Below are 44,694 nucleotides of genomic sequence, written 5' to 3' on the forward strand. Positions count from 1 at the left end.
GAATCGGTGAAGGTGCGCCGCTACCAGGAGAAGTTGAGCGGCCCCATCCTCGACAGGATCGACATCAGGCACCAGATGGCCGGGGTCAACCGCGTGTTGCTCGATGCGGATCTCGTGGCGCCGGAGGCCAGCTCCGTGGTGCTGGGGCGGGTTCTCGAGGCCAGAGACCGTCAGCGCCACCGCTTGAGGCGCACACCGTGGACGACCAACGGCGAGGTGGCCGGCCCCTATCTGCGCAAGCAACTGCCGCTGCCCGATGACCTGGGTGTGCTCAACACGGCGCTGCAGCGGGGCATGATCAGCGCGCGCGGGGTCGACAAGGTGCTCAAGCTCGCCTGGACGCTGGCAGACCTGGCAGGCGTCGACAAGGTCACCGCCCGCGAGGTGCGCGTCGCGCTGGGTCTGCGGCAAGGAGAACAGGAGAGGGCGGCATGACAGGCAAGGAGAGGATGGCCCGGATGGGGCTGTGCGCGCTGACCCCGCTGGGGCAGCCCAACGTGATGGCTGCACTGGCGCAGTTCGGCCCCGTGGAGCTCTGGGAGGGCTTCCTGCAGCAGCCGGACACCACTTGGGGGCGGCGGGCCGAAGCCATCGACCTGCGCGGGCTGCAGCGCGCCACCGAGCGCTGCGGGGCCCGCTTCATCATCCCCGGAGACGACGAGTGGCCCGGCTGCCTGGCAGATCTCGACAGGGCGGAGGTAAGTAGGCAGACCGGGGAGCCCGTCGGCATGTGGGTGAAGGGGAGGCCGCTGACGGAACTCGGGGGAGGGGTGGCCATCGTCGGAGCACGCGCCTGCACCACCTACGGCGAGCACGCCGCAGTCACGCTGGCGGCGGACCTGGCCATGCAGGACAGGCTGATCATCAGCGGCCTGGCCTACGGGGTGGACGCGGCCGCGCACCGTGGGGCGCTGGGCGTGCGGGGCACCACGGTGGCGGTGGTGGCCAGTGGCGTGGACGAGCCCTACCCGGCCGCCAACGCGCGGCTGGCGCAGCGGGTTGAGGAGGCGGGCGCGGTGGTCTCGGAGCTTCCGCCCGGGTATCGGCCGTCCAGGCATGCCTTCCTGGCCCGCAACCGGATCATCGCGGCGCTGTCCGAGGCAGTGGTGGTGGTGGAGGCCGCAGATCGCTCTGGGGCCAAGAACACCGCGTCGTGGGGCAACGTTCTGGGCAGGCCTGTGCTGGCGGTACCGGGACCCATCACCTCGTCGCTGTCCTCGACGCCCCACAGGCTGATCCGCGACGGTGAGGCCATCCTGGTCACGTCGGCCGCGGAGATCGAGGCGGTACTCGCGCCGTTGGGCACCGTCGAGGAGCCCAGCGGGCGCGGAAAGGACAAGCCCATCGACCAGCTTCCGCTGCCGCTGCTGGAGATCCGGGAGGCCATCGGCGCGAAGGAGCAGGTCAGCGCCGCTCAGCTCTCGGCGCGGACGGGGCAGCCGATGATCGACGCCCTGTCCAACGCCGCCGAGCTCGTGGAGGCGGGCTGGCTGGACGAGGCCGCCGGACTGTTCTCGTTGCCCGCCCGGCGGTGACAAGGTCAGCGCAGCTCGGGGCTGCCGAACATCACGATGTTGTTGAAGACCCACTCGTTCTTCTGGCTGAACGTGTAACCGCCGGCGGGCTTCGGGGCAGCCGCGTACACCGTGGTCATGGTGTAGCTGCGGCACGCCCCACGACCGGTCTGGGCAGTGTGGCACTCGGTGCGCCACTGCCGCCCGCCGGAGGTGAAGCCGGCCATGTTGTCCATGGCGAGGGGGTTGCCCTTCCAGGCGGCCTCGGTCATGTAGGGGAGATAGGTGAGGTTGTTGAACGCCCAGCCGTCGGAGCGGACGAACTGGCCGCCCTCCACCTTCACCACGGTGGCCATGATCTCGGTGCGGCAGCGCTCCGTACGGGAGTACGGCTCGCAGGAGGTCTTCCACTGGCGGCCGTTGATCGTGTGGGTGCCCGGCAGCGTGTAGGGGGCCTGGCGCTGGAACTTCGGCACGAGCCGGTAGAAGTCGATTGGTGCCAGGGCGAAGGCCCCCTGGGAGGTGGAGCGGATCCAACGCCCGCGGCTGAGCTTCGACACCGTGCCGCCCTTGGCGCTCTGCAACGTGGCGCTGTCGTAGGCGATAGCGCCGGCGTCGGGGCCGCTGGTCAGCTGCAACCCGCGGACCCAGGCGCCGGTGCGGGCGACGACGGCCGGCTCCAGGTCCGCCAGGGCGGCGGCCACGAGGCCGGTGGTGTTGGTGTTCTCTGTGGGCGTGGAGTTCATCGCGCCCACGAAGGAGCCGTTGGCGCGCTGCTGGGCCTTCAACCAGGAGACAGCCTTCGCCCGGGGCGCTGCCGCCGCCTTCACACCCTTGGCCTCTGCTGCGCGCAGCGCCATCACGAGCATCGCGGTGCCGTCGGGGTCAGGGGACTTCCTGCCACCGTCGCAGTGGGTGGCGGCATCCGTGCCGAAGTACATCGGGAAGGCGCCGTTGGCGCACTGCTGCGCAGCGAGGAAGCTCACCGAGTTCGATGGCAGGCTGCCGGTGCGGGCCAGCCCGATCATCGCGAAGGCCTGGCCGAAGGCGTTGGCGCCGGCCGCATGCCCGTTGGCGCCCATGGCCTGGCGGGTGAGCGCGGCGGGGTTGAGGCCGCCGTAGCTCGTGGTGGACTTACCGGTGGCCGCGAGCGTGACCAGAGTCTTGGCGACCATGCCGCTGTCGCCCGAATGCTTCCGGAACTCCGGGGCGGCAGCCTTGAGCCACGCGTCGACGGTGGCCGGCGGGAGCCCCGCCGCGGTGCCACCCAGTGCGGCGTCGAGGGTGAGGCCGTAATCGGGTACGTCCTTGCCGGTGTCGGGGTCCTGCACGGAGGAGAACATGCCGGCGGTGCTCGTCTGCTCGGCCACCCACTGCATGGCAGTGGTGGCCTGCGCGCGGTCGGCTGTGGTGTCTGCGGAGGCGAGGGAGCCGCCGCTGAACAGGAGAGCCCCGGCGAGGGGGAGCGTCAGCAATCGGGTGAGGGTGGTGCGCATGGTGGGTTCCCTTTCAGGAGGTGGTGGCGGTGGCGGTGGGGGCGATCCTGGCCATGCCGGCTGCGCGGCGCAGCACGGTCAGGACGGGGCGCCCCACGATGAGCAGGGCGAGCGAGGTGGTGATGGCGCGGCCGGTGTCCCAGCTGGCGGTGGACGTCAGCAGGGTGAACCAGCCGAAGCGGGTCAGGTTGTCGAGGAGCGGGGCGCCTGGCACGTAGTCGAGGCTACCGCCGGACCCGTCGAGATCGATGCCGGTGATGAAGGGCCAGAACCACATGTTCATCAGCGCGCCGAACAGGTAGGCCGACACGATGCCCAACCCGATCAGCATCGCGATCTCCGCCTTTCCCCGGACACGGCGGGGCAGTAGGCCCGCGGCGAGCCCCACCCAGCCGGCACAGAGCATCTGGAACGGCAACCACGGGCCCACCCCCGCCGTCAGCAGGCCGGAGGCGAACATGGAGGTGAACCCGAGCAGGTATCCGAAGCCGGGCCCGAAGGCGCGGCCCGCGAGGATGAGGAGGAAGAACACCGTTTCGATGCCCGCGGTGCCTGCGCCCAGCGCCGGGCGCAACGCTGCGTTGATCGCTGAGAGCACGCCGAGCACCGCAAGTGAGCGGGAGTCCAGGCCGCCCTCGGAGACCTGCGCGATCACCAGCAGCAGGATGACCGGGAGCAGAGCGGCGAAGACGAACGGCGCATCGTCGGCATGCTGCGGCGCCACACCGACGGCTGGGATGAGCAGTGGCCAGGCGATCGCGAAGATACCCAACAGCGTCGAGGAGGCGATGACCAGCCAGGTCCGCCAGCCCAACGACACCCCGACGACGGGCGCCGGGACCTCAAGGGTGGGGTTGTCAGCGGGCCGCATCGACGAACTCCTCGACGGTGAGTACCGGCGTGGGGTTGGCGACCTTGGCCACCTGGGTGGCCAGCAGCGCCGAACCCGCGAGGATCTCCCGGGCGGGGCCGTCTGAGACGACCTCACCCTCGGCCATCACGACGACGCGTTCGCAGGTCTGGGCCACCATCTCCACGTCGTGGGTGGCGATCAGGACCGCGCGCCCCTCGGCCGCCACGCCCGTCACGATCTCGGTGAGCGCCTGCTTCGCGGCGTAGTCGAGGCCGCGGGTGGGCTCATCGAGGAGCACCACGTGCGGGTTGCCGGCCAACTCCACGGCGAGGACCACCGACAGCTTCTGTCCCTCCGAGAGGTCCCGCGGATGGGCCTCAGGCTCGATGCCAGGCACCAGCCGCCGCAGCAGGGACAGCGTGGTCCCGTCGGGGAGGCCGGACTCCTGGTCGCTCTGCGCGCATTCCGCAGCCACCGTGGTCAGGTAGAGCAGGTCTGAGGGCGTCTGGGGGACCAGCGAGATGCGGGCGCCGTCGGCGAGCGTCACCGTGCCGCCGTCGCGCTGGCCAGCCCCGTGCAGCGCCCACATCAGGCTGGACTTGCCGCAGCCGTTGCGGCCCATCAAAGCGGTCACCTCGCCGGCATGCAGACGCAGATCCACCCCTGCCACGGCCACCTTCGGGCCGTAGCGCACCACGATGCCGCGGGCCGACAACTTCTCCTCATCGCGGGTAGTCGGGGCAGGCAGGGCCGGTGGGTGCCCGGCCCAGTCGCGGCGCTGCGGCGCGGCGTGCCGGCGGCCCTCACGGATGGTCAGCGGCAGCGGGGACCACCCCATGCGGGCACCGAGCTCCACCAGGGGAGGCTTGATGGGGGAGGCCTCGAGCACCTGCCTGGTTTCGCCGTGCTGCACATTCTGGCCCACCAGCAGCACGGAATCCGCGAACTCGATGACCCGCTCCATCCGGTGCTCCGCGATGACGACGGTGGTGCCGAGGTCGCGCACCAGCCGGCTGATGATCGCGAGCACCTCCTCGGCCGCGACAGGGTCGAGCGCTGAGGTGGGTTCGTCGAGCACCAGCACCTTGGGCGAACTGGCCAGCACGCTGCCGATGGCCACGCGCTGCTGCTGCCCGCCGGAGAGGTGGCGCAGATTCCTGGCCCGTAGCTCGGCGATGCCCAGCAGGTCGAGGGTCTCCTCCACCCGCCGTCGCATCTCGGCGGGCGCGAAGCCGAGCTGCTCCATGGAGTAGGCGAGTTCCTCCTCGACGGTGTCCGTGACGAAGCCGGCCAACGGATCCTGACCGACGTAGCCGACGGTGGTGGCCAGCTCGCGTGGCAGCAGCTCGGTGGTGTCGCGGCCGTCAATGAAGACGCGCCCGGTGCGGATGCCGCCCGTGAACCGGGGCGCCAGGTTGTTGATGCAGCCCAGCAGGGTGGACTTGCCGCTGCCGGTGGGGCCCACCACAAGGCACATCTCACCCTCTTCCACCTCGAAACTCACGTGGGCCAGGCGCAGGGTCTCGCTGCTGGCGTACCGGAAGGTGACGTCCTCGAACCGGATCATGCGGTCCTCCTCTGGCCTGGCGGGGGTGGGGTGATGAAGGCGGGCAGGGCAGCGACGCCGAGCACCAGCAGCAGGGGGCCGGTCAGTACCGGCCAGGTGAACGGGTTGATGCTGGGGAACAGTGTGGTGGCGTCCCCGTAGCGGGCGATGAGGGTCACCAGCAGCGCGGCGCCCACACCGCACGCCACGACGAGGGTTTCGGCCGTCCCCCAGCGGATGGGGCGGTACTGGGTGCGCCGCACCGTCCGTCCCGAGGCCTTGAGCGCCCCGGCAGCGGCCGCGAGGCCCGCCAGCAGCAGCCCGGTGGTGAGCAGGGGGAGACCCAGTACGAAGGTGTCCGGCGCGGAGGCCAGGTACCGGTACGCCCACAGCGCGATGAGGGACATGGCGAGCAGGCCGAGCGTGAGGCCGGCCATCCGGTCGCGGCGGCTGCCTTCGCCGGAGCGACCGTAGCCGCGCACGTCCATGGAGGCCGCGAGCGCCAGCGAACGCTCCAGCGCGTCGGACAGCACGGGAACGACGATGGTCTCGACCACCCGCAGCCGCTGACGCCGCCCGCCGGTGGTGGACGCGCGGCGCAGCCGGCGGGCGCGGAGCACCCGCTGGATGGAATCGCCCAACTGGGGGAGGGCCGAGATGGCCACCACCATGATGGTGCCCAGTTCGTACAGCGCGCCCGGCAGGCTGGCGAGCAGCTTCTTGGGGTTGGCCAGCGCGTTGGCGGCGCCGATGCACACGATGATGGCGGCCAGCCTCAGCCCGTCGTAGAGGCCGGTCATCAGTGCCTCCAGGGAGACCGGCCCCAGCAGGCGGATGCCCCGTACCCAGGAGGGGAGGGGGATCTCCGGAAGCGTGAACAGGATCGTCGGGCCGTCGCCGCCGCCGAAGAGGATCCGGAACGCGACCCGCAGCACGACGATGAAGGCGCCCAGGATGAGGTACAGCTTGAACGCTCGTGCCCAGGTGGAGTCGCCGCGTCGCGCCAGGGCCACCAGGCTGGCCACGGCGATCAGGCCGGCGATGAGGAGCGGGTTTGAGGCTGACGATGCGGCCACCGCGAGTGCGAGGGCCCAGCCCCACCAGGCGAAAGGGTGCAGTTGGCGGGGGAGGAGGTAGCGCCGGATCACTGGTCTCGGCGGCGCCACCATACGATGCCACCGCCCAGGCTGATGGCTGCCACGGCTCCGACGCCCACCAACGTGCCGATCGGGGCCCCGCCGTCCTGGGTGGCGGGTACGGGGGGTGCCGGGGTCGAAGTGGTGATCGGCTGCAGGGTTGGAGTCCGGCTCAGGGTGGGCCACCTCGTGTGCCGGAGTCAGTCCCGGGGGCGGGTTGGACGTCCTGTTGCGGTTCAGCGAGAAGGAGAAGCCCTCGTAGCCGCCGGGCACAACCTCGCGGTTGCCGGCGCCCCAGTTGGAGAAGGTCCACGAGCCGCCGTTGGTGGCGTGCCAGTATCCCCAGAACGCTTCTTCTGGCGGCGTGCTGGTGCAGGCCTCGCGGTAGGTGGGGTCTGCAGTCAGCGGGAGCGCCTCGTTGGGCCCGGGGCGCCCATTGATCCGGCACACGAAGCCCGGGCCGTCATCGATCGTGCCGTCGGAGGTCATTCCTGCCAGCCTCAGCAGCCGCAACGCGCTGGTGCCCGGCTCGACGTCCTCGACGCACTTGACGACGCGCCCGCCGCCCAACTCCTGGTAATCGACCACCAACGTGACGCCGGTCGCGGTGGAGCACTGCCCGTCGGTCACCGACGCGTGGGCGGCAGACGGCGACGCCAACGCGCCGGCGAGGGCCAGCAGCGCGACGGCAGGGAGGGCGGCGAGGCGCATGGGGGTCAGTTGCCCGTCTTCGGCAGGCCGGGGCGCGCCGGCGCGCTGATGGGAGAGGGAGCCGGCTCGGCGGGTGCTTCGGTGGTGGGGACAGGCGTGGGTGTCACCACCGGTGCCTCCGTGGTCGGTGCGACGGTGGGCTCGGGCGTGCTGGTGGGTTCGGGCGTGGCATCAGGGTCCACCAGCGTCACGTCGGCGACCGGGTTGACGGTGGGCGGCACAGCGTCGACCGTGTAGTCGGGCTGCAACTGAAGGGCGACCACGGCCGAGGCGGCCAGTTCAAGCTCTCCGACACCGACTTCGGAGAAGGCCCAGGCAGCCGGATAGGTGCCGCCCTCGGTGGGGGAGAGAGAGTAGACGGACCACCATTCGTTGCCCTCCGCGAGCCTGCCGTCGACCGTCTGGATCCAGCCGGAATCCGTCGTCAGGCCGGTGCTGGTGAGCGCCTCCTGCGCGGTGGCGAACTCGGTGGCGCAGGCGCCGGTGACGGTCTCGTCGTATTGGACGTGGACCCAGACGTTGCCGGCCTGCACGCACTCCTCTGCGGTGGAGGGAGCGGCAGCGGCGTGGAGAGCGGGGACGGCCAACCCTGCCACGAGGGTGGCGGCGGCCGGGACGGCGAGGCGGGTGAGGGTGGTGCGACGGAGCATCTGTGGGGCCCATTCTGTGTCAGGCCGTCGCGCCTGTGGGCGGTTCCCGCTGGTCGCGACGGAGGATAACCATGCATCGGGCGGTGGTCCGACTCCCCACCGCAGCGGGATCACGGTTGCGCGACAGTTCCGGGATCTCACCGGATTCAGCCGACCGACGAGGCCATCGTACCCAACAACTAGGCTGGCGCCGAACGCCAACACCCGTTAAGGAGACAGACATGGGCCCCGAAGCCATCGTGTTCGACATGGACGGCACCCTCACCGACACCGAGGAGACCTGGGACGTGGTGCGCCGCGGCCTGGCCGCGGAGGCGGGGCTGCCCTGGCCGGACGGATCCACCCAGGCGATGATGGGCATGTCCACGCAGGAGTGGAGCGATCACCTGGTCAGCGTGGTGGGCCTCCCGATGACGCCGGAGGAGGCCGCCCGCCGCACGATCGAGGGGATGGCCGCCGCCTACCGGGGCGGCGTCACGCTGCTCCCTGGCGCCGTCGACGCGGTGCGCAGGATGGCGGAGCGCTACCCCGTGGCCATCGCCAGCTCCTCTCCACGCCTCCTGATCGAGACGGGCATCGAGGTGATGGGCCTGGCCGATGTCATCCGGGCGAGCGTGTCCACGGAGGAATGCGAGCGCGGCAAGCCCGCGCCCGACGGCTACCTGAAGGCCTGCGAGCTGCTCGGCGTCGATCCCGGCCGCTCTGTCGCGGTGGAGGACGCCACCAACGGCATCAGGTCCGCTCTTGCCGCCGGCATGGCCGTGGTGGCGGTGCCGCCCCACTTCCACCCGCCGTCCGCAGACCTGCTGGCCCGCACCACGGTGCTGGAAACCCTCGACGAGCTCACGCATGAGCTCGTCGAGGGACTGGTCACAGCCTCCAGTTGACCTGGCGGCCGAGGGTGCCGCGGAGCGCCTCCGCGGCCTCCTCGCCGGAGTTCTTCTTCAGCTTGGCCTGCATCGCGACGATCTTCTCCTCGATGCCCAGGCGCCTGGCGGCGTTGGCGTTGATCTCCTCGCCGATGAACCGCTGCATCGCCCCGGTCGACATCTCGGCGAGCTTCGCGTCGGCCGCGGTCTTGGAGCGCAGCCGCTCGGCGTACCACTCGGAGGCCAGCACGTTGTCACGCTCGAACATGGCCCGGAACTCGGGATCGTGCAGGGTGAGGCCCTCCTCCGAGGTACCCGTGGCCATGATCTCCAGCAGCGCCTTGATGGGGGGCACGGCCAGCACGATGGTGCCGTCGTCGATGTAGGACTGTGCGACCCGCTGATGCGTCTTGACGATCGTGCGCACGGATTCGGCGTACGTGTCGGTGTCCTGCAGCTCAGGCTTGAGCATGGGCTCTGAGAACACCACATGGGGGTGCAGGAAGATGCGGCCGAAGTACTTCGACTGGAACTTCGACGTCATCCGGTAGCCCAAGCGGGAGGCCGCCAGCAGCTCACCGTCGTGCTCGAAGTCCTCCACCTTCTCGAGAGCGCCCTCCTCGATGAGGTTCTTCGCGTCGCGCTCCTCGGGGCTCATCCGGCTGAACACCTCCGGCACCAGCAGCGAGATGTCGTGGTCGACCCGCACGTTGGGGCCGATCACCCCGGCGCTGGAGAGCCAGCCGTCGTAGCCCGTCAGCGCGAACGACAGGAACGCGGCGTTGAGGTCGATGGCGGAGGGCAGCGCGTTGAACGGGCCCTTCGTCATGGCGCCCTCAGAGCCCGCGCCCGTCGTCGACGGGGACTTGCCGGTCATCGAGGAGATGAACTCCATGAAGAGCTCAGGCAACTCCATGTAGTGCAGCGGGGCGTAGGAGCACAGGGGCGGCACACCCTCTTCCGCGGCGTTGTTGCGCCGGCCGGCCGCCACGATGTCGACGGGGAGGCGCAGCTCCGCGTCCATCGGGAGGCGGCGGTGCAGGCGGGAGACCATCTCGGCCATCGCGGTTGCCTGTGGGTTGGCCACATCCGGGCGCACCTGCAGGTAGCGCGGGTTCTTCGACCGTGCGCCGTTGATGATGCGCGGGTGGGCCGAGGAGACGAAGTACGTGGCCTTCCCATCGCCCTTGGCGACCCGGCGGATCAGCTTCTGCATGGGCTTGGTGAACTTCGAGAACTCCATGGCGTTGCCCACGATCTCCTGGGCGTCCTCGCGCGTGAGGGGCTCGAAGTTGCTGATGAAGGCGCCCTTGGCGATGTCCGCCTCGGTCTGCTTGTCGTAGCCGCGGTGGATCGCGTCGTCGGGGCGCTGGAACAGCAGTTGCTCGCAGTTGATCACGAACTTGCGCGAGAGATCGTCCTCGCGCCCGGCCGCCTCTGCCGGCACGACGATGGACGCGGTGATGTCGTCTTCGGTCTGCACCTTCGAGGAGGGGTGGAAGTCGTGGCGCAGGCCGAAGAGCCGCCATGCTCCGTCGGGGGCGAAGCCCACCCGCAGCATGTTGACGGTGATCTTGTCGCCGTCGAGGCGCAGGGCGTGCCCGGCGCGGCCGTTGATGCGGCCCACGGAGAAGTGCGACGGCCAGTCGTCGCCCCACTCGGGGCGGTAGAAGCGCTTGACGACGAAGACGAGTTCCTTGATGTGGTTGGGGATCTCTGCGATCCACTCGTTGTACTCGTCGGTGAACTCGCTGCTGGGGGTCAGCAGCTTGATGACCGAACCCACAGAGCGCTCGTCCGAGAGCAACGGGCGGTGATCGTCGGCCGCCGGGTCGGCGAAGCGGGTGGAGAAGTCGCGGTCGACGATCTCGGCCACCGCGGCCATGTCCTCGACGAAGTCCGCCACGTAGGCGTTGCCGAAGACGAACGCGTCGGTGATGGACTTGGAGATCTCGGACTTGCCGCCGCCCGAGACGGTGGCCGGCTTGTGGCAGTTGGTGCCGACGGGGGAGGTGCCCAGCAGCGTCCACTGCGCGCCGTCGGCCGCGATGTGGCCCAGCTCGACGAGGTAGCCGTCCGGCCCGACGTACTTCATGCCGTCACGCAACGGGATCGTGCGGGTCTCCCCGTCGATGTTCCAGCTCACCGTCGAGTCACGCAGCGAGTAGCTGGCGCGTTCCGGCACCAGCACGACATGCGGCTGCTCGACGTCGAGGGCGTGTCCCTCCGGCTGCGGCTGGAAGCGCTCAGGGTCGCGGGCGATGACGTCGGCGATCGTGTAGGACTCGTCGGCGTAGGTGTCGGTGAAGGTCTGCCCCAGGTTGTAGCGGGGGAAGGCGATGGCGCCGCCGGCGTGCTCCTCCTCCACGAGGCCGAGGAGGTTCGCGGCGTAGCTGATCTGGGCCTTGACCTCCTTCTTGCAGTAGCCGAAGTAGTTGTCCGCGATGACGGTGACGATCACGCCGCGCTCGTCGCGGGCGCAGGCCTTGAACGCCGAGCCGCCGTTGTAGAGCTCGTCCTCATCGGTCCAGCACATGCCGTCGCGGCGCTGGCGCTCGGTGGCGTCCTCGTAGTGGGGGAGACCCAGGTCCTTCTTTTTCAGCTTCGTCAGGTGCGGGGCGAGGATCACCGCGCCCGTGTGACCCGTCCAGGTCTCCGGGTTGAGGCTGGGGTCGTTGTCCGGCAGGTAGGGGTCGCCTGCATTGCCGAAGATGCCCTCCACGAAATCGAGGTTGGCCATCAGCGTGGCTGGCGCGAAGAAGCGCGTCTCCATGGTCTTCTGCTGGATGTAACCCGGTACCGGGGGCACCACGATGGGGCGCATCAGCAGCGAGACCCAGCACTTGGGCTGCTCCTCCTGCTCGGAGGTGTAAGGCAGGACCATGGATTCGGCCGGCGGGTCGAAGGCGGCCTCGAGCAGCTTGCCGAACGTGGCGCGGGGCACGGCGATCTTGTCATCCTGGATGGGCAGCCCGCCCTCGGCGATGTGGAACACACCCTTGGTGGTGCGGCGGTCGTTGGCGGGGTTGTGCAGGATGCCGTTGTCGAGCCGGTAGCTGGTCAGTTGCGCCGAGGCGAAGGTGTCGCCGTCGACGGGCAGGCTCATCTCACGGGCGAGACCCGGCTGGTCGAGCACGAGGGTCTGCCGGGGGAGCCGGGGCTCGGCCTCCACACCTTCGAGATAGGCATCGAGGAAGTTCTGGATACGGGTGTCGACGGCGGGGAGCCGGTGCGCGAGGCGCCGGTTGAACTCCCTCTGCCGGGCCAACACGGGCCGGACCAGGTTCAGGGCCTCCTGGGTGGCCTTGCCCTCAACGAGGGGAAGGCCCAGCAGGCCGAGGCGGAGGTTGATTGCAGCGGTGTCCGCGAAAGTCGCCATGGACTCCACTCTAGGGAGGTGCAGGGCCTGTAACGCAAGGAGGGTCGGGTGAACGCTCACTGAACCTGCGTCGGTTGGGCCCGCGACCTGTCGGGGAGAAGCAGGTGTCCGGGTCAGTTCGCCGCCTTGTGAACGGCCTCGATCCCGTCGGTCACGCGCTGGTTGAGCTCGGACAGGTGTGCGAAGTCCTTCGGCGGTTCGCCGCGGTAGAGGGGCCGGACAGTGGTGAGCTCCTCGTACAGGTCGTCCTTGGTGAACGTGGTTCTGCGCGTGAGCATGCGCAGCCCGCCGCGGGCGTTGCGCAGGTCGCGCAGCCTGCCCCGCCAGCCGGGATTGGACAGCGGTGCGTCCTCAGTGTCCATCGCGTCGGCGAGTTCGCCCAGCGCCACCACCAGGTGGTCGATGTGGGGGCGAACCTTGTCGCAGTCGAAGGCCGAGGCCGCCACAGGGGTGTCGTCACTGCGGCCGAAGAGTTTGCCGAGAATGCCCATGGTCTGACTCCTGTGTCCGAGGCTGGATGCTCAGCCAAGGATAGCGAACGGTGCGCAAAGTGAACGACGCGGTGGCGCGCTTTGTGTGCGCGCTTCGTGCGCGACCGACAATGCCGGGACCATGTCCCCACCTCAAGACGGGCGCTGTGTCGGCCAGCTTCGCGATGCTGGTCACCGGCTTCGCGGCCACTGGTGCGCCTCAGTCTGCAGCCCAACCAATCGTCGACGTCGCTGATCCGGCCCGCCCCGGGGACGCGGCAGTCGCCTACCCCGGCGCGTTCCCCGGCGAAGCCACGAGGACCGCCGTGGCCAACAACTTCGCCCTGCGTCAACTCTTCGCGCTGCGCCTGGCCAATGGAACGGTGATCACGCCGGCGAACTCGACGGCAGGGGCCACCACCGCGGTGGACATCCCCGCCGAGCCTGAGTCGATCCGCCTGGCGGACCGCCACGCCGGTAAGGGCGTCCGCACGGTCTACACCTACTCGGAAGGCTCGCGCTCAGTGGGTGTTCACCAACATCGTGATGTTCGGAGGCCCCGAGAAGAGGTAGTTGCTGGTCCCTGAGTTACCGGACCTCGGCGAGTAGTTCCCTGACCCGCTGGGCGATGTCGTCACGCACCAGCCGCATGCGCTCCGCGCCCTGGACGCCGCGCAGGCTGGGCTCGTCGGTGTCCCAGACGCGGATCTCCGCGCTGACGTCATCGGCGGGGTCCACCTGCGCCTCGGTGCCGACGAGGATCACGTGGGTGGCGGCGCGCAGCATCTCGTCGGTGAGTTGCTTCGGGTATTCGCCCTCCATGGAGGCGCCCACCTCGTCGAGCGCTGCGGCGGATTCCATGTTGAGGCCGGAGCCGGGGTGGGTGCCGGCGGAGGTGACCCGGACGGCGTCGCCGCCCATCTGCGGGCCAGGGCAGCGGCCATCTGGGACTTGCCGCCGTTCTTCACGCAGACGAAGAGGAGGTGGGGGAGGGGCTCGGTCATGGGCCTGCCTTTCCGGGCGTCGACGACAGGTTGCATCGGGGCACAGCCTATCGGTGCCCCCTTCCGTCCACGGCCGCGAGCAGTATTCAGCGGGAGCGCGCGTCGCCAACCGTCACGTGGTCATGAAACGCCCCGAAAGGGCGTATGATCAGCGCGTTCGCCCTACTCGTGGGCGTTTCGGAGGTGTCTGTGGAACGTCTACGGCCGGGGCTGTTGCTCGCCGATCGGTATCGACTGATCGGCCATGTCGCATCTGGTGGCATGGGTCAGGTCTGGGATGGGTTCGACGACGTCCTGGAGCGACGCGTCGCGCTCAAGGTGATGCACCCCCATACCCAGGAGGAGTTCGCCCTGGTGGAGCGCTTCCGGGCGGAGGCCAAGTTCGCCGCGCAGATCGTGCACCCCAACATCGTGACGGTGCACGACTTCGTCGAGGACGGCGGCCTGACGTGCCTGGTGATGGAATTCGTCGACGGGCCGACGCTGGCTTCCATTCTGGCGCGTGGTCCGCTGAGCAGCGATGAGACCCGCACGTTCATGTACGAGATGGCCTCGGCGCTGGTGGCCGCCCACGAGGCGCAGATCATCCACCGCGACATCAAGCCCGCCAACGTGCTGCTGCCGGAGAGCGGTGCCAAGCTGACGGACTTCGGGATCGCCCGCTCCGTGGGCAGTTTCTCCCAGACCATGACCGGGCAGGTGATGGGTACCGCCCACTACCTGAGCCCGGAGCAGGCGCTGGGGCAGGAGATCGGCCCCGCCTCCGACATCTATGGTCTGGGCGTCCTGGCCTACGAAATGCTCACCGGCAGCAAACCGTTCGACCGGCCCACCCCGATTGCCACCGCGCTGGCCCACGTCCGCGAGGAGCCGCCCGAGCTGCCCAGCGACACCGCACCGGACCTCGCGGCCCTCGTGCTGGACTGTCTCGTGAAGAACCCCGACGAGAGGCCGACGGCCGCCTTCATCGCGGAACTCCTCGAACCGCACAACGCTGCCGCGCCCGCGCAGGCGGTGGGCCTGGACGAGACCGCGTTCATGGGTCCGCTCCCACGCCGGGCCGCGCTCGATGACTGAGCTGAAACTGACACACGCGAGGGGCGGTTAGCTGAAGGGTTTCGTACCGTAGTCGGTATCAAACCCTTCAGCTAAGCCGCGCGATGGTCAAGAGCTGGCTGAAGTGAAAAGCCCCGCCTGGCGTGAGTCAGGCGGGGCTTGTTTGTGTCCGAGAGAGGACTTGAACCTCCATGCCCTAAACGGGCACTAGCACCTCAAGCTAGCGCGTCTACCAATTCCGCCACCCGGACGAGTGGGCTCTCCCTTTCAGGAGTGCGACAAGGAACTCTAGCAGGTGTCCAGGGGGGTGACGCAAATCGGGGTTAGGCTGGTGTCCACGGCGCCGTGTTCCCGCGGCGCGATGCCTTCCTGAGGAGCGGATTGATGACCGTCAGCGCAACCTTCGAGATCGAGATCACGCCCACAGATGCGGTGCTGCCCGCCACCGGCCGGTTCGACTTTGCAAAGGTCTGGCACGGCGACGCCGAAGGGCTCAGCAAGGGCGTCATGATGTCGGCCGGCGACCCTGCCGGCGGCACCGCGGGCTACGTCGCGATGGAGGTGTTCGACGGCACGCTCGACGGGCGGCAGGGGACCGTCGCGTTCCAGCAGTTCGGCGCGATGTGCGGCGGGGTCCAGGAGTTGCGCTATGCGATCGTCCCCGGCTCAGGGTCGGGCGGACTGCAGGATGTGACGGGCGTGCTCACCCTGGAGATCGACGACGACGGCGTCCACCACGTCGTGTTTGACCTGGGCTAGCCGGAACGCAGCCCGTTGGTGCCGCCGGAGATGTCGTCGAGTGCCGCGACGATGGGTGGCACCAGTTCCTTGTGCTCGGCGTCCATCAACTCGGCCAACTGATCTTTGGCGCGGGGGCCGACGAGCGCCGAGGCGACCTGGGGGGCGTCGCGCGTCCACAACAACGCGACTTGGGCGGCGGTCAGGCCGAGGCCCTGGGCGGCGTGGGCGAGGGCGTCGACGATGGCTGCGGAGCGTGGCTGCAGGTACGGCTCGACGAACCATCCGAAGTGCTCGGAGGCACCGCGGGAATCCCGGGGGACCCGTCCTCCTGCGTACTTGCCGGTCAACACGCCACGGCCCAGGCCGGACCAGGCCAGCACGCCGAGTTCGTGGTGCGCGGCCGCGGGGATGACCTCCACCTCGGCGCGCCGGGCCAGCAGCGAGTACTCCACCTGCACGCTGGACAGCGTGGTGCGCATCCTGTCGGCCTCCTGCCAGGTGGCGGCCGTGGCGGTCTGCCAGCCCACGAAGTTCGACACCCCCACGTAGTGCGCCATGCCGCGGGCGACTGCGGTGTCGAGGGCGGAGAGGGTCTCCTCGATCGGAGCATCGCCCCAGGCGTGCACCTGCCACAGGTCCACATGATCGGTCCCGAGCCGCCGCAGGGACTGCTCGAGGTCGCTCAGGAGCGCGCCGCGGGAGGTGTCGATCACCCGGCGCCCGTCGCGCACGACGAAGCCCGCCTTGGTGGCGATCACCAACGACTCACGCGGCAGGCCGGCGCGCACGGCCTTGCCGATCATCTTCTCGGCGACGCCGGCGCCGTAGGCGGGGGCGGTGTCGACGAGGTTGCCCCCGCCGTCGACGAAATCGTGGAGGAGGGTGCGTGCGGTGGGCCAGTCGACGTCACGACCCCACGCCATGGTGCCCAGCCCGAGCCGGGAGACGTGGAGGCCGGTGGCCCCTAGTGGACGAAGCTGCATAAGGCTTCCCAGCTTAGGACGCGGCCAGCACGCCCGTGAGCAGCAGCGTCGCCACGACGGCGGCGATCGCCAGGCGGTAGATGACGAAGATGCGGAAGTTGTGCGTCGAGATGTAGCGGATCAGCCAGGCGATCACGGCGTAGCCGATGAAGAAGGCCAACACGGTGGCCACGATCGTGGGCCCCCAGGCGGCGGCCGAATCGCTACCGATGTCCTTGAGCTTGTACACGCCGGAGCCGAAGACCGCGGGGATGGCCAGCAGGAAGGAGTACCGGGTGGCTGCGGAGCGGTCGTAGCCCAGGAACAGGCCGCCGGAGATGGTGGCGCCCGAGCGGGAGACGCCGGGGATCAGCGCTGCGGACTGGAAGAGGCCGAAGAGGATGCCGTCGCGCCAGGTGAGCTGCTTCAACTCCTTGGTGTTGCGCTCCCCGTAGCGGTCTGCGATGGCCAGCACGATCGCCACACCTGCCAGCATCGCCACGGTGATCCAGAGGTTGCGCAGCGTGGTGTCGATGGCGTCCTGGAACAGCAGACCCAGTACCACGATGGGGATCGAGCCGATGATCACGAGCCAGCCCATGCGGGCATCGGGGTCTGTGCGCTCGACGGTGCCGCGCAGCGAACCGAACCATTGCGTGAGGATGCGGGCGATGTCCTTGCGGAAGTAGACCAGCACGGCAGTCTCGGTACCCAGTTGCGTCACTGCGGTGAAGGCGGCGCCGGGGTCGCGCCCGTCGAAGAACAACTGGCCGACGATCGAGACGTGGGCGCTGGAGGAGATGGGCAGGAACTCGGTGAGCCCCTGCACGATGCCCAGCACGATCGCTTGCAACCAGTCCATAGACGTGTCCTCCCGTGATAAGCCTCGGCAACTGTACCCCTTCGACCTAAGCTTGGCGCCATGACGAAGGTGGTGTTGATCAGGCATGGCCGCTCGACGGCGAATGCGGCCGGCGTGCTCGCCGGGCGGGCGCCGGGGGTGCGGCTCGACGACATCGGGCGCGCGCAGGCCGAGGCGCTGCGCCAGACGCTGCGCGGCGTCCCGGTGGCGGGTGCGTACACCTCGCCCATCGAACGCTGCGTGGAGACCGCGACGCTCGCAGGTTTCCCCGACGCGGAGGCGCTCGACGGGATCAGCGAATGCGACTACGGCGAGTGGACCGGCGCCAAGCTCGACGACCTGAGCTCGCGCGAGGTGTGGGCCGACGTGCAGGCCAGGCCGTCGGTCGTGGCCTTCCCCGGCGGGGAGTCGATGCAGGCCATGTTCCGCCGCACCACGGAGGCCGTCGCTCAGCTCGCCGCCCGCCACGGCAAGGGAGAGGTGGTCGTCGTGTTCTCCCACGGCGACCCCATCAAGGCGATCCTCGCCCACGCCTTCGGCATGGGGCTCGACGACTTCCAGCGGCTGCACGTGCATCCCGCAGGCCTCAGCGTCGTCGACTACCAGGGGGAGCGGCCGCTGGTGCTGTGCGTCAACAGCGGTGGCGACCTCGCCCAGCTGATCGGTGCGCACACGGCGCCGACCATCGGCGGCGGCGACGTGGCGGGCGTAGGCTCACAGCCATGATGCTCGCCTTCGAGAACCCGGATCGTTGCGTCGTCGGCACCGTCGGCAGGCCCGGCGAGCGGCGGTTCCTCATCCAGGTGGCGCAGGGCAACACCCTGGCAGCGGTGGCGCTCGAGAAGGAGCAGGCGCTCCTGTTGGGCATGCGCGTCGCCGAGGTGTTGGACCAGCTTGCCGAGTTGGGCCACGAGGTGCCGCCGCGCCAGCCGCCCGCAGACATGGGGCCGCTCGATGCACCACTGGAGGTCACGTTCCGGGCCGCCGCCATCGGCCTGGCCTGGGATCACGAACGCAACCGGCTACTCCTGGAGTTGTTCTCCGCGGAGCCCGACGAGGAGGGCGAGAACTCCCTGGTGCAGATCCGACTGACCCCGGTGATGGCGCGCGAGTTCTCCAGCCGCGCGGAGGTGATCGTCGCCTCCGGCCGCCCCGCGTGCCCCGCATGCAGCCAGCCGCTCAACCCCGAGGGGCACATCTGCCCCCGCGCCAACGGCTACCGGGGGCCGCTGTTCAGATGACCGGACCCGCCGGAGAGCTCCAGTTGGTGGGGCGCCTCGTGGATGCCTCCAACGCCACGTTCCTCGCCGCCGATGCTGACGAGGTGCACTGGGTCTACAAGCCGGTGGCGGGGGAGTCCCCGCTGTGGGACTTCCCGTCGGCGACGCTCGGGCGCCGCGAGGTGGCGGCCTACGCGCTGTCCGAGGAGCTCGGCCTCGGCGTCGTCCCGCTCACGGTCTGGGTGGAGGGCCCCCTCGGTGAGGGTTCGGCCCAGCGCTGGGTCGACGGCCGGCCGACGCCGTTGATCGACCTGCTGGATCCGGTGGATGTCGACCAGACCTGGCTGCCCATCCTCACCGGCCGCTCCGGCGATGACCGGCCCGTGGTGCTCGCCCACCGTGACGATCCGCAGCTTCGCTCGCTGGCGCTGTTCGACGCGCTGCTCAACAATTCCGATCGCAAGGCCAGCCACGTCATCGCCGACGGCGAGCGCCTGCTGGGCGTCGACCACGGCGTGAGTCTCCACGTCGACGACAAGCTGCGCACCGTCCTGTGGGGCTGGGCCGGCGCGCCACTGACCGACGACGAACGCCGCGTCCTGACCCATGCCAGCGGCATCCCCGAGGCCCTCGCGCCCGGTCTCGCCGAGGAGGAGTGGGGCGCCCTCATCGCGCGGGCGGAGTCGCTTCTGGCCGAGGGGGTCATGCCGGAGCCATCCGACGGGTGGCCCAGCATTCCGTGGCCTCCGATGTAGGCGGTAGGTTGTGACCCATGTATGCGTGGGAAACCGTTGACGTGCCGAGCCTGCCGCCGTCCACCGGCGACGTGCCTGACCAGCTCACCTTGTTCGATACCGCGTCGCAGGGCGACGTCGCGGTGGCCGGCGACGGTGACACCGCGCGCATGTACGTGTGCGGCATCACCCCCTACGATGCGACGCACCTGGGCCACGCGAACACCTATGTCACGTTCGACCTGATCAACCGCGTGTGGCGCGACCTCGGCCTCAAGGTCGACTACACGCAGAACGTCACGGATGTCGACGACCCGCTGCTGGAGCGCGCCGCCGAGACGGGCGTCGAGTGGGAGGAGTTGGCAGCGGACCAGACCGAACTGTTCCGCAGCGACATGCAGGACCTGCGTGTGCTGCCGCCCAACAACTACATCGGCGCGGTCGAGTCCATCGCGTGCGTGACCGAACTCATCGAACATCTCCTCCCCAGCGGCCTGATATACCAGGTGGGCGACGACGAGCACCCGGACTGGTACTTCAACACCGCGGAGGCGCCCGGCTTCGGTGGGGTGAGCCACCTCAGCGAGGCGGAGATGATCGACCTGTTCCGCGAGAACGGCGGGGACCCGGAGCGTCCCGGCAAGCGCCATCCCCTCGACAGTCTCCTGTGGCGCTATTCCCGCGACGGCGAACCCAGCTGGTCCTCCCCGCTCGGTGCCGGTCGCCCTGGATGGCACATCGAATGCACCGCCATCGCGCTGCGCTACCTCGGGCCGGATTTCGACGTGCAGGGCGGCGGCTCGGATCTCGTCTTCCCGCACCACGAGATGTGCGCGGCGCAGGCCATCGTCGCCAGCCGCGAACCCCTCGCCGACGCCTTCGTGCACTCGGGCCTCGTGGCGCTCGACGGCGAGAAGATGAGCAAGTCCAAGGGCAACCTCGAACTGGTCAGCCGGCTCCGGAAGGCAGGCGCGGATCCGATGGCGGTGCGGTTGGCCCTGCTCAACAACCACTGGCGCAGCAACTGGGAGTGGACGCCCGAGCAGCTCGAGCGGGCCACCGAACGGCTGGCCCAATGGCGCAGCGTGCTGAACAACGGCGCCGCAATCCCTGCTGGGGAGACCATCGACGCGATGCGCACCGCGCTGCGCACCAACCTCAACGCGCCTGAGGCGCTGGCCGCCGTCGACACCTGGGTGGCCGCGACCCTCAGCGTCGGCGGCGACGACACCGATGTCATCGCGCAGATGTCCGCCGCCGTCGACGCGCTGCTGGGCATCAAGCTCTAAGCGCTAAAGTCAGGAAACGTGAAGTCCTTCGAACAGCTCTTGGAGCAGCTCACCGCAACCGCCCGCACCCGCCCGGAGGGATCGGGCACCGTCCAGCGCCTCGACGCCGGCGTGCATGCCATCGGCAAGAAGATCGTCGAGGAGGCCGCCGAGGTGTGGATGGCCGCCGAGTACGAGTCGAAGGAACGCAGCGCCGAGGAGATCAGCCAGCTGCTCTACCACCTTCAGGTCATGATGATCGCGCTGGATCTCGACCTCGACGACGTCTACCGCTACCTCTGAGGGGCCTGCCCATGACCACCGAACGTCTCCTGCGGATCGCCGTGCCCAACAAGGGTGCCCTGGCCGAGGCCGCCTCCCAGATGCTGCGTGCGGCGGGCTACCGCCAGCGCACGGATTCCAAGGACCTCACGCTGATCGACACGGATCACGGCGTCGAGTTCTACTACCTGCGCCCGCGCGACATCGCGATCTACATCGGCCGCGGCCACCTCGACATCGGCATCACCGGCCGCGACATGCTCCTCGATTCCAAGGCTGACGCCACCGAGATCATGGCCCTGGGCTTCGGCGGGTCGCGTTTCCGTTTCGCGGCCGTCGGCGGCTCCCAGTTGACTCTCGAGGACCTGCGCGGCAAGCGGATCGCCTCGTCGTACTCCGGCCTGCTGCAGTCCTTCCTGGACGAGCAGGGCATCGAGGCCGAGCTTGTGGGCCTCGACGGCGCCGTCGAATCGGCCATCCGGCTCGGCGTGGCTGACATCGTGGCCGATGTGGTCGACACCGGCACGACCCTGCGGCGCGCCGGCCTGGAGATGTTCGGCGACCCCATCTGTGAGTCGGAGGCCGTGCTGATCAAACGCAACGGGGGAGACCTGCCGCCCGGTGCGGAGGCGCTGCAGACCCGCCTCCACTCCGTACTGGTGGCGCAGAACTACGTGATGCTCGATTACAACGTCGACGCCGCCAACCTGGATGCCACCACCGCTCTGGCGCCCGGCGTGGAGGGCCCCACCGTGTCGGCTCTGTCCAAGGAGGGGTGGAACGCGGTGCGGGTGTTGGTGCCACGCAAGGGTGCCCACCTGTTGATGGACCGCCTGCACGACGCAGGCGCCCGGGGCATCCTGCTGACCGAACTCGCCGCCTGCCGGCTCTGAGGGAGCACGATGACCGAACCCACCCCTGAAACCCCGACGCCCAGCCCCACCGAGGCCCCGGAAACGCCGGAGGCGGTGCCGCCGCGGCTGGCCTACACCAGCCTGCCCGCGCTGATGACCGCGGTGGTGCTGTCCATCGTGTTGATGTCGGTGTCGATGTTCGGATGGTGGGCGCTGGGAGCAAACATCCGCGATCAGGTCACCTGGCCGCAGGCCGCGACCCTGCTGTTCTTCGTCTTCGTGATGATCGGCATCATGCTGTCGATCGGCTACTCGCGGCTCTGGGCGGCCGACGGCGTGGTCACCGTGCGCAACGGCCCCATCGTGCGTCGCTACGGCGTCGACCAGATCGCCGGCGTACGCCTGCGCCCCGGCGACGCGTGGAGCTCACTGCTGGTCAAGCAGGACGAGGGTCTGAAGCGCAAGCCCGTGCTGGCGATCCAGTTCCTCGAGGGCGAGGGCGGCAAGCGCAAGATCGTCGAGCTGCGTCGCTGGCTGAAAGACAACGGCGCCACCTCGCAGGGCTACACCACCGCCGACGCCGACTAACTGTCCCTGAGCGTGGCCCCGCGACGAAGGAGCCGGGCCACGACGAAGGGCCCCCGCAGCCGGTCCGTCACCTGTCCCACAGCGGGTGGGCACCCCCCGATCACATGATGCCGCGCTTGCGTAGCAACTCCTCGATCTCAGCGTCCTCCGCGCTCAGGCCCTTCTGCGCGGGCTTGGCGGCGGGGGAGGGCCCCGGCTTGCTGGCGCCCGCCGCAGGGCGGGCAGCGCCTGAGCCAGGGAGCGGCTGGGTGCCACCCGACTGCGGCACCTCGCGCTCGGGCTGGGCCTTCCCAACGGCGCGCTCACGCGGCGGCTTCTTCTTCAGCGCCAAGCCGATGACCGTCAGCACGATGCCGCCGATCAACAGGCCGAGCCCCCACGCCACGGCGTTGGTGAACACCGTGCGCTGGAACCAGTCCACCAGGCTCATGATGCCGTTGATGGTGAGACGCAGCAGGCCCGTGAGGTAGAGGCCCACCGGAATCGCGGCCAGGCCGAGGCCGATGATCAGCGGCCGAACCCGGCCCGCACGTGCGGTGATGCCAGCGGCAACAGCAAGGATGACGACAGTGACCGCGATGGTCCCGATGAACTCAATGGGCATGTGACCAGTCTGTCACACCGTCAGATGATCCCCGTAGGGCGCTAGGGTCGTTGCCATGGTCGAACTGAGCTCCCTTGCCCAGCCCAATGCGCGTTTCGCCGGCGACGACGGCGCGCCGGATCCGCTGACCCGCTCCGCGATGGAACGAGCGCGGGACCAGAAGGGCTACATCCGTGCGCTCGTGGCGCTGTGCACCTCCCGCCTGCTGCTGCCGATCGTGGCCAGTGGCGACGAGAGTGGGGACCAACCGGATCCCGATCGCCATGCGGAGATGTCGGCGGTGACGCTCAAGGACGAGACGGGCAGCTATCTGTTGGCGTTCACCGGGTACGACTCCCTCAAGGCCTGGCAGGCCGACGCCCGCCCGGTGCCCTGCCTGCTCGACGAACTGTGCGCCACCGTGGAGCCCGCCGGTGCCGAACAGTTGCTGATCGACGTGGCCGGCCCCGTACCGTTCGTGATCGCCGGCGAGGCCCTGCAGAAGTTCGCCGACGGTTTCGCCGTCGTCGAGTTCGAAGGCGAGGAGTTCGCGTGGGTCAAGTACGCCGACGAGCCGGCCACCGACGCTGACGTCGAGGACGGTTTTGGTGATCAGGGCGCAGACCGGTAGAATCTCTCAGGTTGGCGGCTTCGGCTGCCCTGAATGAAGCGGAGTCTCACTCCCACCCGTGTTGCTGCTGGCGGCCGGGTCCACCCCCGCGATGCGGATGCGTCGGCGGAGATAGGTGTGTGGGCCTCTGCATGCGCAGGGGCCCTTTGTCGTTGACGGACATGCATACCATCTCTCACTGGAGGACCCATCAGCACTGAACCGCGGATCAACGATCGCATCCGAGTACCCGAAGTCCGGCTCGTCGGCCCCAACGGCGAGCAGGTCGGCATCGTGCGCGTCGAGGACGCCCTGCGTCTGGCGGCGGAAAACGATCTGGATCTTGTCGAAGTGGCCCCGCAGGCGCGCCCGCCGGTCGCCAAGCTGATGGACTACGGCAAGTTCAAGTACGAGGCGGCGCAGAAGGTGCGCGACGCCCGCAAGAACCAGTCGAACGTCACCACCAAGGAAATGAAGCTGCGTCTCAAGATCGATCAGCACGATTACGAGACCAAGAAGGGCCATGTCGTCCGCTTCCTCAAGGGCGGCGACAAGGTCAAGATCACCATCATGTTCCGCGGACGCGAGCAGTCGCGTCCGGAGCTGGGCATGCAGCTGCTGCAGCGCCTGGCCGCAGATGTCGCCGAGCACGGCTTCGTCGAATCCGCCCCCAAGCAGGACGGCCGCAACATGCTGATGGTGCTCGGCCCCACCAAGAAGAAGACCGAGGCCAAGGCCGATCAGGCCGCTGACCGCGACCGCCGCATGGCTGAGCGTCAGGAAACCGCCGAGCAGGACAGGGCGGTGGAAGCCGAGCTGCGTGCCGCGCACCAGTCCGCGCCTGCTGCCCCGAAGAAGAAGCGTGGTCCTGCAGACAACATGGACCCAGACATCGATCTCTGATCGAGACAGAAAGCGAGCGAGATATGCCGAAGATGAAGACGCACTCCGGTGCGAAGAAGCGGTTCAAGATGACCGGTACGGGCAAGCTCCGTCGTCGTCAGGCCAACCTGGGCCACCTGAACGAGACCTTTGGCGCCACGCGTCTCCGTCGCCTCAAGGGCACCGCAGAGGTGTCCAAGGCCGACCAGAAGAACGTGCGCAAGATGCTCGGCAAGCACAAGGGCCGCTGAGGCTCAACCCACTAGTCATCCCCTGATCCACCACACCCCCAAGGAGTCACCATGGCACGCGTGAAGCGTTCCGTGAACGCGCTGAAGAAGCGTCGCGAAGTTCTCGACCAGGCAAAGGGCTACCGCGGCCAGCGCTCGCGTCTGTACCGCAAGGCCAAGGAGCAACTGCTCCACTCGTACACCTACAGCTACCGCGATCGTCGCGCCAAGAAGGGCGACTTCCGGTCGCTCTGGATCCAGCGCATCAACGCTGCGGTCCGCGCCGAAGGCATGACCTACAACCGTTTCATCAACGGTCTGAAGAACGCTGGTGTCGAGGTGGACCGCAAGATGCTGGCCGAGCTTGCCGTCAACGACGTGGCCGCGTTCAACGCGCTCGTCGCCGTCGCCAAGGACAACCAGCCTGCTGCAGCCGCCTGAAGGCGGTCTCAGTGACCAACGAACCGAACGCAGCTCCCGGCCTCCCGGCCTCAGTGCTGCGTTCGGTTCGTCGTTTGACGCAGCGCCGGGGCCGCGACGTGGCCGGCCTGTTCCTCGCCGAGGGTCGTCAAGCCGTCCGCGAGGCGTTGGCGGTGGAGTCCCTCGTGCAGGAGGTCATCGTCGATGACCCCGCCAAGCATGCGGATCTCCTCACGGGGATCGACGTGCCCGTCTGGCGCGCCGCCGACCATCAGATGCGTGGGCTGAGCGACACGGTCACCCCGCAGGGGATCGTGGCCGTGTGCCGGCAACTCACCTACGACTGGTCAGATGTGGCCGACGCGCGGCTCCTGGTGATCTGCGCCCAGGTGCGCGACCCGGGCAACGCCGGCACCGTCATCCGCTGCGCCGATGCGTTCGGCGCTGACGGCGTGATCCTCACCACCGGCAGCGTCGAGATCTACAACCCGAAAACTGTGCGCTCCACCGTCGGCAGCCTGTTCCACCTGCCCATCCTCACCGGCGTGCCCCTCGCGGATTCGGTCGGCAAGGTCAAGGCCATGGGCATGAAGGTGCTCGCGGCCGACGGCGACGGCGACCCGCTGGACCTCAAGGCGGCCGCCGGTGAGCTCAGCGGCCCCGTCGCCTGGATCATGGGCAACGAGGCGTGGGGCCTGCCTGATGAAGACCGCCGGTTGGCCGACGAGGTGGTGGCTGTGCCAATGTGGGGCGGGGCGGAAAGCCTGAACCTTTCCAGCGCCGCCGCGGTGTGCCTCTACGCCACCGCCTCGGCACAACGACGCTCTGAAGCCGAATAGCTGAAGAAGGAGGGACCCATGTCAGGGCCCAATGACAACTTCGACCCCAAGCAGGTCGCCGCGCTCAGCGAGGAGGCCGTCGACGGTTTCGTGCGCGACGCGCTCGCCGCGATCGACGCTGCCGGGTCCACCGCCGAACTGAAGCAGGCACGCCACGACCATGCGGGCGATACCTCACCGCTGGCGCTGGCCAACCGCGAGATCGGCGCACTGCCTCCTCAGGCGCGCAAGGAGGCCGGTCAGCGCATCGGCAAGGCGCGCGGCACGGTAAGCCAGGCCTTTGCCGCTCGCCAGGAGGCGCTCGCCGTCGGGGAACTGGAGGCGTCGCTGGCCGCCGAGCGGGTCGACATGTCGCTGCCCGTGAGCACCGGCCCGCGGGGCGCGCTGCACCCCATCACCAACCTCGTCGACGAGATGATCGACGTGTTCGTCGCGATGGGCTGGGAGGTGGCAGACGGGCCACAGCTCGAGGCCGAGTGGTACAACTTCGACGCCCTCAATCTCGCGGAGGACCACCCCGCCCGCGCGCTGCAGGACACCCTGTGGATTGACCCGCCGACGGCGGGTAAGCTCATGCGCACCCAGACCTCGCCGGTGCAGGCCCGCGCGCTGCTCGACCGCGGCGTGCCGCTCTACGTGATCGTGCCCGGCAAGGTGTTCCGCGCCGACGAGTACGACGCCACCCACCTGCCGGTGTTCCACCAGCTCGAGGGTCTCGTCGTCGACAAGGGCATCTCGATGGCGGACCTGCGCGGCACCCTCGACCATCTGGCCAAGGCGATGTTCGGCGGCGACACCACCACCCGCATGCGCCCGCACTACTTCCCGTTCACCGAGCCGTCCGCAGAGGTTGACGTGCAGTGCTTCGTCTGCCATGGGGAATCTGTCGGGAACCCCGACGCGCCGTGCCGTACCTGCAGGTCCGAGGGCTGGATCGAGTGGGGCGGCTGCGGCGTGGTCAACCCCCGCGTCCTCAAGACCTGCGGCATCGATCCCGACGTCTACTCCGGCTTCGCCTTCGGGATGGGCATCGACCGCACCGTCATGTTCCGCACCGGCGCCCCCGACCTGCGCGACTTCGTCGAGGGCGACATCCGCTTCAGCCGTTCGATTCTGGGAGGTGCCCGATGAAGGCCCCGATCTCCTGGCTGCGTGATCTCGTCACGCTGCCCGATGCCACCACCGCGAAGCTCGCGCAGCAGTTCACCAGCGTGGGCCTCACCGTCGAGCACATCGAATCCACCGCCTCCCCGGTCACCGGCCCCCTGGTTGTGGGCCGGGTGCTGAGCCTCGTCAACGAGCCCCAGAAGAACGGCAAAACCATCCGCTACTGCCGCGTCGACGTGGGGGAGCACAACGATCCCGCCACCGACGAGTACCCGGCCTCCCGCGGCATCGTGTGCGGCGCGCACAACTTCAACGAGGGTGACCTCGTCGTCGTGTCGCTGCCCGGCACCGTGCTGCCCGGCGACTTCGAGATCTCGGCGCGCAAGACCTACGGCCACATCTCGGACGGCATGATCGTCTCCGAGCTGGAGTTGGGCCTCGGCGAGGACCACGACGGCATCATCGTGCTGGCTCCCGGCACCGCAGAGCCCGGAGCGCAGGCGCAGGACCTGCTGTGGAGCGCCGACGAGGTGCTCGACATCGACGTTACCCCGGACCTCAGCTACTGCCTGTCCATGCGCGGGCTGGCCCGCGAGGCCGCCATCGCCAACGGGGTGACGTTCAACGACCCGTACCGCCAGCTTCTGCCGGAGCCGGTCGACGGCGGGCACCCGCTGGTGCTGGAGTCCGAGCGGTGCGGTTCCTTCGTCGCGCTCACCATCGAGGGAATCGACCCGTCGGCGCCCTCGCCCCAGTGGATGGCCGATCGCCTGCGCGCCTCGGGCGTGCGCTCGATCTCGCTTGCGGTCGACGTCACCAACTACGTGATGCTCGAATCCGGCCAGCCGCTGCACGCCTATGATGCCGAGAAGCTGCAGGGCCCCATCCGCGTGCGCCTCGCGCATGAGGGGGAGCGGCTCACCACACTCGACGGGCAGACGCGCGAGCTCAGCACCGACGACCTGCTGATCACCGACGACTCGGGCCCCATCGGCATGGCCGGCGTCATGGGCGGCGAAGACACCGAGGTCTCGGAGACGACCACGACGATCGTGTTGGAGGCGGCCCACTTCGAGCCCGCCTCCGTGTCGCGCACCTTCCGCCGCCACGGCCTGCCCTCCGAGGCGTCCAAGCGGTTCGAGCGCGGGGTCGACCCGCAATTGCCGTATGCCGCAGCCAAGCGGGCCGCCGAGTTGCTGGCCGAGCATGGCGGCGGCCGCGTCACGGCGGAGACCATCGTCGGTTCGGCTCCTACGCCGCACACCGTCTCGCTGCGCTCCGGCCTGATCTCCGACGTGCTCGGGACCAAGGTGGAGCAGGACGAGACCCTGCGACTGCTGAAGGCCGCGGCCATCGACGTGACCGCGCTGGGCGACTCGCTGACCGTGACGGCACCGAGCTGGCGCGGCGACCTCGTCGACCCGTACGACGTCGTCGAGGAGGTCGGCAGGCACGTCGGCTACGACCGGATCGGGCTCAGACTCCCCGTTCCGCCCATCGGGCGCGCCCTGGACCCGGTGATCCGTGACCGCCGCGCCGCGATGCGCGCGGTCGCCGCGCTGGGTTTCACCGAGGTGCTGTCGCTGCCGTTCGCCGCGCCTTCCGAACTGGACCAGCTCGGCGTGCCCTCGCAGGATCCGCGACGCAGCCTCATCAAGCTGGCCAACCCGCTCTCCGAGACCCACGGCTACCTGCGCACCACCCTGCTGCCGGGGCTCTTCACTGCCGTGGCGCGCAACACTTCGCGCAGCATGCCCGACCTGGCGCTGTTCGAGAAGGGGCGGGTGTTCTTCGACGGTGGGGAGCCCGCCGCGCCCCGACCCAGTGTCGCGCAGCGCCCCACCGAGGAGGAGCTGACCGCGATCGACGCGGCGCTGCCCGCGCAGCCCGAGACGATGGCCGCGGTGGTCACCGGCAACTGGAAGCCCGCCGGCTGGGACGGCCCCGCCGTCGCCGCGGACTGGACGCACGTGGTGGCCTTCGCCGAGACCGCAGCCGCCGCCGTCGGCGTGGAACTCGACCGGCGCAACGCCGAGATGGCCCCGTGGCATCCGGGCCGGTGTGCTGAACTGTCCGTCAACGGCATCGTGCTGGGTTATGCGGGTGAGCTGCACCCCTCCGTCGTCGCGGCCTACCGCCTGCCCGAGCGCACCTGCGCGGTGGAGTTCAACGCGGATCTGCTGCTGGGCCACGCCGTCCAGGGCGGCGACATCACCCCGCTGGCGGGGTTCCCGCTGGCCAAGGAGGATGTCGCGCTGATCGTCGACGCGGGCGTGCCTGCCGCCGAGGTGGAGGCCGCTCTCGTCGAGGGCGCCGGTGAACTGCTGGAGTCCATCGCGCTGTTCGACGTCTACACGGGCGACCAGGTGGGCGAAGGCAGGAAGTCGCTGGCCTTCGGCCTGCGTTTCCGAGGCGATCGCACCCTCACCGACGCCGATGCCGCGGAGGCCAGGGAGAACGCGGTGAAGGTGGCCCAGGAGCGCTTCGGCGCCGTCCAACGCGCCTGAGCTGAGCCGAGCGCCTGCGAGGAACGAGCAGCGCGCTTGGTCGAAGGACGGCCAGCACGGACTCACCCGGCCCACTACGGTGGACGGGTGAGTTCTGCATTCAACGTCTCCTCGGAAGTGGGCCCGCTGCGGCGGGTCATCGTGCACCGGCCGGGGATCGAGTTGGCCAGGCTCACGCCCTCGAACGCCGAGGAACTGCTGTTCGACGACGTCCTGTGGCTGGAACGCGCCGAGGAGGAGCACGACCTGTTCACCGCGGCCCTCGCCTCCGCCGGGGCCGAGGTGCTGCACTTCGACGAGTTGCTGCGCCGCACGCTCGCGGTACCGGAGGCGGCTGCGTGGGTCCTCGACGAGACCATCGACGAGCAAACGGTCGGTCCCAGCCTGGCCCACGCCCTGCGCGAGTACCTCGACGACGCCGGTCCCGACACGCTGTACCGCGTGCTCGTGGGTGGCATGACCAAGGCCGAGGCACTGGAGCGGATCCCGGAGCCGCCGTCGGTGACCTTCGCCCTGGCGCACGCCAACGACTTCCTGGTCACGCCGCTGACCAACCGCCTGTTCACCCGCGACGCCACGTGCTGGATCGGCAACGGGGTCAGCATCAACTCCATGCGCACGCCTGCCCGCCGACGGGAGGCGGTCAACTACCGCGCGATCCTGCGCTGGCATCCCCTGTTCGCCAGTGCGGACTTCGAGTTCTGGTCAGACGACTTCGCCACGGGCGAGGCGACCATCGAGGGCGGCGACGTGCTCGTGCCGACGGCGGGGGCGCTCCTGATGGGGATCTCCCAGCGCACCTCACCGCAGGGCATCGAACGGCTGGCGGTGCGCCTGTTCGAGGCGGGGGCCGTGGAACGCATCGTGGCGGTGCGGATCCCCGACAGGCGGGCCTTCATGCACCTGGACACCGTCCTGACGATGGTGGATGAGGAATCCTTCCTGCTCTACGGTGACCTTCCGGAGCCGGAGTGTCACCTTATCCGGCCCGGCGTGGGCGGCCGGTCCCTGCACGTCACGCAGCTGACCGGGTCTCTGGCTTCGAGCCTCGCAACGGCGATGGGCACGGGGGAGGTCAGGGTGCTGTCCACCGCCCAGGACGCCTTCGCCCGTGAGCGGGACCAGTGGCACGACGGCTGCAATGTGCTGGCGGTCGCGCCCGGCGTCGTGGTGGGCTACGAGCGCAACCAGGCGTCCATCGCGGACCTGGTGGCAGGCGGCATCGACGTCATCGAGGTGCCTGGCTCCGAGCTGGGGCGGGGGCGGGGAGGCCCGCGCTGCATGTCATGCCCCATCGAGCGGGCGCCGCTCTGAGCGGGGAGTGGAAGTGTGGGGCCGGACCGCAGAACGCCTCTCGGCGCGTGGCCGCTCGTAGCGGCTTAAAGTGGAGCCCGGGGTTACCGCGGCCCGGCTCTACCGAGTGTAATCGACTGGGCGTCAGGCTCAAGTCAACTGGCCCAGACGCCACAGCTTCGCCTGCTCGGTGAAGTCGCGGGCCATCGCGGCGTAGCCCACGGCGCGGCGCGGCTGATCCTCATCCTCCGCGGTAGCCAGCTCTGTCGCGCCGGCCGACATCACCCGGCTGAACGCCGAAGCCCGCTCCAGCGCGACGGCGAAGTCGCCGGTGAAGGCGCCCCGCAGGATCTGGTTGGCCAGCTCCACCACCTGGGCCGGGGTGGGCGCGTGCGGCGAACCCGCGATGGCCTGGTTGACGCCGTCGACCTCGGTGCCGCGGGTGAAGATCCGCCCGGCGCTCTCCGGGTTACCGGCCACCGTGTGCCTGATGAGGTACAGCCGCCACAGCGCGCCGGGCAGCGAATCCGCCGGCGCGTCCGCCCACAGCTCGGCCACGTCGTCGATGCCGTGCACATCGGCGTAGTCGATGAGGCGCTCGGTGATCTCCGGATCCGGGGCGTTACGCACCCGGTGGAGGATGGCGGCCGCGGTGTCGCGGGCGAGGCCGCCGAGCTCGGCTGGGTCGCCTGATCCGCGCAGCGTCTCGATGATGTCGCCGGGTCGACGAACGGGCTTGTGGAAGTCTGCCATGGCTTCAGCCTATGCCCGCAGCCCCAGTAGGGTGGCCACGTGCAGATCACCGAACCTTCGCCTCCGCTCGAGCGTCTGGGTGGCTCCTGTGGCGCTGAGTAGGACAGCGATCGTGGCTGCGAGCCTGGCGATCCTCGACGAGTACGGGCTGGGTGACCTCAGCATGCGCCGCGTCGCCGTCGCGCTCGGGGTGCAGGCGGGCGCTCTGTACTACCACGTGCCCAACAAGCAGTCACTGCTCGCCGCCATCGCCGACGAGATCCTCACCGGCACGCTGGTTGAGCCGACTGCCCAGCTTGCCCATCTCTCCGCCTGGGCCCACAACCTCCGAGACGCCCTACTCAGGCATCGCGACGCCGCCGAACTGGTCGCCTCCACGCACGCGCTGGGCCTCGGCACCGTCGACCCCACCGCGCCCGGGCGCACACTCCTCGAAGAGGCAGGCCACCCGGAACCTGAGGCGACCATGGCCGCACTGCTGCACTTCGTGCTCGGCCACGTCGTCGAGGAGCAGACCCGGGCCCAGATGCAGGCTCTCGGCGTCGTCGAGCACTTCGACCCGGCCACCGCCGCCCATCACTTCAAGGTGGGCGTGGAGACCTTCGTGCGCGGGATCGCCGCAGTAGGGTAGAGGCATGAACGCTCAGCGACGTGGTTTCCGGGCGCTGGCCCGGGCCGTGCTCATCGTGCTGGTGTGTGCCCTGGCCGCCTGCACCGGCGTCCAGACGATCAGCCCCTCCACCTACACCGGGTCACCGGATTCCGCCACGCTGATCGTCCACGTCGTGACCTCCGACGGCGGCTCCATCGACGAGGCCACCGTGGCGGAGCAGAACGATGAGCGGGTGGTCATTAAGGTGAGGCTGGTGGAAGGCGCTGATGCAGAGGCGCAACCCGTGACGCTGGATGCCGAGGTCACCCTGGACAGGGCGCTCGGAACCCGCGAGGTGGTCGACACCGAGGGCCGCGCGATCCCCCAGGCGTGAGGCGTCAGCGCCGGCGTGCGAGGCTTGCGATGAGCAGCCCCACGATACCCAGTGCGATCACGCCATAGGCGACGTAGGTGGCCGGCTGGGTGAAGTCGAGGAAGTGCTGCGTGCCGCCGTCGACGATGCGGGTGCGGATGGTGGCGGCGAGCGAGTCGCCGCGCGGGAAGCTGACACCGCGAGCCAGGGAGCGCCCGAACCACAGGCCCACGGTGGCCACCACGCCGGCCAGCGCCAACGCCACCCAACGGCCGCGCCTGGAACCTGCGAGCAGCGCGACGAGTGCGAGGGCGGCCGCGCCCAGGTACAGCCAGGGCCAGTTGCGGGCGGCGCCCACGCCGTCGGCCACGGAGGTGCTGACGGACTGCGAAGGCTGACCGAGGGGGATGTGCACCGTGCCGAACTGCAGTTGGTCGAGGTAGGGATGGAGCGCCTCGCCGGAGACCTCGCGGAGCTTGGACTTGCCCAGCTCGACGAACGGTGTGAGGTCGAACCAGATGGTGGGCGACTCGAGGCTCTGATCGTCGCGCACCTTGTCGAGTTCTGCCACGTAGGTGACCCTGGAGCGGTTGATCGATTCGTTCCACGCCCGCTGCACGCCCGGATCGGCCATCGCGGCGTCGATTGCCTGCGCGACGACGGTGTTGATCTGGTTGCCCACCACCGGGACCTCCAGCACCTCCGGGGGAACGGCCTTGCGCGCCTCGGCGGTGAGTGTTGCGGCGAGCTCTGCGGCGAAATCCTCATCCGAGGCAAGGGGGCCGACGATCTGTTGCATGGGCGCCGGCGTGCGCGCCAACCTGTCCAGCCAGTGCGCACCCATCCCGCCGAAGCCGAGGACCACTGCCACCACCAGCAGGGTGAACGCGATGAAGGAGCGCATGAAACTCATGCGGTAACGATATCCGCTCCGGCGTGAGACAAGCCCACCCCAACTGGCATATCTATAGCCCCTGTGGAATAGTTTCTGGCATGACGTATTCAGTGGCGGTGGCCGGGTGCACCGGCTACGCAGGTGGGGAGCTCCTCAGGCTCCTGCTGCAGCACCCGGACGTGACGATCGGCGCGCTCACGGGCAACTCCAGCGTCGGGGACCGGCTGGGGGTGCACCAGCCGCACCTGGCGCCGTTGGCCGAGCGCATCGTCGCCCCCACCACGGCCGAGGAGCTCGCGGGCCATGATGTCGTGTTCCTCGCCCTGCCGCACGGCACCTCCGCCGCCATCGCCGAACAGCTGGGCGACGACGTGCTGATCGTCGACGCCGGCGCCGATTTCCGGCTCAGCAGCGCGCAGGAGTGGGAGAAGTTCTACGGCTCCCCGCACGCCGGCACCTGGCCCTACGGGATGCCGGAGCTGCCCGGCGCCCGCGAGGCGCTGGCCGGAAGCAGGCGGGTGGCGGTGCCCGGCTGCTACCCGACGGCCACCACCCTTGCTCTCCTGCCCGCGGTCGCCGCGGGCCTCATCGACGCCTCCCAGATCTCCATCGTGGCCGCGTCCGGCACCTCCGGGGCGGGCAAGTCGCTCAAGCCCCACCTGCTAGGCGCCGAGACCATGGGCAACATGAGCCCTTACGGCGTGGGCGGCATGCACCGCCACACCCCCGAGATCGTCCAGAACCTGTCGAGCGCCACCGACGCCGAGGTGAAGGTGAGCTTCACGCCGCTGTTGGCCCCCATGCCGCGTGGCATCCTGGCCACCTGCTCTGCCCCGGTGGCCGACGGCGTGACCACCGAATCCGCCCGCCTCGCCTACGCGGAGCAGTACTCAGACGAGCCGTTCGTCGATCTGCTCCCGGCGGGCGAGTGGCCGCAGACCGCGGCAGTGGCCGGCTCCAACCGCGTCACCGTGCAGGTGGTCGTCGACGAGACCGCTGGCCGGCTCATCGCGATCTCGGCCATCGACAACCTCACCAAGGGCACCGCCGGTGGCGCCGTCCAGTCCATGAACATCGCCCTCGGCCTCCCTGAGACCGCCGGCCTCAGCACAGTTGGAGCAGCACCGTGAGCGTCACACTTCCCCAAGGCTTCGTCGCCGCAGGCGTGACCGCGGGCCTGAAGGCCTCCGGCAAGGCCGACGTCGCCGTCGTGCAGAACCTCGGCCCCTCGATGGCCGCCGCGTCGGTGTTCACCACCAACCGGGTCTTCGCGGCCCCCGTCAAGTGGTCCCGCCACGCCGTGGAGGACGGGCAACTCCAGGCCATCGTGCTCAACTCGGGCGGGGCCAACGCCTGCACCGGCGCGGAGGGCTACCAGGACTCTGCCGCCACGGCCGCCCGCGTGGCCAGCAGCCTGGGCCTGATCATCGACAACGTCGCTGTGTGCTCCACGGGCCTGATCGGCGTGCGGCTGCCGATGGACAAGCTGCTGCACGGCGTCGACGACGCCTGCGCGGCGCTGTCGGTGGATGGGGGAGCGGACGCGGCGGCCGCGATCATGACCACCGACACCGTGCCCAAGCAGGCCGGCGTCACCGTCGGCGACTGGTCGATCGGGGGTATGGCGAAGGGCGCAGGCATGCTCGCGCCCGGCCTGGCGACCATGCTGGTGGTGCTGACCACCGACGCGGACCTGAGCGCGCGTCAACTCGACGAAGCCCTGCGCGAGGCCACACGGCTCACGTTCGACCGCGCAGACTCCGACGGCTGCATGTCCACCAATGACACCGTGGCGCTCATGGCCTCGGGCGCCTCCGGGGCCACACCCGAACTCGGCGCCTTCACCGCCGCACTGGTCGACGTGTGCCAGGACCTGGCCCGCCAACTCATCGCCGATGCCGAGGGCGCCAGCCACGAGATCGCCATCGAGGTCACCGGCGCCGCCTCGGAGCGTGATGCCGAGGTGGTGGGCAGGGAGATCGCCCGCTCCAACCTGTTCAAATGCGCGATCTTCGGAGGCGACCCCAACTGGGGCCGGGTGCTGTCGGCCATCGGCGTGACGGATGCCGAGTTCCACGCCGATGACCTCGACGTCTCCTTCAACGGCGTCATGGTGTGCCGCGGCGGGCAGATCGGTGAGGACCGCAACCTCGTGGACCTCTCCGGGCGCCACGTCACCGTCACCGTCGACCTGCACGCCGGCAGCCAGAGCGCCACCATCCTCACCAACGACCTCACCTACGACTACGTCAAAGAGAACGCCGAGTACTCCACATGATGACCCGCACCCAGACCCATCAGCAGCCCGAGCTGATCGCCAAGGCCTCCACCCTCATCGAGGCGCTGCCCTGGCTGGCCGAATACGCCGGGCAGACCGTCGTGATCAAGTACGGCGGCAACGCCATGACCGATGACAACCTCAAGCGCGCCTTCGCGGAGGACATCGTCTTCCTCCGTCGCGTCGGCGTGAAGCCCGTCGTCGTGCACGGCGGTGGCCCGCAGATTTCGTCGATGCTCAAGAAGCTCGACATCGATTCCGAGTTCCGCGGCGGCCTGCGCGTCACCACCCCCGAAGCGATGGACGTGGTGCGGATGGTCCTCGTCGGCCAGGTGGGTCGCGAGTTGGTCAACCTGATCAACCAGCACGGCCCCTTCGCCGTCGGCATGTCCGGCGAGGACGGCGGGTTGTTCACCGCCAAGAGGCGCGGGTTGATGGTCGACGATGAGGAGATCGACCTCGGCCTGGTGGGCGACGTCAAGGCCGTCGACCCCACCGCCATCAACGACCTCATCGATGCAGGCCGCATCCCCGTGGTCGCCACCGTCGCGCCCGACAGGGACGGGCAGGTGCACAACGTCAACGGCGACACCGCTGCCGCCGCGCTCGCCGTCGCGCTCGGCGCCAAGCGGCTGGTGATGCTCACCAACGTGGCCGGCGTCTACGAGAACTACCCGGACGAGGATTCGGTCATCACGCAGATCACCCCCGATGAGGTGCGCGCGCTGCTGCCCTCCCTCGACGCGGGCATGATCCCGAAGATGGAGGCCTGCGTCCGCGCCGTCGACGGCGGGGTCACCTCCGCCACCGTCCTCGACGGCCGCGTGCTGCACTGCCTGCTGCTCGAGATCTTCACCGACGAGGGCGTGGGCACGATGGTCACCGACTCCCAGTCACAACCGGCGAAGGGCGATGCATGAGCCAGGCAGACCTCCAGGCGCGCTACGGCGCCGTCATGATGAACGCGTTCGGCGCCCCCAAGCGGGTCTTCGAGCGTGGCGAGGGCGTCCACCTCTGGGACGCCGACGGCAGACGGTACACCGATCTGCTGTCCGGGCTGGCGGTCAACGGGTTGGGGCACGCCCACCCCGGGGTGACCGCGGCGATCACCGGGCAGTTGGGGCGCCTCGGCCACGTGTCGAACTTCTACGCCAGCGAGCCGCAGATCCGCCTGGCGGAGCGCCTCGCGCACCTCACGGGGGATCCCACGGCGCGGGTGTTCTTCACCAACTCCGGCACCGAGGCCAACGAGGCAGCCTTCAAGCTCACGAGGCTCACCGGGCGCACCCGCATCGTCGCCATGGAGGGCTCCTTCCACGGCCGCACGATGGGCGCCCTCGCGCTGACCGCCAACGAGAAGTACCGCGCCCCGTTCGAACCTCTCCCCGGCGATGTCACGTTCATTCCCTACGGCGACGTCGATGCCCTCCGAGAGACGGTCGACGACACGGTGGCCGCCGTCATCGTCGAGGCGGTGCAGGGGGAGAACGGCGTGGTTCCCGCGCCCGACGGCTACCTCGCGGCGGTGCGCCGCGTGACCGAACAGCACGGCGCGTTGATGTGGGTCGACGAGGTTCAGACCGGCCTCGGTCGCTGCGGCGACTACCTCGCCCACCTGCCTTCGACGGTTGAGCCGGCCGGTGTCGAAAACCGCGCCGACCTCATCACGCTGGCCAAGGGCCTGGGCAACGGCTTCCCGATCGGCGCCTGCATCGCCACAGGGAAGGCTGGGGATCTGCTGCAGCCGGGCCAGCACGGCACCACGTTCGGTGGGAATCCCGTCGCCGCGGCGGCAGGCAACGCCGTGCTCGACGCGCTCGAGGCAGGCGTGCTGGAGAACGCCAGATCGACGGGTCAGTGGCTGGCCGATGCCGTGCGCGAGCTCAACCACCCCCTCGTCGATCACGTCCGCGGACACGGGATGCTGCTCGGCGTCGTGCTGACCGGGGAGGTGGCGGCCCGCGTGGCCGACGCCGCCCTCGACGCGGGCTTCATCATCAACGCGCCGCGTCCCGACGTGCTGCGGCTCGCACCGCCGCTCATCGCGACGCCCGAAGACCTGCAGCCCTTCGTCGACGCCCTTCCCGGCCTGCTCTCCTCGACGCAGGTTGAGCCTGCGAGCTCTGCGAGCAGTCTCGAAACCCCTGAAGCTTCCCACCGTGCCTAGGCACACGCGGGCTGGTCGACTGGCCACCCTGCGCCAACTGCTGGCGGAGGCTCGGTACACCTCCCAGGCCGAACTTGCCGACGCGCTCGCCGAGCAGGGCATCACGGTCAGCCAGCCAACCTTGAGCAAGGACCTCCTCGAGTTGGGCGCAGTGCGTCAGCGCGACGTCGACGGCGCACTCGTCTACGCCCCCGCAGGGGAGGATGGCGGGGAGGCGGCCGTGGAGAAGCTCGCGCGCCTCTGCGCCGAGCTACTCCAGTCGATCCGTCACGCGGGCACCCAGATCCTCGTCAAGACGCCGCCGGGTGCGGCGCAGTATTTCGCCTCCTACCTCGACCTCGCCGGGCTCCCCGGCGTGTTGGGTACCATCGCCGGCGACGACACCGTGCTGGTGATCGCCACCGACGACCAGGCCGCCAACCGTACGGTGGGGCTCATCTCGGAGATGACCCGCACCGGCAGACCAGCAAAGGAAGATTCGTGAGCACAGATCAGGGACGGCTCTGGGGTGGCCGGTTCGAGGGCGGCCCGAGCGAGGCGATGTTCGCGCTCAGCAAGTCGACGCAGTTCGACTGGCGGCTGGCGCTGCACGACATCGCCGGTTCCCGCGCCCACGCCAAGGCGCTGGGCGCCGCAGGCCTGCTGACCGGTGAGCAGGCCGCCGCGATGGACGACGGGCTCGCGGAGCTTGCCGGCCGCGTCGAGGCCGGTGAGTTTCTGCCGGCCGACAGCGACGAGGATGTACACGGCGCGCTGGATCGCGGCCTGAAGGACATCGTCGGCGCCGAACTGGGCGGGCGCATCAGGGCGGGACGGTCCCGCAATGACCAGATCGCGACCTTGATCCGCTCCTATCTCCGGGAGGAGATCCGCCTCATCGCGCAGGACGTCGACGCGGTGCTGACCGCCCTGGGCGACCAGGCTGAGAGATACCTGGGCGCCGTGATGCCTGGCCGTACGCACCTGCAATCGGCCCAGCCCATCCTGCTCAGCCACCATCTGCTGGCCCACGCCTGGCCGCTGGTGCGCGACATCGACCGCCTCAGGGATCTCGACCGGCGGCTGGCAGTGAGCCCCTATGGTTCGGCGGCGCTGGCCGGCACCTCCCTGGGGCTGAGCCCGGAACTGGTTGCGGCAGAGTTGGGCTTCGAGTCCTCGGTGTCCAACTCCATCGACGGCACGGCCGCCCGCGACCTGATCGCCGAGGCAGCCTATGTGCTGGCCCAGATCGGCGTGGATCTGTCGAGGCTCTCGGAGGATGTCATCTTGTGGTGCACCGCCGAGTTCGGTTTCGCGACCCTCGACGACGCCTGGTCGACGGGTAGCTCGATCATGCCGCAGAAGAAGAACCCCGACGTCGCCGAGCTGGCCCGCGGCAAGGCCGGGCGCCTCATCGGCAACCTGACGGGCCTGATGGCCACGCTGAAAGGCCTGCCACTGGCCTACAACCGTGATCTGCAGGAGGACAAGGAACCCATCTTCGACGGCATCGACCAACTGCACGTGCTGATCCCCGCCGTCGCCGGCATGGTCGCCACGTTGACGTTCCACCCGGAGCGGATGGCCGAAGTGGCGCCGAAGGGCTTCTCGCTCGCCACGGACGTCGCTGACCATCTGGTCCGCAGCGGCGTGCCGTTCGCGGTGGCCCACGAGGTTGCCGGCGAGACAGTCCGCTACTGCGAGACGAAGTCGATCACCTTGCAGGACCTCACATCGGAGGATCTGCCGCGGATCTCCGAACACCTCGACGACGGCGTGCTCGACGTACTGACCGTCGAGGGTTCGGTCGCCTCCCGCGACGGCAGGGGCGGCACCGCGCCCTCCCGCGTCGCCGAGCAACTCGCCGAACTCCGTGCCGCCCAATCGTCCCTCACCTTCTGACCCGCAGCGCTCGGTCCCTGAGCGTGCCCCGCGACGAAGGAGCCGGGCACGACGAAGGGCCCCGCAGCTTGTCTGTTGGCGTAACCACCGCTCGGGTCGCCGTGGGGAAGGGGCCGGGTCCCCGCCCGAGGGGAGCCCCATCGGCCGGTGCGCGGTTCGCAGGTGCGTGGTTGCGGCTGTGACGCGGTCACCGGCCTCTCCCCGAACGCCCGAGCCTACCCGGGACCCGGCCCCTTCCCCACGGCTCAAACCCCCAGCGTCTCGGAGCGTCTGCCCGGCACTTGTGGTCGGCCTCGGCGTCAAGGAGTGGCCGGGGGCGGGGGGATTCAAGTACGCGCGCCGAGCCCGGACCGCACCCAGGTAGCTGTTGCCCGGCAACGCCGAGCATCTTCGAAGTACCCCGCCCCCGGACACGACGGCAACCACAGCACCAACGGTTTCGGCAACAACCCCACACCACCCTGAGCGTGTGAAGCAGTGTCTGATGGGGGCCTGAGAGGGTGGGTCGGGCGTTGCCGAAGACGGTCACCCCGATCTTGGCTCTGAGTGAGCACTGTGTGACCGCCTTCGGCATGGGCGGCGAAGGCCCCCATCAGACACTGCGGAAACCAGCCAGTGGCCAAGGCGCCGAACACGTTGCAGGTTCAACCTGCTGGGATCCACTAGCCTGGGGGCATCCACCGACGCTAGGGAAGCAATGACGCGACTCACCGTGGACGAGATCATCGCCACCATCCTCGACGACGGCTCCATGACGCCCTGGGACGAGCAGCTTCCAGACCCGCCGCTCGCGGAGCGTTACCGCGCAGAACTGGAGGCTGCGCGGGCCAGGACCGGCCGCGAGGAATCGGTCGTCGCCTGCGAGGGAACCCTCAACGGCCGCAGGGTCGCGGTCATTGCCGGGGACCCGGCGTTCCTGGGTGGCTCGATCGGCGTGGCGGCGGGGGAGCGGCTCACCCGCGCGATCGAGCGGGCCACGGCCGAGCGGCTCCCTCTCATTGCGCTGCCCGTGGGTGGCGGCACACGCATGCAAGAGGGCGCCGTCGCGTTCCTGCAGATGGTCAAGATCACCGGCGCCGTGATGGCGCACAAGGACGAGCACCTGCCGTATCTGGTCTATCTGCGGCATCCCACAATGGGGGGCGTCTTCGCGTTCTGGGGTTCGCTCGGGCACGTGACCCTCGCGCAGCCGGGCGCACTCGTCGGGTTCCTCGGGCCACGGGTCTACGAGGCTCTGTACGGCAACGCTTTCCCACCCGGCGTGCAGTTGTCCGACAACCTGGCAGAGCGCGGCGTGATCGATGCCGTATGCGAGGTCTCGGAGGTGGCCGGGGCGTTCGACCGGATGCTGGGCGTACTGGCCCACCGCGTGCCGATAGCGCCCCCTCCTGCCGAGCCCGCGGCAGACCTTCCTGACGTACCTGCCTGGGAATCGGTTGGGCGCACTCGGAGGCAGGACCGGCCGGGGCTCCGCGACCTGCTTGATGTGGCGGCCTCGGATGTCACGATGCTCAACGGCACCGGCGACGGCGAGTCCCATCCCGGCTCGGTGCTGGCGCTCGCCCGGTGGGGGAATGCCCCCTGCGTGGTGGTGGGCCAGGACAGGCATGTGCAGGACACGCCCCTCGAACCGGCCGCGCTGCGGGAGGTGCGGCGCGGCATCCGCTTGGCGCGCGAGCTGAAACTGCCCCTGGTCTCCGTCATCGACACCCCCGGCGCGGCGTTGTCGAAGGAGGCGGATCGCGCCCCTCCCTCCGGAGGCTGCCTCAGCGATCGTGCACCGGGACACGGATCACGCCGCGGAGATGGCCGCCGCCCAGGGGGTGCGGTCGGCTGACCTGATGGCCGCCGGCATCGTGGACCGGGTCGTGCCCGAACCCGAGGATCCGGCGGCCGAGCGCGACGAGTTCTGCCGAAGGCTCGGCGCGGCGCTGCACGACGAGGTGGCGCGGGTCATCACGATGGTCGGACGTGACCGCCGGGCACTCCGACGCAATCGCTACCGCAGGCTGGGGAACCTGCCTGGCTGTTGAGCTCTACATCGGCCGAGGGAGCGCGCGGCGGAGTGCGACCGCTAGCATGACCCGTGTGAACGCACTACTTGACGACCTCCGTTGGCGCGGGCTGATCGCCCATTCGACTGACCCGGACGCGCTCGCCGCGCACCTGGACGCGGGGCCGGTCAAGTTCTATATCGGTTTCGATCCCACGGCGCAGAGCGTGCACACGGGCAACCTGGTGCAGGCGCTGCTCGCGCGCAGGCTGCAGGATGCGGGGCACCAGCCGTTCATGCTCGTGGGCGGTGCCACCGGCCTCATCGGAGATCCGAAGGAGTCCGGCGAGCGGGTGATGAACTCGATGGAGCTCGTCCATGAATGGGTCGACAAGATCCGTGACCAGGTGGGCCGGTACGTCAGCTTCGAGGGCCCCAACGCCGCCACCATGGTCAACAACTACGACTGGACCAGCGCCATGTCGGTGCTCGACTTCCTCCGCGACGTGGGCAAGCACTTCCCGGTCAACCGGATGCTCGCCCGCGACGTGGTGGCCCGGCGCCTGGAGTCCGGCATTTCCTACACGGAGTTCTCCTACGTCCTCCTCCAGTCGATGGACTTCCGCGAGCTCTACCGCCGCCACGGCGTCACGATGCAGACCGGCGGCTCGGATCAGTGGGGCAACCTCACCGCCGGCGTCGAGCTGATCCGACGCTCGGATCAGGGCCGGGCCCATGCCATGGCGACGCCGCTGCTCACCAAGGCAGACGGCACCAAGTTCGGTAAGACGGAGTCCGGCACCGTGTGGCTGGAACCAAATCTGACCAGCCCGTACGCCTTCCACCAGTTCTTCCTGAACGCGGAGGATTCCAAGGTCATCGACTACCTCAAGGTGTTCTCCTTCCGGTCCCGGGAGGAGATCGAGGAACTGGAGAGGTCGCGAGACGAGGCGCCCTACAAGCGGGAGGCTCAGCGTGCACTGGCCGACGACGTGACCGACCTCGTCCACGGGGTTGAGCAGCGCCAGGCCGCCGTCGCTGCCGCCGCTGCGCTCTTCGGACGAGGTGAGCTGCACGACCTCGACGCCGCCACTCTCGAGGGCGTGGGGCGCGAGGTCGGTGGCGGCGTGGTGGGCCCTGGCGCCACCGTGGTCGAGGCGCTGGTCGCCGCCGGCGTTGTGAAGTCCAAGGGAGAGGCCCGTCGGGCGATCACGGAGGGCGGCGCCTACCTGAACAACGTGAAGGTGGAGGATCCGGACCGGGTACTGGCCGTGGAGGACCTGCTCCATGGCAGATATGCCGTCGTACGCCGCGGACGCAAGACGGTGGGAGTGGTCACCCTCGCTCGGTGAGTCCCTCCGCGCCAAGCGAGTAGACGACCGTTCGGGTGCGCTCCGCTGACCGCTGCATCTCCTCGGCCAGCGGGGTGCCCGCCGCCAACGCGTCGGGGATCAGGTGGACGCGTGCAGGTTGCCCGCCTCTCAAGGGGGTGATGAAGGTCGGCGTGTACTCGGCCGCGGTCGCGGTGAAGCCGCCCTCCTCCTGTTCCGTGAAGGTGAACTGCGCCAGGTAGCCGTCGTAGGTGTACGGCTTGGCCGGGCCGCTGGCCGCGATGAGGTTGCCGGCGCCGTAGACGACCCACTTCCCGTTGACCTTGGTGATGGGCTGGACCACGTGGGCGTGCTGGCCGAAGACGAGATCCACCTCAGGTGCCGCGGTCACGGCCTCAGCAAAGGCGGCCTGCTGGGCGTTGATCTCGTGGGAGTATTCGTCCCCGGCATGCATGTGCACCGCGACGATGTCGGCGCCAGCCGCCTTCGCGGCCCTGGCCTGGGCAACGGCGACATCAGCGTCGAGCAGCTGCACGGACCACTCCCTGCCTTGGACCTTGCGCAGCCCATTGAGCCCATAGGTCTGAGAGATCACCGCGATCCGGACCCCACCGTCTGTGGTGAAGATGACAGGGGTCTCTGCCTCTTCCTGGGTGGCGAACGACCCAGCAGTCAGGATCCCCGCGTCGCGGTGGACCTGCACGGTGCGCACCAGGCCTTCCCACCCCTGGTCCATGGTGTGGTTGGACGCAGTCGTGCACAGGTCCCAGCCAGTGGCCCTGATCCCGAGGGCGGCCTCTTGAGGGGCGGCGAAGAGCGGATAGTTCTGGTACGGGCCACCAGCCGGCGCGAAAGGCACCTCGGAGTGGCAGATCGCCAGATCCGCGGCGCTGACGTATGGCCAGCGAGTAGAACACACGAGAGGGCGGGGAGGAGGCTGCTGCGCATGGCACCACTCTACGAAACAGCGTCACGCAACTGCCATGCGGTCTGCGCTTGCGACGATTTGCGAACACGAAGATCCGCGTGTAATCTCATCCAAGCTTCGACGGTGTACCGGACGATCAGGACGGAACCGAAGCCATCCACTCATCAACCTTTCAACCCGGGCGAGTGTGCGTTCAGTGAGAACCCGCTCAAGGTCCGGAAGTGGGGGCGCGACCTGGGCCAAGCTGATTTGCACGGCACAGGGAGAGTGGGTAAAGTAACACAGGCTCGCTACGGCGGGTACCAACAACTCAACCGCGATCGTTGCCAGGCGCCAGTTTGACAACGAAGGAGCAGCCAGGTAGAGTTGGAACTCGCGAAAGCGAACCAACTCAGGCAAAAGCCCCAGTCAGATGGGGTTTCAGCCAATCCACTGCCCAGCCGAAAGTGCCAAACAGGATTTGACACACCAGTCGCAGAGAGATAAAGTTGGTCGAGTTGCCCCAGGCAGGAGTCGAGCGAAAAGTTCGACGAATGTGCGGGTCGCACCCGAAACTTGAGAACTCAACAGCGTGCTTTAAGTCAATGCCAATTTTGATGCACTGTGCAGGGCTGCCTTTGTGGTGGTTTTGTATTTTGTGTTGTCCCGTCATCCAGCTTTTGTTGGGTGTTGGGTTTCTTTGAGTATTAATATTGATTATGTAAGTCCAGTTTTGGATTTTTGTGTCAGTGTTGAACTTGGTTGATGGTTTTCGGATCCTGCTTTGGTGGGGTTTGTGCCGATATTTTTCAACGGAGAGTTTGATCCTGGCTCAGGACGAACGCTGGCGGCGTGCTT

At 69.0% G+C, this 44,694-nt stretch carries 46 protein-coding genes and 1 tRNA gene (1 of these 47 running past the window's edge); 32 read left to right on the plus strand and 15 right to left on the minus strand.

Annotation, left to right across the window (positions count from 1 at the left end; translation table 11 throughout):
* Window positions 1-435: the 3' portion of a YifB family Mg chelatase-like AAA ATPase gene (locus BN1186_RS01645; protein WP_040281895.1), read on the plus strand. 1,098 nt of this gene lie to the left of the window's left edge; only the last 435 of its 1,533 coding nucleotides appear in the window; the start codon falls outside the window, past its left edge; its stop codon occupies window positions 433-435.
* Window positions 432-1,535 (plus strand): DNA-processing protein DprA, encoded by a 1,104-nt coding sequence (dprA, locus tag BN1186_RS01650; RefSeq protein ID WP_082031060.1) that lies wholly within the window; start codon window positions 432-434, stop codon window positions 1,533-1,535. The genes BN1186_RS01645 and dprA overlap by 4 nt, the downstream gene beginning before the upstream one ends.
* Window positions 1,536-1,540: 5 nt before the next feature.
* On the opposite strand, the gene BN1186_RS01655 is transcribed toward dprA, so the two are convergent.
* The 5 genes from BN1186_RS01655 to BN1186_RS01675 are packed head-to-tail and all read right to left on the minus strand — an operon-like array spanning window position 1,541 to window position 7,906.
* The gene (locus tag BN1186_RS01655; RefSeq protein ID WP_040281896.1) at window positions 1,541-3,010 is read right to left on the minus strand and encodes a prenyltransferase/squalene oxidase repeat-containing protein; all 1,470 of its coding nucleotides are present in this window, start codon (window positions 3,008-3,010) and stop codon (window positions 1,541-1,543) included.
* Window positions 3,011-3,023: 13 nt separating this feature from the next.
* Window positions 3,024-3,881 (minus strand): ECF transporter S component, encoded by an 858-nt coding sequence (locus BN1186_RS01660; protein WP_052459647.1) that lies wholly within the window; start codon window positions 3,879-3,881, stop codon window positions 3,024-3,026.
* Entirely contained in the window at window positions 3,868-5,430 is a 1,563-nt protein-coding gene (locus BN1186_RS01665) for an ABC transporter ATP-binding protein (RefSeq protein ID WP_040281897.1), read from the minus strand. The genes BN1186_RS01660 and BN1186_RS01665 overlap by 14 nt, the downstream gene beginning before the upstream one ends.
* Window positions 5,427-7,256 carry an energy-coupling factor transporter transmembrane component T gene (locus tag BN1186_RS15890; RefSeq protein WP_246043203.1) on the minus strand — a complete coding sequence of 610 codons (1,830 nt, stop codon included), beginning with the start codon at window positions 7,254-7,256 and terminating at the stop codon, window positions 5,427-5,429. Before BN1186_RS15890 ends, BN1186_RS01665 begins: the two co-directional genes overlap by 4 nt.
* A gap of 5 nt (window positions 7,257-7,261) precedes the next feature.
* On the minus strand, window positions 7,262-7,906 hold the full coding sequence (locus BN1186_RS01675; RefSeq protein WP_040281898.1) for a hypothetical protein: 645 nt from the start codon (window positions 7,904-7,906) through the stop codon (window positions 7,262-7,264).
* Between the two features lie 221 nt (window positions 7,907-8,127).
* Between BN1186_RS01675 and BN1186_RS01680 the strand changes: the two genes are divergently transcribed.
* Entirely contained in the window at window positions 8,128-8,793 is a 666-nt protein-coding gene (locus BN1186_RS01680; RefSeq protein WP_040281900.1) for an HAD family hydrolase, read from the plus strand.
* On the opposite strand, the gene BN1186_RS01685 is transcribed toward BN1186_RS01680, so the two are convergent.
* Together BN1186_RS01685 and BN1186_RS01690 are read right to left on the minus strand one after the other, a co-directional pair.
* A complete protein-coding gene (locus tag BN1186_RS01685) occupies window positions 8,777-12,154 on the minus strand; it encodes a PPi-type phosphoenolpyruvate carboxykinase family protein (RefSeq protein ID WP_040281901.1) in 3,378 nt (1,125 codons plus the stop codon). The two genes, BN1186_RS01680 and BN1186_RS01685, sit on opposite strands and share 17 nt — an antisense overlap.
* 113 nt (window positions 12,155-12,267) lie before the next feature.
* Window positions 12,268-12,645 (minus strand): hypothetical protein, encoded by a 378-nt coding sequence (locus BN1186_RS01690; protein ID WP_040281903.1) that lies wholly within the window; start codon window positions 12,643-12,645, stop codon window positions 12,268-12,270.
* A gap of 146 nt (window positions 12,646-12,791) precedes the next feature.
* Here BN1186_RS01690 and BN1186_RS01695 point away from each other — a divergent pair, with 146 nt between their 5' ends.
* Window positions 12,792-13,211: a hypothetical protein gene (locus BN1186_RS01695; RefSeq protein ID WP_040281905.1), complete on the plus strand. Its 420-nt coding sequence runs from the start codon at window positions 12,792-12,794 to the stop codon at window positions 13,209-13,211.
* A gap of 1 nt (window position 13,212) precedes the next feature.
* Here BN1186_RS01695 and BN1186_RS01700 read toward each other — a convergent pair whose 3' ends face one another.
* A complete protein-coding gene (locus BN1186_RS01700; RefSeq protein ID WP_218975375.1) occupies window positions 13,213-13,545 on the minus strand; it encodes an arsenate-mycothiol transferase ArsC in 333 nt (110 codons plus the stop codon).
* A 227-nt stretch (window positions 13,546-13,772) separates the two neighbouring features.
* Here BN1186_RS01700 and BN1186_RS01705 point away from each other — a divergent pair, with 227 nt between their 5' ends.
* A complete protein-coding gene (locus BN1186_RS01705; RefSeq protein WP_052459648.1) occupies window positions 13,773-14,705 on the plus strand; it encodes a serine/threonine-protein kinase in 933 nt (310 codons plus the stop codon).
* A 145-nt stretch (window positions 14,706-14,850) separates the two neighbouring features.
* On the opposite strand, the gene BN1186_RS01710 is transcribed toward BN1186_RS01705, so the two are convergent.
* Window positions 14,851-14,935: transfer RNA gene (locus tag BN1186_RS01710), tRNA-Leu, on the minus strand.
* Between the two features lie 133 nt (window positions 14,936-15,068).
* Between BN1186_RS01710 and BN1186_RS01715 the strand changes: the two genes are divergently transcribed.
* Window positions 15,069-15,443, plus strand: a complete 375-nt coding sequence (locus BN1186_RS01715; protein ID WP_040281907.1) for a DUF3224 domain-containing protein — start codon at window positions 15,069-15,071, stop codon at window positions 15,441-15,443.
* Here BN1186_RS01715 and BN1186_RS01720 read toward each other — a convergent pair.
* On the minus strand, window positions 15,440-16,408 hold the full coding sequence (locus BN1186_RS01720; protein ID WP_040281909.1) for an aldo/keto reductase: 969 nt from the start codon (window positions 16,406-16,408) through the stop codon (window positions 15,440-15,442). The two genes, BN1186_RS01715 and BN1186_RS01720, sit on opposite strands and share 4 nt — an antisense overlap.
* Before the next feature lie 13 nt (window positions 16,409-16,421).
* Window positions 16,422-17,249, minus strand: coding sequence for an undecaprenyl-diphosphate phosphatase (locus tag BN1186_RS01725; RefSeq protein WP_040281911.1), 828 nt, complete (start codon window positions 17,247-17,249; stop codon window positions 16,422-16,424).
* Between the two features lie 60 nt (window positions 17,250-17,309).
* Between BN1186_RS01725 and BN1186_RS01730 the strand changes: the two genes are divergently transcribed.
* From BN1186_RS01730 to BN1186_RS01760, 7 genes are read left to right on the plus strand one after another with little or no spacing between them, the layout of a single operon-like run.
* A complete protein-coding gene (locus tag BN1186_RS01730; RefSeq protein ID WP_040281913.1) occupies window positions 17,310-17,975 on the plus strand; it encodes an MSMEG_4193 family putative phosphomutase in 666 nt (221 codons plus the stop codon).
* Window positions 17,972-18,490, plus strand: a complete 519-nt coding sequence (locus tag BN1186_RS01735; RefSeq protein ID WP_040281914.1) for a DUF3090 domain-containing protein — start codon at window positions 17,972-17,974, stop codon at window positions 18,488-18,490. Before BN1186_RS01730 ends, BN1186_RS01735 begins: the two co-directional genes overlap by 4 nt.
* Entirely contained in the window at window positions 18,487-19,224 is a 738-nt protein-coding gene (locus BN1186_RS01740; RefSeq protein ID WP_040281916.1) for an SCO1664 family protein, read from the plus strand. The genes BN1186_RS01735 and BN1186_RS01740 overlap by 4 nt, the downstream gene beginning before the upstream one ends.
* Before the next feature lie 17 nt (window positions 19,225-19,241).
* Window positions 19,242-20,492 carry a cysteine--1-D-myo-inosityl 2-amino-2-deoxy-alpha-D-glucopyranoside ligase gene (gene mshC, locus BN1186_RS01745; RefSeq protein ID WP_040281917.1) on the plus strand — a complete coding sequence of 417 codons (1,251 nt, stop codon included), beginning with the start codon at window positions 19,242-19,244 and terminating at the stop codon, window positions 20,490-20,492.
* An 18-nt stretch (window positions 20,493-20,510) separates the two neighbouring features.
* A complete protein-coding gene (locus BN1186_RS01750; RefSeq protein WP_040281919.1) occupies window positions 20,511-20,774 on the plus strand; it encodes a phosphoribosyl-ATP diphosphatase in 264 nt (87 codons plus the stop codon).
* A gap of 11 nt (window positions 20,775-20,785) precedes the next feature.
* A complete protein-coding gene (gene hisG, locus BN1186_RS01755) occupies window positions 20,786-21,646 on the plus strand; it encodes an ATP phosphoribosyltransferase (protein WP_040281921.1) in 861 nt (286 codons plus the stop codon).
* A gap of 9 nt (window positions 21,647-21,655) precedes the next feature.
* Window positions 21,656-22,195: a hypothetical protein gene (locus tag BN1186_RS01760; RefSeq protein WP_040281923.1), complete on the plus strand. Its 540-nt coding sequence runs from the start codon at window positions 21,656-21,658 to the stop codon at window positions 22,193-22,195.
* Window positions 22,196-22,295: 100 nt separating this feature from the next.
* Here the strand turns inward: BN1186_RS01760 and BN1186_RS01765 are convergent, their stop codons facing one another.
* Window positions 22,296-22,799 carry a hypothetical protein gene (locus tag BN1186_RS01765; RefSeq protein WP_052459649.1) on the minus strand — a complete coding sequence of 168 codons (504 nt, stop codon included), beginning with the start codon at window positions 22,797-22,799 and terminating at the stop codon, window positions 22,296-22,298.
* A gap of 55 nt (window positions 22,800-22,854) precedes the next feature.
* Between BN1186_RS01765 and BN1186_RS01770 the strand changes: the two genes are divergently transcribed.
* From BN1186_RS01770 to BN1186_RS01805, 8 genes are all read left to right on the plus strand, one after another.
* Entirely contained in the window at window positions 22,855-23,409 is a 555-nt protein-coding gene (locus BN1186_RS01770) for an SseB family protein (RefSeq protein WP_052459650.1), read from the plus strand.
* Window positions 23,410-23,574: 165 nt separating this feature from the next.
* Complete coding sequence (infC, locus tag BN1186_RS01775; protein ID WP_082031061.1) at window positions 23,575-24,291, plus strand: translation initiation factor IF-3; 717 nt, start codon at window positions 23,575-23,577, stop codon at window positions 24,289-24,291.
* 23 nt (window positions 24,292-24,314) lie between these two features.
* Window positions 24,315-24,521: a 50S ribosomal protein L35 gene (rpmI, locus tag BN1186_RS01780; RefSeq protein WP_040281927.1), complete on the plus strand. Its 207-nt coding sequence runs from the start codon at window positions 24,315-24,317 to the stop codon at window positions 24,519-24,521.
* A 51-nt stretch (window positions 24,522-24,572) separates the two neighbouring features.
* Window positions 24,573-24,941, plus strand: a complete 369-nt coding sequence (gene rplT, locus BN1186_RS01785) for a 50S ribosomal protein L20 (protein WP_040281930.1) — start codon at window positions 24,573-24,575, stop codon at window positions 24,939-24,941.
* A gap of 11 nt (window positions 24,942-24,952) precedes the next feature.
* Entirely contained in the window at window positions 24,953-25,759 is an 807-nt protein-coding gene (locus BN1186_RS01790; protein WP_040281932.1) for a TrmH family RNA methyltransferase, read from the plus strand.
* An 18-nt stretch (window positions 25,760-25,777) separates the two neighbouring features.
* Window positions 25,778-26,890 carry a phenylalanine--tRNA ligase subunit alpha gene (pheS, locus tag BN1186_RS01795; RefSeq protein WP_040281934.1) on the plus strand — a complete coding sequence of 371 codons (1,113 nt, stop codon included), beginning with the start codon at window positions 25,778-25,780 and terminating at the stop codon, window positions 26,888-26,890.
* Complete coding sequence (gene pheT, locus BN1186_RS01800; RefSeq protein ID WP_040281936.1) at window positions 26,887-29,373, plus strand: phenylalanine--tRNA ligase subunit beta; 2,487 nt, start codon at window positions 26,887-26,889, stop codon at window positions 29,371-29,373. The genes pheS and pheT overlap by 4 nt, the downstream gene beginning before the upstream one ends.
* Window positions 29,374-29,460: 87 nt before the next feature.
* Window positions 29,461-30,687 (plus strand): arginine deiminase, encoded by a 1,227-nt coding sequence (locus BN1186_RS01805; protein WP_040281938.1) that lies wholly within the window; start codon window positions 29,461-29,463, stop codon window positions 30,685-30,687.
* A gap of 129 nt (window positions 30,688-30,816) precedes the next feature.
* Here BN1186_RS01805 and BN1186_RS01810 read toward each other — a convergent pair whose 3' ends face one another.
* Window positions 30,817-31,419, minus strand: a complete 603-nt coding sequence (locus BN1186_RS01810; RefSeq protein WP_040281940.1) for a hypothetical protein — start codon at window positions 31,417-31,419, stop codon at window positions 30,817-30,819.
* A gap of 112 nt (window positions 31,420-31,531) precedes the next feature.
* Here BN1186_RS01810 and BN1186_RS01815 point away from each other — a divergent pair, with 112 nt between their 5' ends.
* Both BN1186_RS01815 and BN1186_RS01820 read left to right on the plus strand, forming a co-directional pair.
* Window positions 31,532-32,050: a TetR/AcrR family transcriptional regulator C-terminal domain-containing protein gene (locus BN1186_RS01815; protein ID WP_052459651.1), complete on the plus strand. Its 519-nt coding sequence runs from the start codon at window positions 31,532-31,534 to the stop codon at window positions 32,048-32,050.
* Between the two features lie 4 nt (window positions 32,051-32,054).
* Window positions 32,055-32,405, plus strand: a complete 351-nt coding sequence (locus tag BN1186_RS01820) for a hypothetical protein (RefSeq protein WP_040281944.1) — start codon at window positions 32,055-32,057, stop codon at window positions 32,403-32,405.
* A gap of 4 nt (window positions 32,406-32,409) precedes the next feature.
* Here BN1186_RS01820 and BN1186_RS01825 read toward each other — a convergent pair whose 3' ends face one another.
* Window positions 32,410-33,297, minus strand: coding sequence for a hypothetical protein (locus BN1186_RS01825; protein ID WP_040281946.1), 888 nt, complete (start codon window positions 33,295-33,297; stop codon window positions 32,410-32,412).
* Window positions 33,298-33,377: 80 nt separating this feature from the next.
* On the opposite strand from BN1186_RS01825, the gene argC reads away from it, so the two are divergent.
* From argC to tyrS, 9 genes are all read left to right on the plus strand, one after another.
* Window positions 33,378-34,409 carry an N-acetyl-gamma-glutamyl-phosphate reductase gene (gene argC, locus BN1186_RS01830; RefSeq protein ID WP_040281947.1) on the plus strand — a complete coding sequence of 344 codons (1,032 nt, stop codon included), beginning with the start codon at window positions 33,378-33,380 and terminating at the stop codon, window positions 34,407-34,409.
* Window positions 34,406-35,557, plus strand: a complete 1,152-nt coding sequence (gene argJ / locus BN1186_RS01835; RefSeq protein WP_040281950.1) for a bifunctional glutamate N-acetyltransferase/amino-acid acetyltransferase ArgJ — start codon at window positions 34,406-34,408, stop codon at window positions 35,555-35,557. Before argC ends, argJ begins: the two co-directional genes overlap by 4 nt.
* Window positions 35,557-36,477: an acetylglutamate kinase gene (gene argB, locus BN1186_RS01840; RefSeq protein ID WP_040281951.1), complete on the plus strand. Its 921-nt coding sequence runs from the start codon at window positions 35,557-35,559 to the stop codon at window positions 36,475-36,477. The genes argJ and argB overlap by 1 nt, the downstream gene beginning before the upstream one ends.
* Window positions 36,474-37,724 carry an acetylornithine transaminase gene (locus BN1186_RS01845; protein WP_052459652.1) on the plus strand — a complete coding sequence of 417 codons (1,251 nt, stop codon included), beginning with the start codon at window positions 36,474-36,476 and terminating at the stop codon, window positions 37,722-37,724. The genes argB and BN1186_RS01845 overlap by 4 nt, the downstream gene beginning before the upstream one ends.
* On the plus strand, window positions 37,717-38,208 hold the full coding sequence (locus BN1186_RS01850; RefSeq protein WP_218975376.1) for an arginine repressor: 492 nt from the start codon (window positions 37,717-37,719) through the stop codon (window positions 38,206-38,208). Before BN1186_RS01845 ends, BN1186_RS01850 begins: the two co-directional genes overlap by 8 nt.
* Before the next feature lie 56 nt (window positions 38,209-38,264).
* Window positions 38,265-39,605 carry an argininosuccinate lyase gene (gene argH, locus BN1186_RS01855; protein ID WP_246043210.1) on the plus strand — a complete coding sequence of 447 codons (1,341 nt, stop codon included), beginning with the start codon at window positions 38,265-38,267 and terminating at the stop codon, window positions 39,603-39,605.
* Window positions 39,606-40,302: 697 nt separating this feature from the next.
* Window positions 40,303-41,442: an acetyl-CoA carboxylase carboxyltransferase subunit alpha/beta gene (locus BN1186_RS01860; RefSeq protein ID WP_246043204.1), complete on the plus strand. Its 1,140-nt coding sequence runs from the start codon at window positions 40,303-40,305 to the stop codon at window positions 41,440-41,442.
* The gene (locus BN1186_RS15895; protein WP_425471460.1) at window positions 41,411-41,638 is read left to right on the plus strand and encodes a hypothetical protein; all 228 of its coding nucleotides are present in this window, start codon (window positions 41,411-41,413) and stop codon (window positions 41,636-41,638) included. Before BN1186_RS01860 ends, BN1186_RS15895 begins: the two co-directional genes overlap by 32 nt.
* Before the next feature lie 55 nt (window positions 41,639-41,693).
* Complete coding sequence (gene tyrS, locus BN1186_RS01865) at window positions 41,694-42,950, plus strand: tyrosine--tRNA ligase (protein ID WP_040282045.1); 1,257 nt, start codon at window positions 41,694-41,696, stop codon at window positions 42,948-42,950.
* Here the strand turns inward: tyrS and BN1186_RS01870 are convergent.
* Window positions 42,934-43,848, minus strand: a complete 915-nt coding sequence (locus tag BN1186_RS01870) for a CapA family protein (RefSeq protein WP_074436886.1) — start codon at window positions 43,846-43,848, stop codon at window positions 42,934-42,936. The two genes, tyrS and BN1186_RS01870, sit on opposite strands and share 17 nt — an antisense overlap.
* Window positions 43,849-44,694 lie beyond the last annotated feature (846 nt).

Source organism: Tessaracoccus massiliensis, from assembly GCF_000826065.2.
Taxonomy (GTDB): Bacteria; Actinomycetota; Actinomycetes; order Propionibacteriales; family Propionibacteriaceae; genus Arachnia; species Arachnia massiliensis_A.

What these genes read in the sequence shown, in the direction of transcription:
- argB (WP_040281951.1), top strand. Translation starts at nt 35,557, where the DNA reads ATGACCCGCACCCAGACCCATCAGCAGCCCGAGCTGATCGCCAAGGCC.
- BN1186_RS01770 (WP_052459650.1), top strand. Translation starts at nt 22,855, where the DNA reads ATGGTCGAACTGAGCTCCCTTGCCCAGCCCAATGCGCGTTTCGCCGGC.
- dprA (WP_082031060.1), top strand. Translation starts at nt 432, where the DNA reads ATGACAGGCAAGGAGAGGATGGCCCGGATGGGGCTGTGCGCGCTGACC.
- BN1186_RS01810 (WP_040281940.1), bottom strand. Translation starts at nt 31,419, where the DNA reads ATGGCAGACTTCCACAAGCCCGTTCGTCGACCCGGCGACATCATCGAG.
- BN1186_RS01825 (WP_040281946.1), bottom strand. Translation starts at nt 33,297, where the DNA reads ATGAGTTTCATGCGCTCCTTCATCGCGTTCACCCTGCTGGTGGTGGCA.
- BN1186_RS01675 (WP_040281898.1), bottom strand. Translation starts at nt 7,906, where the DNA reads ATGCTCCGTCGCACCACCCTCACCCGCCTCGCCGTCCCGGCCGCCGCC.
- argC (WP_040281947.1), top strand. Translation starts at nt 33,378, where the DNA reads ATGACGTATTCAGTGGCGGTGGCCGGGTGCACCGGCTACGCAGGTGGG.
- BN1186_RS01765 (WP_052459649.1), bottom strand. Translation starts at nt 22,799, where the DNA reads ATGCCCATTGAGTTCATCGGGACCATCGCGGTCACTGTCGTCATCCTT.
- BN1186_RS01820 (WP_040281944.1), top strand. Translation starts at nt 32,055, where the DNA reads ATGAACGCTCAGCGACGTGGTTTCCGGGCGCTGGCCCGGGCCGTGCTC.
- BN1186_RS01720 (WP_040281909.1), bottom strand. Translation starts at nt 16,408, where the DNA reads ATGCAGCTTCGTCCACTAGGGGCCACCGGCCTCCACGTCTCCCGGCTC.
- BN1186_RS01725 (WP_040281911.1), bottom strand. Translation starts at nt 17,249, where the DNA reads ATGGACTGGTTGCAAGCGATCGTGCTGGGCATCGTGCAGGGGCTCACC.
- BN1186_RS01845 (WP_052459652.1), top strand. Translation starts at nt 36,474, where the DNA reads ATGAGCCAGGCAGACCTCCAGGCGCGCTACGGCGCCGTCATGATGAAC.
- BN1186_RS01740 (WP_040281916.1), top strand. Translation starts at nt 18,487, where the DNA reads ATGACCGGACCCGCCGGAGAGCTCCAGTTGGTGGGGCGCCTCGTGGAT.
- BN1186_RS01715 (WP_040281907.1), top strand. Translation starts at nt 15,069, where the DNA reads ATGACCGTCAGCGCAACCTTCGAGATCGAGATCACGCCCACAGATGCG.
- BN1186_RS01700 (WP_218975375.1), bottom strand. Translation starts at nt 13,545, where the DNA reads ATGGGCGGCGACGCCGTCCGGGTCACCTCCGCCGGCACCCACCCCGGC.
- BN1186_RS01680 (WP_040281900.1), top strand. Translation starts at nt 8,128, where the DNA reads ATGGGCCCCGAAGCCATCGTGTTCGACATGGACGGCACCCTCACCGAC.
- BN1186_RS15890 (WP_246043203.1), bottom strand. Translation starts at nt 7,256, where the DNA reads ATGCGCCTCGCCGCCCTCCCTGCCGTCGCGCTGCTGGCCCTCGCCGGC.
- BN1186_RS01665 (WP_040281897.1), bottom strand. Translation starts at nt 5,430, where the DNA reads ATGATCCGGTTCGAGGACGTCACCTTCCGGTACGCCAGCAGCGAGACC.
- hisG (WP_040281921.1), top strand. Translation starts at nt 20,786, where the DNA reads ATGACCACCGAACGTCTCCTGCGGATCGCCGTGCCCAACAAGGGTGCC.
- argH (WP_246043210.1), top strand. Translation starts at nt 38,265, where the DNA reads ATGTTCGCGCTCAGCAAGTCGACGCAGTTCGACTGGCGGCTGGCGCTG.
- pheT (WP_040281936.1), top strand. Translation starts at nt 26,887, where the DNA reads ATGAAGGCCCCGATCTCCTGGCTGCGTGATCTCGTCACGCTGCCCGAT.
- BN1186_RS01760 (WP_040281923.1), top strand. Translation starts at nt 21,656, where the DNA reads ATGACCGAACCCACCCCTGAAACCCCGACGCCCAGCCCCACCGAGGCC.
- mshC (WP_040281917.1), top strand. Translation starts at nt 19,242, where the DNA reads ATGTATGCGTGGGAAACCGTTGACGTGCCGAGCCTGCCGCCGTCCACC.
- BN1186_RS15895 (WP_425471460.1), top strand. Translation starts at nt 41,411, where the DNA reads ATGGCCGCCGCCCAGGGGGTGCGGTCGGCTGACCTGATGGCCGCCGGC.
- BN1186_RS01685 (WP_040281901.1), bottom strand. Translation starts at nt 12,154, where the DNA reads ATGGCGACTTTCGCGGACACCGCTGCAATCAACCTCCGCCTCGGCCTG.
- BN1186_RS01730 (WP_040281913.1), top strand. Translation starts at nt 17,310, where the DNA reads ATGACGAAGGTGGTGTTGATCAGGCATGGCCGCTCGACGGCGAATGCG.
- BN1186_RS01655 (WP_040281896.1), bottom strand. Translation starts at nt 3,010, where the DNA reads ATGCGCACCACCCTCACCCGATTGCTGACGCTCCCCCTCGCCGGGGCT.
- rpmI (WP_040281927.1), top strand. Translation starts at nt 24,315, where the DNA reads ATGCCGAAGATGAAGACGCACTCCGGTGCGAAGAAGCGGTTCAAGATG.
- BN1186_RS01735 (WP_040281914.1), top strand. Translation starts at nt 17,972, where the DNA reads ATGATGCTCGCCTTCGAGAACCCGGATCGTTGCGTCGTCGGCACCGTC.
- pheS (WP_040281934.1), top strand. Translation starts at nt 25,778, where the DNA reads ATGTCAGGGCCCAATGACAACTTCGACCCCAAGCAGGTCGCCGCGCTC.
- BN1186_RS01860 (WP_246043204.1), top strand. Translation starts at nt 40,303, where the DNA reads ATGACGCGACTCACCGTGGACGAGATCATCGCCACCATCCTCGACGAC.
- BN1186_RS01690 (WP_040281903.1), bottom strand. Translation starts at nt 12,645, where the DNA reads ATGGGCATTCTCGGCAAACTCTTCGGCCGCAGTGACGACACCCCTGTG.
- BN1186_RS01660 (WP_052459647.1), bottom strand. Translation starts at nt 3,881, where the DNA reads ATGCGGCCCGCTGACAACCCCACCCTTGAGGTCCCGGCGCCCGTCGTC.
- BN1186_RS01705 (WP_052459648.1), top strand. Translation starts at nt 13,773, where the DNA reads ATGATCAGCGCGTTCGCCCTACTCGTGGGCGTTTCGGAGGTGTCTGTG.
- rplT (WP_040281930.1), top strand. Translation starts at nt 24,573, where the DNA reads ATGGCACGCGTGAAGCGTTCCGTGAACGCGCTGAAGAAGCGTCGCGAA.